The organism is Pseudomonas sp. NPDC089547, assembly GCF_050280665.1.
Classification (GTDB): Bacteria; Pseudomonadota; Gammaproteobacteria; order Pseudomonadales; family Pseudomonadaceae; genus Aquipseudomonas.
Genome location: NZ_JBNNVS010000028.1, coordinates 1 through 54,965 on the forward strand (window position 1 = coordinate 1; position 54,965 = coordinate 54,965).

A 54,965-nucleotide genomic window follows, 5' to 3' on the forward strand; every position below is an offset into this window, starting at 1 on the left:
AAGAACGCCGGTTTGTTGATGTGTTTGCTCGCACGAACATCATCCATCAAACCGGCGTTCTTGTTTCTGTCTTTCCCGGGATTCCGTGAAGAACCTTTTTTTTGCCCTGAATTATCTTCTGCCTGTGCTGGCCTCTTCGCGGGCTTGCCCGCTCCCACAGGGATATCACCAGGCCTGAGGGCAGTGATATTCCTGTGGGAGCGGGCAAGCCCGCGAAGAGGCCGGCGCAGGCAGTACAGGTTTCAACCCAGTGGGTACTTCTGCAAGTTGGCCATCATCTGCTGCAGCGCCTGCAAACTGTCCTGCGGGTGCACCGCCCCCTCAAAATCGCCAATCCGCGCCCAGTTCTGCGCCACCTGCTCGGGGGTGAAGCCTTCACGCGGATCAAAGCCCACCCCCAGGCTGCGCTCCCAGCGCACCTTGCCTACCCAACCGCCCCCCACCTCGAACAACTCCCCGGTGCCTTGGCACTGCTCGCTCCCCAGATACACCACCAGCGGGCTGACCAGTTCCGGTTTTAGCCGCTCGAAAACTTGGGGAGGGATCAGCCCTTCGGTCATGCGGGTGCCGCCCGTGGGAGCGATGGCGTTGACCAGGATGCCGTGCTTGCGCCCTTCGATCGCCAGGGTGCGGGTCAACCCGTACAGGCCCAGCTTGGCCATGCCGTAGTTGGCCTGGCCGAAGTTGCCGTAGATGCCAGAGGTGGAAGCGGTAAAGATCACCCTCCCCCAGTTCTGCTCGCGCAGGTGGAGCCAGGCGGCGCGGGTGACTTTGAAGGCCCCTTCGACATGCACCTGATACACCTGCTCCCAGTCGCTGTCGTCCATCTTGTGGAAGGTCTTGTCACGCAGGATGCCGGCATTGTTCACCAGCACATCCACACGGCCAAAGCTGTCCAGCGCCTGCTCGACAATACGGGCGCCCTGGCTCACCGAGTCATGGTTGGCGATGGCAATGCCACCGGCTGCGCGGATCTCTGCCACCACCCGGTCGGCAGCCGAAGCACTGGCACCTTCACCGTGGGTAGAACCGCCAAGATCATTGACCACGACCTTGGCCCCACGCGCAGCGAACAGCAGCGCATGGGCACGGCCCAGGCCACCGCCGGCTCCGGTAACGATCACCACGCGATCTTGCAGACGGACAGGCTCGCTCATGCTCATGGCTCCAGGCAGGTTCAGGTCAGCCGAGTGTCCGCCGCCAGCGGCAGGCGGACAATCAAGCTCACGCAGGCTGAATGCCTGGCAATAACGCAGGGCGATGAGGCCCGGTCAGGACCACGCTACCTTCTGCGGGTAATAGTTCAGCGGTTGTTCACGAAAGGCCAGGTAGTGGCGCAGCACCTGTACGGGCGCTTCGGTGTGCGGGTAGTGGCCAATACCCTGCAACTGCACGGTGTCCGGCTCGGGCACCAGTTGCCGGTAACGCTCCAGCATGTGCCCACCGGAAAGCGGGTCGACCACACCATTGATGAAACGCAGTGGCACGCCCTTGCGCTGCATCGCCCCGACCCAGCGTTCGCGGTGCAACCTGCGCTCGGGCATATAGCCCACCAGCTTGTGCAGGATACGCGTGCCCCGGTTGGCGGCGATCAGGCTCCAGAAATCATCCAGGGCACTTTCACTGGGGTGGGTGCACGGGCCGTACACCTGGGTCACGTTGCGCACCAGGTCGTCACGCCCGAACGAGCGGCCCACCAGCCAGCCGAACCGGCTGAGCAGCAGCTTCTGGATCAGCAGCATGCGGCAGCTTTCCGGGAACAACCCACTGTTGAGGAACACGCAACTGGCAATGTCGGCGTACTGTTCATGGTGCCGCGCCAACAGCTCTTGCGCCACGCTGCCGCCGTAATCGTGGGCCAGCAGGTGCACCGGCTGGTCAACCTGTAAATGGCCGAGCAGGGCCTGCTGCAAGTCGGCTTGTTCCATCAGGCTGTAGGCGTGATCGACAGGTTTGGCCGAGTCACCAAAGCCGAGCATGTCGCACGCGATCACCCGGAAGCGTTGGGTCAAGGGCCCCCACAGGTAGTGCCAGTCCCAGCTGGCCGTGGGGAAGCCGTGTAACAGAAGCAGGGGCTCTCCTTGCCCTGCGGTCCAGTAGCGGATGCTCTGGCCCCGGAAGTCGAAACTTTGGCCCCGGGTACGCCAGACGCACAATGGAATTTCGGCCATAGGCATCAGAAGTAACCCGGTGAAGTAACAGGGAGGGAATAGGGCAAGGCTGCGGTCATTGCATGTCACCTCGGCACATACATGTGCTCTCTATGTCGAGGCAAATTCTAGCCAGCAGCCAGGAGGCTGGAACTTGCGTTGCCAGCCAGCTTGATGACTGTGCGAGTCAGTGGCACGAACGGTCAGAGCAGCATGGCCAGCAGCGGCGCCGCGAACAGGTTCAACAACCCGGTCAGGACCATGACCAGGCCGGCCACCGAGCCTTCTTCGCGGCCAACCTCTTGTGCCCGGCTCACCCCTGCGCCATGCGCACCCACGCCGAACAGTGCGCCGCGTGCCAACGGTGTGCGCAGCGGCAACCAACGCAGCAGCACACCACCGAACATGGCGCCGAGCACGCCGGTAAACATCACGAACACCGCCGTGAGTTCCGGTATCCCGCCCAGGTCATGGGCCAATGGCATGGCAAACGGCGTTGTGATCGAACGCGGCACCAGCGACAAGCTTGTTGCGCTGTCCAGCGCCAGCAGGTGCGCCAGCCCCCATGAGCTGGCGATTGAGGCACTGCTGCCGGCCACCATGCCCACCATCAGTGCCGGCCAGTGGCGCGCCAGCATCGCCCGCTGCTGCCAGATCGGTACCGCAAAGGCCACGGTTACCGGGCCCAGCACGCTCATCAACCAGTGGGTGTTGCGCGCATATTCGGCATAGGCCGTGTGCAGCGGCACCGCCACCGCCAGCAACAGCACGGGTACCAGAATCAGCGGTGACAGCAGGTAACGCCCGCTGCGCCGGTACAGCCAGCGGCTGCCCAGATACGCCAGCAACGTCAGGGCCAGCCAGAACAGTGGCATGGGCTCAAGGCTCATGGCGCAGCCTCCAGCGGCACACCAGCTCCACGGTGAGTGCGGTTACGACCATGACCATCAGCGTGCTCACGGCAATCACCAGCAAGATGCGCCAGCCCTCATCGCGAATCAGCGCGCCATAGTCGAGCAAGCTCATCAGTGCCGGAATGAAGAACAGCAGCATCTCGGCCATCAACCAGCCGGCGCCCAGTTGCAGCATGGCCGGTTTGAGCGCACCCGAGGCAAACAGAATCAGCAACAGCGCCAAGCCCATCACGCCACCGGGGATTGGCCAGCCCAGCCACGTGGCAAGTTTGCCGCCAAGCAGGAACAAGGCACAAAGAATCGCCAGTTCGACGAGCAGCCGCAGGGCTTTTTTCAGTAACGCGGGTTTCATGGTGGGATTCCTCGACAGGCCCTCATTTTAAGATTCGGCTGCCTAGGCCAGAAGCGAATTGTTAGACTGATCGCCATTCCAGAATGGAATTCAGGCTATGGAATTCAAACAGCTGCGCAGTTTTATCGAAGTGGTTCACCGCGGTGGTTTTACCCAGGCGGCGCAGACGCTGCACATCAGCCAGTCAGCCGTTAGCAAACAGGTGGCCCAGCTGGAGCAAGATGTGGGCCAGCCGCTGCTGGAGCGCCAAGCCTCGCAGCTGCACCTGACGGCTGCAGGGCGCATCGTGCTGGAGCGCGGTGAAGCCCTGCTACGCCAGCGTCAGGCGCTGCTGAACGAACTGGATGACCTCAGCCAGATGGAGCGCGGTGAACTGCGCCTGGGTTTGCCGATGCTGGGCAGTGATGCCTTGTTCGCTGGGTTGTTCGCCGAGTATCGGCGGCGCCACCCGAACATTGCGATCCAGTTGCTCGAAGGCGGCAGCCGTAGCGTCGAGCAGGCGGTCAGAAGTGGCGAGCTGGAACTGGGTGGCAGCCTGACACCCGGCGACGATGGGTTCGACTACCAGCCATTTTGCAACGAACCGCTGGACGCCCTGCTACCGGCTGGCCATGCCTTGGCGGACTTGGACGGGGTGAGCCTGGGGCAACTGGCCGATACGCCGTTCCTGCTGTATCAGCGCAGCTTCGTGCTCAATGACCGGCTGCTGAAGGCGTGCCAGCTGCAAGGGTTTACCCCGAAGGAAGGCGGGCGCAGTGGCCAGGCGGATTTTTTGGCGGCGCTGGTGGCGGCAGGCCAGGGCGTGGTGTTGCTGCCCCGGGTGGTGGCAAAAGCGCTGGAGCGCCCTGGGGTGGTGCGTTTACCGCTGCGCTCGCCGCAAGACCTGCGCTGGGATATAGCGTTTATCTGGCGGCGCGGGGCCTACCTGTCGCGCGCGGCGCAGGCGTGGTTGGCGTTGTTGCGCGAGTGGCCGGTTTCTGACAGCAAGGATTGAACTGGCCTTGCTGGCCTCTTCGCGGGCACGCCCGCTCCCACAGGGATATCCACTGCCCTCAGGTTTGGTGATTTTCCTGTGGGAGCGGGCGTGCCCGCGAAGAGGCCGGGTCTGGCTGGGGACATGGATCAGGCTTTCAACGCTTGAACCAACTCAGCCAACCAGGGCTCTGCATCGGCTTCCGGGGTCACCGTCTCGCTCGCATCCAGGCGCAGCATCGGCTGCACTTCGCGCACACCCAACTCGGCAAACAACTCGCGCATCTGCTCGCCACCACCGCAATAGGTATCGCCATAACTGGAATCACCCAGCGCAATCACCGCACCCGGCAGGCCACGCCAGGCGGCTGGCAGGGTGTCGCGAATGGCGCAGAACAGCGGCATCAGGTTGTCCGGCAGTTCGCCCATGCCAGTGGTCGAGGTCACGGCCAGCAAGGCGTCAGGGGCAAAACCTTCAAGATCCTGCAGGGTGGCACGTGCAGCATGCCAGGCCTCCAGGCCTGCCGCCTTGAGCAGCGATTCGGCGTGACGGGCGACTTCTTCGGCGGTGCCATAGACCGATCCGGAAATAATGGCGACTTTCATCGGGTAGAGGATTCCGAAACTGAGTGAAAACGTAGGATACTAGCATCCAGCGCTGGCAAAAGGCCGCCTCTACCAAAGTCGCCGTCTTCAGCCCCTCTTTGCCCAATGGCCCGAACATGATCAACGCGCAATTACTGCAATCAATGGTCGATGCGTCCAATGACGGGATCGTGGTCGCCGAACAGGAAGGCGACGACAACATCCTGATCTATGTGAACGCCGCCTTTGAACGCCTGACCGGCTACAGCCGCGATGAGGTGCTGTATCAGGACTGCCGCTTCCTGCAGGCCGCAGACCGTGACCAGCTTGGCCGTGCCCGCATCCGCAAGGCCCTGGCCGAGGGCCGCCCATGCCGTGAAGTGCTGCGTAACTACCGCAAGGATGGCAGCGCCTTCTGGAACGAATTGTCGATCACCCCGGTTCGGCGCGACGGCGAACAGCGCACCTATTTCATCGGTATCCAGAAAGACGTCAGCCGCCAGGTCGAACTGGAACGGGAGCTGGCTCAACTGCGCGCTCGTCCGAAACCCGACGAACGCGTCTGAACCAAGTTCGCCACGCACGGTCAATCCCGATGAAGAAATCGCCACCAACGAGTTCGATCATGCAAGCAGATGCGCTTCTGACCCAGGCCGAGCTGGATTTCATCCAGAACATGCAGCATTCGCCGCAACTGAACCTGGCCGACTCCATGTCGAGCCTGCTGGTCAATGGCGATCGCCGCATTCAAAGCTTGCTGACCCGCTTGGTGGCCAACGAACAGGTAACCCTGCAGGCCCAGTTCAACAACCAGCAGATCAGCTTCCCGCTGCAACTGGTGGAAGATGAATTCCACGCCCTGCACCTGCAACTGGGCTCACCGGAAATCTACGAAGACGGTCCCATGCTGCGCCCCTGGCGCCTGTCGATGGACCGGCCCAGCCCGCTGCTTGATAGCTTTGATCAGGAAAGCGGCCTGTGGGTTCGCGACATTTCGTTCAAAGGTGTACTGCTGGAATTACGCGGCTTGCAAGCGGCGCCGTCGCGCTTCGAGTTGCGCTTCGCCCCGGACGGCATCAGCCCGATCGAGCTGCATGGCGTATTGGGTCGGCGTATCGGCCCGGACCTGGCGGCCTACGACCTCAGCCAAAGCCCGGCCGAAGAAATCGAGCGCCTGCGCGACTATATCCTCCAGGCCCATCGCCGGGCCCACCCCGACCTGCACACTCAGGTGTCGAGCTGACCGGCCAGAAACTGCCGCAACCGCTGACGCATCACACTGCCCTGCGCACCCAGGCAGGCAATCGGGCTGCCTGCCAGGTTTTCCTGTGCCACTTCCGACGCTTCACCGGCCAGCAACAGCGGGCAATGCAACCCTGCCGCCAAACGCACCAGGCGCCGGCAGACCTCAGCCGTGGGCGCCTGGTGCGATAACAGCACCAGGGCGTCCGGCCTCAGGCGCTCACAGGCCAGTGCCAGCTCCAGCAGCGGCTGCCCGGCCGCCAGGGTTGTCACGCCAACGTCGTCGCTGCCCAGGGTCAGGCCGGCCACCAGTAACTCCAGTTCATGACGCAGCCCCGGCAGCGGTGCCAACAGCACGGTGCGGCTGCGTGGCGCATGGGCCAGTTGCATGCGGGCAAACACCCGGCCGCGCAGGAACTGGTCGAGGAACAGCCACTCGCTGGTCTGCCCGTAGTCGCCCTGCCCGGCTGCCAGGTCGTGCCACACGGGCATGAACACCTCGGCGAACACCTGGTCCAGGGCATTGGCAGCAAATACTTCGTCGAACAGCCTGTCCAGGCCGGCCACATCGAAGCGTTGCAGCGCCTGGCGAATCTGCTGCTGCCAGCGCGGCCAAGCGTCGGTTGTGTCACCCGCCTGCCCGGCCAGGGCATGGCCGCGAGCGATAATGCTGCCGACTTTACTGACTGCCACACCACGCTCCAGCCAGCCGAGGATGCGCCGGATGTCGTCGATATCAACCTGGGAATACAGGCGGTGGCCACTGTCGGTGCGGGTTGGCCGGATCAGCCCATAGCGGCGCTCCCAAGCGCGCAGGGTCACGGCATTGACACCCGTCAGGCGGGAGACCTCACGGATCGGAAACAGCTCCTGCTGATCAAGCGCTTGCTCGATCAGCCGATTACGTCCCTGTTCGTTCATCTGCACGGTTTACCCTGGGTGCGGAAGTTGAACGCGCATTCTACTACGACGACACCGGTCGCAGGGTGCAACCGTTTGCCGCCTGATTATTCGCCGAACATTGCACATGCGCGATAATGCGCGCCCGATTCTTGCATGCACGCCTGCGTTGCCCACCACCCCGGGCCACGCAGCCAAAGGGGCCAGCTACCCGCCAGCCCCGTTGCCAGGAGATACACGATGTCTACCCCACCCGTCACCCTGATGGTGTCGCGCCGCGCCGCCCATGGCCGCTACCAGGACCTGCTGGCCTGGTTGCATGAAGGCGAACAGCTGGCCACCGACTTCCCCGGCTACCTCGGCTCGGGCATCCTTGCCCCGCCCAGCGATGGCGACGAATTCCAGATCATCTTCCGCTTCAGCGACGAGCCCACCCTGCATGCCTGGGAGCATTCGGCCTCGCGCCGCGCCTGGTTGCAACGTGGCAACGGCCTGTTCGAGCGCCCCAAAGAGGCGCGCGTCAGCGGTATCGACGACTGGTTTGGCACCAATACGGTGCAAAAACCACCACGCTGGAAGCAAGCGGTGGCTATCTGGCTGGCCTTCTTTCCGGTTTCGCTGGCGTTCAACCTGCTGTTCAGCCACTGGCTGGCGCCACTGGACATGGTGCCACGGGTACTGATCAGCACCCTGGCCCTGACGCCAGTAATGGTGTACCTGTTCATCCCGCTGTCCACGCGGCTGCTGGCCAACTGGCTACATGCCTCACCGGCCACCGCTGGCGCCTTGCGCAGCCGCTGAGGCCAGGCCATACAACAGGGAAACAGTTCGGGTATGCTGGGCGGCAATCAAAGGACAGACAGTTGACCGCCCCGAACATGAACAGCCCCATTCTCGTTACCGGAGCCAGCCAGCGCGTCGGGCTGGCCCTGGCCCTTGAACTGGCACAGGCCGGCCATACGGTGGTCAGTGCCAGCCGCAGCGTCCAAGCACAGACGGCCCACCCGAACATCGTGCAGTTCCAGGCCGACCTGTGCCAGGCGGCCGACCGCCAGGCCCTGATCGACCACCTGCACAACCATTACGACGGCCTGCGCGCCATCATCCACAATGCCTCGCTGTGGCTGGACGACGGCCTCGACAACCTCGAGACCATGTTCCGCCTGCACGTCGAAGCGCCCTACCACCTCAACCTGGCCCTGGGTGACCTGCTGGCCAAGGTGGATAAAGCCGACATCATCCACATCTGCGACGAAACCTCATCGCGCGGCAGCAAAAGCCACATCGGCTACGCCGCCACCAAGGCCGCGTTGCAGAACATGGTGCTGTCGTTTGCCGAAAAATATGCGCCCAAGGTGCATGTGAACGGTATCCTGCCCGGGCTGCTGATCCTCAAGGAAGGGGGCGATGAAGCCTACCGCCAGCAAACCCTGAAAAAGGCCTTGCTGGAATTCGAACCCGGCGCCGGCCCACTGATCGAGACCGTCAAGTACCTGCTCGCCAGCCAGTACAGCACCGGCAGCCAGGTGGTCATCAACGGTGGCCGCCACCTGAAGAACCGCATGACCTGAGAGACGCCCATGACCCCACAGCAACAGCTCGAACTCGAAGCCGCCGCGTTCCGGCGCCTGGTCGAACACCTGCAAAACCGCACCGACGTACAGAACATCGACCTGATGAACCTGTCCGGTTTCTGCCGCAACTGCCTGTCCAAGTGGTACAAGGCCGCGGCCGACGAGCGCCAGCTCGACCTGAGCCTGGATGACGCCCGCGAAGCGGTGTACGGCATGCCCTACGCCGAGTGGAAAGCCCAATACCAGAAAGAAGCCAGCGCCGATCAACAAGCGGCGTTCGAAAAAGGAAAACCTCGTGACTGATCTGAATACCCTGCGCGCCAGCCTGGCCGGCGGCCAACATGTATTTGCCGACACCCTGGCGTTCATTGCCGACAACTACAGCTACCAGCCTCAGGCGTTCAACAATGGTGGTGTGGAGAATGCTGCCGGGCAGAACGAAGGTTCGTGCAAGACCCTGGGCCTGGCACTGCTGGAAGGGCTGAGCGATCAGGAAGCGCTGCTGGCCTTTGGCGAGCATTACCGTGATGTGGTGGCCACGCCTGAGGGCAGTGACCATGGCAATATCCGTGCGCTGATCAAGCATGGGCTGGCTGGGGTGAAGTTTGCCGGGCAGCCACTGTCGCGCAAGGCTTGAGATTGCCGGGGCTGCTTTGCAGCCCATCGCGACACAAGGCCGCTCCTACAGGTGACCGCGTTCCCTTGTAGGAGCGGCCTTGCGTCGCGATGGGCCGCAACGCGGCCCCAAATTATCAAACCCGACATCAATCGATCAGGGCTCCCGGCGCTCCTTCTGCCAAGCCACCCCGCTGCAACCACTGCAGCGCCACCGGCCACAAACTCTCGCGAAACCGATCATGGAAGAACGCGAAATGGCCAATTTCCTCGACGAGGATATCCACAGGCGCGATGCGCAGATGCTTACGCTCGGCGCCCTGTATATAACTCAGTAAACGTTCGGTTGCCGCCACAGTACCGAAGGGATCATCGGTCAGACTGATGGCCAGCGTCGCCGCCCGCACCTGGGCGAACGGTAACGCTGCCAATGCCCGCCCGCTGGGCCTGTGTTCGTAACGCGGGGTTCGGGTAGTCCAGTCATGCACCACGCCGGACGGTGTATCTTCCAGCCACCCCAGGCGCTTGCCGGGGAAGTAGCCGAACACCCGGGTCAGCAGCGGCATTACCACATGCCATTTGCCGAACAGCTGCCAGCGCTGGCCGGCCGCATAATCGCGCCAGTAGGCAAACTGCGCGCCCACCATCACAACCCGCCGGACGCGGCTTGCAGAAGGTGCCAGCCCCACTGCCCAGCCGCCAAAACTGTGCCCCACTACGTCCACCGGCTGGCCTGGGAAATGCGCGGCGGCGTGCGCCAGCATGGCTTCGAAATCCAGTTTGCCCCAGTCGCTCCAGGACGCCTGAAAACCGCGCAAAGACGCCGGGCGGGACTCGCCGATGCCCCGATAATCGTAGGTCAGCACATCAACGCCGTGGGCGAACAGGTGATCGGCAAAACGCGAGTAGTAGCGGCAGCGTACCGAGGTGGCAGCGTTGATGATCACCAGCGGGCGCTGGGGGTCAGGTTGGGCGTGGCGCCAGACGAAGCCGCCGAGGGTGTAGCCGTCGGCTGCGGTGTGGCGGAACGGGGTGGCGGGTTGGGTGAGGCTGCTCATGGCGCATTCCCTGTTGTTGTGCGCCAAAACTAGCAAATAATTTGTAGCCTGTACCTGCCTCTTCGCGGGCTTGCCCGCTCCCACAGGGATTTTCACAGGGCCTGACGGCAGTGAAATACCTGTGGGAGCGGGCAAGCCCGCGAAGGGGCCGGTGCTGGCTTACCCGATTACAGCTCGATGCAGTCGAACTTCACATCGGTAGCCACGTCTTCGTCGTAGTTGACGTCAGCGCGCTCGAAGCCGAACAGGTTGAGGAACTGCTTCTTGTAACCGGCATAGTCGGTCAGGTCGAACAGGTTCTCGGTGGTCACGGTTGGCCACAGGGCCTTGCAAGCGTCCTGCACGTCGTCGCGCAGCTCCCAGTCGTCCAGGCGCAGACGGCCCTTCTCGTCGACTTCGGCCGGCGCACCGTCAGCGCGGTACATGCGGTCGCGGTACATGCGGTCCAGCTGGTCCTGGGTGCCTTCGTGAACGCCCTTCTCCTGCATGATTTTGAAGACCATCGACAGGTACAGCGGCATCACCGGAATGGCCGAACTGGCCTGGGTGACCACCGACTTCAGCACGGCCACGTTGGCGCCGCCTTTCACTTCATCGGCCAGTTTCTGGTTCAGGCGCAGGGCAGTTTCGTCCAGGTCCTGTTTGGCCTGGCCCAGTGCACCATGCCAGTAGATCGGCCAGGTGATGTCGCTGCCGATGTAGCTGAAGGCCACGGTACGGGCGCCTTCGGCCAGCACGTTGGCGCCTGCCAGGGCGTCGATCCACAGCTGCCAGTCCTGGCCACCCATGACGGTAACGGTGTCGGCGATTTCCTGCTCGGTGGCCGGCTCGATGCTGGCCTCGATGATGGTGTCCTTGTTGGTGTCGATGGCGGTCGACTTGTACGGCTGGCCGATGGGCTTGAGTGCCGAACGAATCACTTCGCCGGTCTGCGGCAGCTTGCGCACAGGCGAGGCCAGCGAGTAGATGACCAGGTCAACCTTGCCACCCATCTCGTTCTTGATCAGCTCGATGACCTTGGCACGGGCTTCATCAGAGAAGGCGTCACCGTTGATCGACTTGCTGTACAGGCCCTCGGCCTTGGCAAACTTGTCGAAGGCCGCCGCGTTGTACCAGCCCGCAGTGCCGGCCTTGGTCTCGGTGCCTGGTTTTTCGAAGAACACGCCCAGGGTGTCGGCCTTGAAACCGAACGCCGCGGTGATGCGGGCTGCCAGGCCGTAGCCGCTGGAAGCACCGATGACCAGGACCTTCTTCGGGCCATCCTCGCGCACGCCCAGCTTGCGGGTGGCTTCGATCTGGTCACGGACGTTGAGCTCGCAGCCCTTCGGGTGAGTCGTGGTGCAGATGAAACCGCGAACCTTAGGATGAATGATGGCCAATGTCTGTACCTCGTCAGGTTTATGCCGGGGAAGCGCCGCTTGGGGCGATTCCGATTGATCAGAGGGTGAGACTACCCCCGCAGGTTATCCGACACATATTACGGGGTGATCATGGGGATGCAAAACCGGGTTTGCCTGTACCGACCTCTTCGCGGGCATGCCCGCTCCCACAGGTACTTCACCCGACCCGGGACTTGTGCGGTCACTGTGGGAGCGGGCGTGCCCGCGAAAGGGCCGGCACAGGCAAAATCAACCTGCCAGGAGCACTTCTTTCAGCCATTCCAGAAACCGCCTGGCCAATGGGTCATCCTGGCTATCCCGGTGCACCAGGCAAGCCCACGCCGGCCCCCTTACCCGCTGCGCCGACAACGCCTGCAAACGCCCCTCCTCCACCGCCCGCCGCGCCAACAGCTGACTGACCAGGGCAATACCCAGCCCCTCGCTCGCCGCGTCCAGCAGCAGCCCCGGGTCAGAAAAATTCAGCCCCTTGCCCTGCTGGCCAACATCCTCGCCCCCCTCCAGTTGCCAGTGGCTCCAGTCCATCTCCCGTTCGCCATGCAAGGTCGTGCGCGCGGTCGAAGCCGTTAATGAAGGATGGCAGGCCGGGTACAGCTGGTCCTGATGCAGCACGCTGAAGCTGCATTCGGCCTGGGCGCTGAGGTCATCGCGGATGGCTAGGTCGATGGTTTCGGTGGCCATGTCCGGCACCTCGAAACTGGTGAACAACCACAAGTCCACCTCCGGGCAGCGCTGGTGAAAATCGGCCAACCGCGGCAACAGCCAGTGCCTGGCAAACGCCGGGCTGGTGTTGACCACCAGCTGGTTGGGCTTGCGGTACTGGTCAAGCCGGCGAATACCCACAGCCAGATGTTGCAACATTGATTGCGTGGTGCTGAGCAGGTCATGGCCGGCGTCGGTCAGGCTCACGCTACGGCCACTGCGGTAGAACAGCGGCTGCTCCAGGTAGGTTTCCAGGCTGCGGATCTGCTGGCTTATCGCCGACTGGGTCAGGTTCAGCGCCTCGGCAGCCTTGTGGAAACTGCCCAGCCGTGCAGCGGCCTCGAAGCCGCGCAGGGCATTCAGGGGTGGCCAGTGTTTAAGCATGATTGATAAGCCCTGCTGATCAGATGTGCGCTAAATCTATCGTTTGTCGTCGGCCAGGCATAGCCATAGCATGGACACCAACACCCGCGACGGCGGGCTTCGTTGATAAAAATCCTTAATAGATTGGAGTTCACTATGCACCTGTCACTCGACAGCGGCTGGCGCATGCCCGCCGAATGGGCACGCCACGCGGCAACCTGGATGGTCTGGCCACACAACCAGGCCCTGTGGGAAAGCGGCTGGAACGTGCGCCTGGCCGATGTACAACAGGACTACGCCCGTGTCGCAGCGGCCATCGCCCGTTTCGAGCCGGTGAGGATGGTGGTCAACCCAACCGCCATGACCAGCGCCCGTGCCCTCTGCGGTGCCAATATCGAGCTGATCGAGCTGGCAGTGGACGACAGCTGGTGCCGGGACAGCGGCCCGAGCTTTGTCTGCCACCCGCAGCACGGCCTGGCCGGCCTGAGCTGGCGCTTCAATGCCTGGGGCGGCAAGTCGCAGCACAACCTGGACCGCAGCCTGGGCCGGCGCATCCTCGACCACCTGGGCGTGGACGGTTTCAGCACCGCGCTGTGCAACGAGGGCGGTGCGATTCATGTCGATGGCGAAGGTACGCTGATCACCACCGAGTCGGTGCTGCTCAACCCCAACCGCAACCCAGGCGTCAGCAAGGCCGAGTTCGAGGCGTGCTTTGCCCGCCACCTGGGCATCCGCAAGACCATCTGGCTGCCGGGCGACCCGCAATACGTCACCGGCGACATGACCGATGGCCACGTCGATGGCGTGTGCGCCTTCGCCCGCCCAGGCGTTCTGCTGGTCGACGCCACCCATGACCCGCAGTCGGTGTACGCCGAAGTCGTGCGGGAAAACCGTCGCGCCTTGGAACTGGCCACCGATGCCCAAGGCCGCCACTTCGAGCTGCTCGACCTGTACGAGGCCAGCGCTGCCGTGGACCCGGATGCCGAAGTGTTCTGCGCTTCCTACACCAACTTCTACATCGCCAACGGCGCGATCATCATGCCGGCCTACGGCATCGCCGCCGACCAGGACGCTGCAGCGCAGCTGGCCCACGCCTTCCCGGGCCGGGAGATCGTGCCGGTGCGCATCGACCACATTGCCTACGGCGGTGGCGGCATTCATTGCATCACCCAACAGCAGCCAAGGATTTAGCATGACTGTCGTGCTCTTGGCTGCCTGTATTGGCAATGCACTCGATGATCAGACTCCCTCCACAATTGGTCTGTCTATACCAATAAGTACAAACGCAGGTAAACCATCTTTCAAAATCAACATTCAGGAATACGCCTATCGTTTCTTGGCATCCTCACCACCCAGAAATGGTGGAGACTCCTACCGTGTTCAGCCCTTGCGGGCCAATCCACCTCGGCGGGTTTCTGCTGCTGGCGGCTCTGTAACACCACTCACTTCACAGACGATCCGGGCTGCAGTTTCCCACCCGACAGAAGCGTCTGCCGTGCCCTGCCCTTCGTCTCGCAATTTTTGCATCCCGCGAGCAAGGATGTTCATCGCGCCGATCAGATCGGCATGTTCACTATAACCACACATGACGCAGCTGAACTTGGCTTGACTCTGTCGGTTATCGCTCGATACATGAACGCAGCATGGACACGTCTGGCTGGTGTAATGAGCCGGAACCGCTATCAGCGAACCGCCCTTCCAAGCCAGTTTGTAGTTCAACTGTCTACGGAACTCGAACCAACCCTGATCAAGGATGGCCTTGTTCAAGCCAGACTTCGCTCGAACGTTCCTGCCCGGCACTTTCGATGAGCCTGCCGCCGAGGCGCTCAAATTGCGGACCTGCAACTCCTCTATACACACCATCGCGTGGTTTTTGCTGATGGCTGTCGAAGCTTTATGCAGATAGTCACGACGCACGTTGCCAATACGTACATGCAAGCGCTGGACACGAGCCTTTGCACACATCCAGTTGCTGCTAAACCTGTTCTTACGGCTCATAGCCTGTTGTGCCTTTCTTAGAGCCGTTTCGTGCCGCTTGAAGCTGTTTAATGGATCAATATGACTTCCGTCACTCAATGTAGCAAAGCGGGCGATGCCCAAATCGATACCAACTGCTCCGCCTTGTACTGCGGAAACTTGCACTGCGCGGCGGGTCTGGACGGAAACAAACCATCGACCGCCGCTCAGGCTAACTGTTACGTTGCGCAGCTCGCCCAATACCACCCGACTATTGCGATAACGCAGCCAACCAAGCTTGGGTAGGAACACCCGGCTATTGTCCTGGTCAAGCTTGATCTGCTCGGGAGAGGGGTAACGGAAACTGTTGTTACGAGCCTTGTGCTTAAACCGAGGTAAGTCAGCTCGCTTCTCGAAGAAGTTTTTGTAGGCTTTTTCTAAATCCTTGAGAGCTTGCTGAAGCGGATGGACGGGAGCCTCCTTTAGCCATGCCGTTTCGCTGCTGTTTCGCCAAACAGTCAGACGTTTTGCCATCGCTAAGTAGCCGATGTGCGCGCCACCCAACTCGCGATTGGCCTGCTGCAAGGCCAGCGCTTGGTTGAAAACGAACCTGCACGAACCGGCGAAGCAACGCATCAGGCGCAGCTGTTGGCCGGTAGGTATCAGTTGGAATTTGAAGGACTGGATTTGCAGCATAGGCAGTATTTCATGCATAGAACGACATGGAGCGAAGTAGATACTGCTTCTGTGCAGCGCATGTCCACACAGGCTTTGTTACCAATTATGGGGGCAGTGGTTTCAGCGGACTCTCTGGAGGTCTTTCCGCGAACAAGCCTTATCCGAAATGGAACCCGCTTCAAGACTGCACAGGACTGAACCATGCCAAGCCGTAGAACCTTCCTGCAATTGTCACTGGCTGCCGGCCTCGGCGCCGGCCTTGGCCTGCCGCTGAGCCTGGCGCGTGCCGACGAAACGGGGCGCTGGTTCATGCCCGACGAAGGCGAACCGCAACAACGCGCCTTCATCGCCTTTGGCGCCCAGGCTGCCATCTGGGAAGACTTCACCGCCGATGTGCAAGCCGCCCTGGGCCGCATCGCCCAGGCCATCGCGCGTTATCAGCCGGTGACTGTGTTCTGCCGGCCCAGCGAACGCAAACTGGCCGAGCAGCACTGTGGCAGCCCGCGCACACGCTTTGTGGAGTGCAACCTGGATGACATCTGGATGCGCGACATCGGCGCCAACTTTGTCCTCGATGACGACGGCGCGCTAGGGGCGGTGGACTTCAACTTCAACGGCTGGGGCAACAAGCAGCGCCACCGCAACGATGCGCAGTTGGCCAAACGGGTCGCCAACCTGGCTGACGGTCGCTATCAGCGCAGTGAGCTGGTGGGTGAAGGTGGGGCCATTGAAGTGGACGGCCATGGTACTGGCATCATGACCGAAAGCAGCTGGGTAAATGCCAACCGCAACCCGGGCTGGAGCAAGGCCGAAGTCGAGGACGAACTTAAAGACCGCTTGGGGTTGAGCAAGATCATCTGGCTGCCGGGCATTGCCGGCAAGGACATTACCGACGGGCATGTGGATTTCTATGCCCGCTTCGTGCGGCCTGGGGTGGTGATCGCCAACCTGGACAACGACCCGGATTCGTATGACTACGCGGTAACGCGCAAGCACCTTGAGGTTCTAAAGCGCGCCACCGATGCCGAGGGGCGCACGTTGCAGATACATGTGGTATCGCCGCCAATGCGCGGGCGGCGCAACAGGTTCAGCAAAGGGAATGATAACTTTGCGGCGGGTTACATCAATTACTTCGTGATCAATGGTGCGATCATCGCGCCGCAATTTGGCGATGCGCAGGCGGATGAAAAGGCACGGGCGCTGTTGGCGGTTTTGTACCCGGGGCGCGAGATTGTGCAGCTGGATATTGATGCCATTGCGGCAGGGGGTGGGGGGATTCACTGTGTGACCCATCAGTGTCCGGCTGTTTGATTGGTGTTGCCTGTACCGGCCTCTTCGCGGGCTTGCCCGCTCCCACAGGTATTTCACAATCCTCAATGCCTGTGCAGTACCTGTGGGAGCGGGCAAGCCCGCGAAGAGGCCGGTACAGGCATACTCAATCGCGGCGCCGACGACACCCGGTAATCATCGACCACGGCAGGTTCTCGCGCAGGCGCACGCTCTCGACGATGGCCGCCAGCACATGCACACACACCAACACCAGCACCGCATCGGCCAACCAGCTGTGTACATCGGTCGGCCAGTCCTCGCCCCACAAGGCATCCACCTCTTGCGATGCCCACCCGGTCATGACCAGGCCTGCGATGCCGGTCAGCATCAACAGCATTACCAGGGCGCCAATCGGCGAATGGCCAAGGTGGTGGTACGGCTCGCCGCGCACCAGTGCACGGGCATGTGCCGCCAGCCGCGCCGGGGTAGGCCAAAAGTCGGCCCAACGCGCACTGCGTGGCCCGACAAAGCCCCACACCACGCGCACCACTACACAAGCCAGTGCGTAATACCCCAGCCACTGGTGCCAGTCGTCACCTTCTTCGTTGAAAAAGTAATCCGCGAAGAACACACCGGCAATGGAGAGATGGCACAGCCGCAGGAGCGGGTCCCACAGCTGTACCGTGCCGTCGCTGTTCAATCGTGGTACTCGGACTTGACCGCCTTGCCAGTCACCGGGTCATGGTAGATCTCGACCTTGCGGCCATCCTTGTCGAAACCGTAGATCTCGTAACAGTTGCCCTTGGTGACCTTGAACTTGTTGATCTTGTAGCCCTGTTCCTTGAGCTGCGCCTGGAATTTCTCCTGGTCTTGCCAGGTGCTTTTGTCGGCGGTGGTGCATTGGGTGGCGGCGAATGCTGTGCTGCTGCCGATCAGGATAAACAGGGCTATCAGGATGCGCATGGGAATGAGCTCCATTCGGTTGAATGAAAACAGCACGAGAATCAGCTTAGTCGGATAGAACGCCCGGCGCTCATTGATTGGCTTTTCACATCAATCCGAAAGAAAAACAAACTTAACAAATGAGCCAAAGCCACCGATGCTTGGGCACTACGCCCATCGCACGGAGAACAACAACATGAATGACGTGGTCATCGTCGCCGCAACCCGTACCGCCATCGGCAGCTTCCAGGGCGCCCTGGCTACTGTGCCTGCGGTCGACCTCGGCGCCGCCGTGATCAAGCGCCAGCTGGAGCAGACCGGGCTGGACCCGGCGCAGGTCGACGAAGTCATCCTCGGCCAGGTGCTCACCGCCGGCGCCGGGCAGAACCCCGCCCGCCAGGCCGCGATCAAGGCCGGCCTGCCCTACAGCGTACCGGCACTGACCCTGAACAAGGTCTGCGGCTCGGGCCTGAAGGCCCTGCACCTGGCCGCCCAGGCCATTCGCTGTGGCGACGCCGAGGTGGTGATTGCCGGTGGACAGGAAAACATGAGCCTTGCACCGTACGTGATGCCCTCGGCCCGTACCGGCCAGCGCATGGGCCATGGCCAGCTGATCGACAGCATGATCACCGACGGCCTGTGGGATGCCTTCAACGACTACCACATGGGCATCACCGCCGAGAACCTTGTGGATAAGTACAGCCTCAGCCGTGAACAGCAGGACGCCTTTGCCGCCGAATCGCAACGCAAAGCTGTCGCAGCGATCGAGGCCGGCCGCTTCGACGCGGAAATCACGCCGATCGTGCTGCCGCAGAAAAAGGGCGAGCCGAAAGTGTTCGCCCGTGACGAGCAGCCGCGCCCTGATACCACCGCCGAATCCCTGGGCAAGCTGCGCCCGGCCTTCAAGAAAGACGGTAGCGTCACCGCTGGCAATGCCTCCAGCCTGAATGACGGCGCTGCCGCCGTGCTGCTGATGAGCGCCACCAAGGCCAAGGCTTTGGGCCTGCCAGTGCTGGCGAAGATTGCGGCCTATGCCAGCGCCGGGGTAGACCCGGCGATCATGGGCATTGGCCCGGTTTCGGCGACCCAGCGTTGTCTGGACAAGGCCGGCTGGCAGTTGGCTGACCTGGACCTGATCGAAGCCAACGAAGCCTTTGCCGCACAGGCGCTGGCGGTGGGTAAAGCACTGGAATGGGATGCGGCGCGGGTCAACGTGAATGGCGGGGCAATTGCACTGGGCCACCCGATTGGTGCATCCGGGTGCCGGGTGCTGGTTACCTTGCTGCACGAGATGATCAAGCGCGATGCCAGGAAGGGCCTGGCCACCTTGTGCATTGGTGGCGGGCAAGGCGTGGCCTTGGCCATCGAGCGTTGATCACAGATTGATTTAACCAGGCCCGGCCTCTTCGCGGGCTTGCCCGCTCCCACAGGGACTGCACAAACTTCAATGTTTGCGCTGTACCTGTGGGAGCGGGCAAGCCCGCGAAGAGGCCGGGCCTGCTTACAGAGCTTTAAAACCGCTCATCGGCAATCGCCGGCAAGGTCAGCTCACGCACATAGCTCGCCGCCGACAGTTCCAACAGCGTACGCATCATCAGCACCACATCGTGCAGCGGTATCAGCCCCCCGTCCCCACGCACCGCAGCCTCGGCCACCGGCACGTCCAGGCTGTCTTCGGCATTCAGATAACCCAGGTTCAGGCACGTCACCCCAAGGCCCTGCCCCCGATACCCTTCGCGCAACGCCTCGGCGATGCCACGCAGGGCGAACTTGGACGCGGCAAAAGTCACTTCCGGGCGGCCACTCTGGGGCAAGCCCGAGGTAGAGCCGGTGAGGATGATCCGCGGTTTTTCGCTTTCAAGCAGCAACGGCAGTAGCCGCTTGATCAGCAGGATGGTCGCCGTGATGTTGCAGTCGACCATGCGCTGCAATGCCACATCACGATCTTCGAGGAAGCTGTAATGCACCTCGAATGCTTCGGCCTCCCACAAGCCGAGGTTGTAGATCAGCGTATCCACCCCGCCCTCGGCCACTGCTGCGGCAATGGCCTCGACAGCGGCAGCGGGCTGGCCGAGATCGGCCTCGATCCACTGGGCCTGGATGTCCTGACCAGTGTTCACGGCCGCAGGCTCTTTGCGCGACACTCCAATCAACGTATCGCCGGGTTTGCCCAGCCCCTCCATGAATGCCTTGCCCAGCCCTTTGCTGGCACCGACTACCAGAATGCGCATCGCATCACTTCCCTGTGGATTTGACCGGAGTCGGCATTCTAGGAGGTTTATATTGCCTGTGCCGGCCTCTTCGCGGGCAAGCCCGCTCCCACAGGGACCGCAAATATTTCAAGGTTTGTGCAAGAGCAAATGATCAAGCAGCGATTCGGGTCTGCTCCAGCGCAGCAGCCAGCAGGGCCACTTCCTGGCACTTCCGCACAGCCACTTCCACCGGGCTTTGCGCCAGCGAGCAGGCCGGCGCCAGCCACAGCCGTTCACCCAGACGCTCATGGGCATCGTGCAGCAGGTCAAGCGTTCTTCCCAGGTCGCAAGGCGCGGCATCGCCGCCATCGACCACGCCCAGCGACAGCACCTTGTAGGCCGGCAGGCGGTCGAGAATGGCCTGGTACTGCTCAGGCGCCTGGACCAGATCGATATGCAGGCCATCGACCGGCAGGTTGGCGGCCAGGCCGAGGTTGCCATCGAGGCCACCGGCGTAGGTGGCAATCAGCTTCTTCAGCGGTGCACGTTGAAGGATGTTGTAGACGCGCTCGTAGGCGTTTTTCCAGTCCTGCGGCAGCTCGTGGGCTAGGATCGGTTCGTCGATCTGCACCCATTCAACGCCCAGCGCAGCCAAACGGTTGAGGACGTGGTCATACAGGGGCAGCAGGCGGTCGAGCAATTCCAGCTTGTCGAAGTCGGCGTTACAGGCCTGGCCCTGCCACAGGTAGGTCAATGGGCCGATCACGACTGGCTTGACTGCATGGCCCAGCGCGTTGGCTTGCAGCACTTCTTCGAACAGGGGTTCCCAGTTGAGGGCAAACGGCTGGTCATCGGTGCTCAGCGCGTACCCATGCTGGGCACAGTCGCCGACTGGCAGCAGTTCGATACCGGCGTCTTTCTGCACTTGCCAGTGGCGGGCCCGCAGTTCGCGGTCGCCGCCAATGTGTGGAAAGCCCAGGTTATGTGCCAGTGCCATGTCTCGTCCCTTCAGCGTGCTCAAATTGATGAAGGGATTTTCCGGTGGGTGGGGGTATTGAGACAAACTCATAAAATTTGAGATGAACTCAAGAATTTCTCATGATCAGCAACATGTCTCATTCAGAGCACCCTGCTGCGCACCCGGACATGACCTCGCCTGCCTTCTACCGCACAATGCCACCCTGACCACACCAGGTGCCCGGCCCCATGAGCCTGTTGAAAACCGCGCTGCGCGACCAGAACTTCGTCTGCGTCATGGAGTTCGTCCCCAAGCCTTCTGCAGAACGCTTTGCCGCCATGGAGGCGATCATGGCCCGTGCGCACCTGTGCGGCTGGCCGATGACCGTGGCTATCGGCGATCGCGTGGGCAGCCCGCTGGACATGTCGCCACTGGACGCGCTCGCTTCGTTCGGCAACCCGGTACCTGCCCTGCCGCATTTTTCCGGCAAGGACCGCGAACGCCACCACCTGCTCAGCCAACTGCAGCGTATGGACGCCGCCGGCCTCGACCAGCTGTTGCTGCTGACCGGCGACCGCCTGCCCGGCCATGAACCAGGCCAGCGCCCGGTGCGCTACCTTGAGTCGGTCGCCGCCCTGCAAATCGCCCGCCAGGCCTGCCCGCACTGGCTGCTGGGCGCGGCGCTGAACCCGTTCAAGTACCACGAGGAGGAAGGCGGCGCGCAGTATTTCAAGGCCGAGAAAAAGCTGGTAGCCGGGGCCGACTTCCTCACCCTGCAACTGGGCTTCGATGCCGCCAAGCATCAGGAAGCCATGCACTGGATGCGCCGCCAGCCCACGCCCAAGCCCATGCTGGCGTGCCTGATGAGCCTTACCCACGGGCGCGCGGCAATGCTCGATCACGTGGCCGGCGTCACCGTAACCCCGTCCATGCGTGACATGCTCGAAGCGGAGGCCGCGCAGTCCAAGGCGTTTGCACAGGCGCGCAGTGTTGACCGCCTGGCCTTGCAGATCATCGGTGTGAAGCTGATGGGCTATGCCGGTGTGCACCTATCGGGGGTTCACGAGCTAAAGCAGCTTCTGGCCCTGGAAGCCCGTATCGAGCACTGGCAAACCTTGGTCCATACATTGGAGCAGTGGACGCCCGCCTGGCAGGCCAGCTGGCAGATGCCCGGCCTGCCGGCAGTGATCTTCCATCCACCACAGGCAGGCTGGCGCCAGGGCGAATTACGGGTCGATGCCTCGTTCAAGGAAAAAGCCCGCTATCACCTGATGCATGGCATGCATTCCCTGCTGTTCAGCCGCCGCAACGGCCTGAGCAAGGCATTTGGCTGGGCAGTGCGCCAGCCGCTGTGGGCAACGCGTATTGGCGCACAAGTGCTGCACACGCTGGAGCGCAGTGTGAAGCGCCCGCTGGTGGGTTGCGATACTTGCGGCCGCTGCCGACTGGAAGACACCCTCTACATCTGCCCTGAAACCTGCCCCAAGGGCCTGGCCAACGGCCCCTGCGGCGGTACCGCGCTGAACCGCTGCGAGTTCGGCGACCGCGAGTGCATCCACAGCGTCAAGTACCGCACCGCCAAGGCAGTGCGGCAAACCGCCGTGCTGACTGACCGCCTGATCCCGTGCATCGAGGTTGAAACCCGCCACCGCAGCTCATGGCCGCAGTGGTTCCAGGCCGCAACGCCGCGCCGGCTCAGCCCGCAGCCAGCGCCTCGAAGCCAGCCCGAATCGTAGCCTCGGGCAGTTCATCGGCGATGAACACCATCACGCTCTCGCGGGTTTCACCGTCGGCCCACTCGGCGTCCCAGTCAAAGCCGTACAGTTTGAGCACGCCCTGGAACACCAGCTTGCGGTCTTCACCCGCAATGTTCAGCACGCCCTTGTAGCGCAGCAGCTGTTTGCCGTGGGTTTCCAGCAGTTCGTTCATGAAGCCGCTGAGGCGGTCGATGTCCAGCGCGGTTTCCGTGCGCAACACCAGTGTGGAAATGCGGTCCGGGGTAGCCGGTTTGAGTACAGGGCGTAGCGTTGGCTTCAGGTTCGCGCCCAGGTCGGGGTTGAGGTTGAAACCCCGCACATCCAGCAGCTCAGCCAGGTCGATGCGGCCGTGTTCGACAACACGGATGGCGGCCCGGCCATTAATGCGGGCCAAGCGTTCGCTCAGGGCCTGTACCGCAGGCGGCTCGACCAGGTCGGTCTTGCTCAGCAGCAGGCGATCGGCAAAACCCACCTGGGCCTGGGCGATGGCCTGGGTGAGGTGCAGGTCGGCATGGGCAGCATCGACCAAGGTAATGATGCCGTCGAGGATGTAGCGCTCACGCAGCTCCTCGTCGATGAAAAAGGTTTGCGCAACGGGCGCCGGGTCGGCCAGCCCCGTGCATTCGATTACCAGGCGGTCGAAGGCGATTTCACCAGCGTCCAGGCGTTCAAGCAGCAGGTACAGGGCGCGGGTGAGGTCGCCGTGGATGCTGCAGCATACGCAGCCGTTGGCCAGGGTCATCACCTGCACCGGCTCGTCGCCCAGCAACTGGCTGTCGATGCCGGCTTCGCTGAATTCGTTTTCGATCACGGCGAGCTTCAGGCCGTGCTCGGCCTTGAGCATGTGCTTGAGCAAGGTGGTCTTGCCAGCACCGAGGAAGCCTGTGAGTACGGTTACGGGAATAGGCTTCAGCACGCAGAACATCTCCTGTGCGGAAAAAACATGGGCCTGATCGCCGGCAAGCCAGCTCCCACAGGTACTGCACAGGCTTTGAGGCCTGTGGGTACCTGTGGGAGCCGGCTTGCCGGCGATCAGGCCGTGACAGGTTAACGCGTAAGGGTCAACAGCACTTGGGCCCGGACTTGCCACCGTAACGGGCTTCCTGACGTTCCCGGAAGAATTCCTCGTACGTCATGACCGGCTTGTCCGGGTGCGTCTTGTGCATGTGTTCGACATAGTTGTCGTAGTCGGGCATGCCGACCATCAGGCGGGCTGCCTGCCCCAGGTATTTTCCCAGTCGACCCAGGTCGTTGAACATGACTGCAGTCCTCTCGATTACGCGTCAGGCAACGCCTGGAACGGCGTTTCCTTGTCGGTGCGCTCCTTGCGGCCCAGGGCGGCATAGCCAACCTTGATGGCGAAGAACAGGATGCTGAACACCACCAGCAGGAACAGAATCGTCAGGCCGGCGTTGGTGTAGGCGTTGAAGATCACGTGCTGCATCTGCCCGATGTCCTTGGCCGGGGCCAGTACCTGGCCGGCGTCCAGTGCGGTGCTGTACTTCTTGGCCAGGGCCAGGAAGCCAACGGCCGGGTTCGGGTCGAACAGCTTGATCAGGCCAGCAGCCGTGGTGCAGATCAGCAGCCAGACGGCCGGCAGCAAGGTGACCCAGATGTAGCGCTGACGCTTCATCTTGATGAGCACCACGGTACCGAGCATCAAGGCAATACCGGCGAGCATCTGGTTGGAAATACCGAACAGCGGCCACAGGGTGTTGATGCCGCCCAGCGGGTCGATCACGCCCTGGTACAGCAGATAGCCCCAGAGTGCCACGCAACCAGCGGTGGCGAGCAGGTTGGCGCCCCACGATTCGGTGCGTTTGAGCGCCGGCACGAAGCTGCCCAGCAGGTCCTGCAGCATGAAGCGACCGGCACGGGTACCGGCATCCACCGCGGTGAGGATGAACAACGCCTCGAACAGGATCGCGAAGTGGTACCAGAAGGCCATGGTGTTCTCACCTGGCAACACCTGGTGCAGGATCTGCGCGATACCGACCGCCAGGGTCGGCGCACCACCGGCACGGGCCAGGATGGTGTGCTCGCCAATGTCACGGGCCACGGCTTCAAGCTGCTCAGGCGTAATCAGGAAGCCCCAGTTGCTGACCGTCTGCGCCACCGATGCCACGTCTGCACCGACCACGGCGGCCGGGCTGTTCATGGCGAAATACACGCCCGGCTCGATCACCGAAGCGGCGACCATGGCCATGATGGCAACGAACGACTCCATCAGCATGCCGCCGTAACCGATGTAGCGGGCGTTGGTTTCGTTGTCCAGCAGCTTGGGCGTGGTCCCCGAAGAGATCAGCGCGTGGAAGCCGGACACCGCACCACAGGCAATGGTGATGAACAGGAACGGGAACAGGGTGCCCTTCCACACTGGGCCAGTACCGTCGGTGAACTGGGTCAGCGCCGGCATTTTCAGCTCGGGCGCGATGATCAGGATACCGATGGCCAGGCCAACGATGGTACCGATCTTGAGGAAGGTCGACAGGTAGTCACGCGGCGCCAGCACCAGCCACACGGGCAGCACGGCAGCGACGAAGCCATAGCCCACCAGCATCCAGGTGATCTGCACGCCCGTGAAGGTAAACGCCGGGCCCCAGACAGGGTCCGCAGCGATCACGCCACCCAGCCAGATCGACGCCAGCAGCAATACCACGCCCACGACCGAGATCTCGCCAATGCGGCCCGGGCGGATGTAGCGCATGTAGATGCCCATGAACATCGCGATCGGGATGGTCGCCATCACCGTGAACATACCCCATGGGCTCTCGGCCAGGGCCTTGACCACGATCAGCGCCAGCACCGCAAGGATGATGATCATGATCAGGAAGCAGCCGAACAAGGCGATGGTGCCCGGAATGCGGCCCATCTCCTCACGCACCATGTCGCCCAGCGAGCGGCCGTTGCGGCGGGTGGACAGGAACAGGACCATGAAGTCCTGTACCGCACCGGCCAGCACCACGCCGGCAATCAGCCACAGCGTGCCGGGCAGGTAGCCCATTTGTGCTGCCAGTACCGGGCCCACCAGAGGGCCTGCGCCAGCGATGGCCGCGAAGTGGTGGCCGAACAGAATGTGTTTGTTGGTCGGGACGTAGTCCAGGCCGTCGTTGTTGAGCACCGCCGGCGTGGCCCGCCGCGGGTCGAGTTGCATCACCTTGGTGGCGATGAACAGGCTGTAGTAGCGGTAGGCGACCAGGTAGATGGCCACTGCCGCAACCACGATCCACAAGGCGTTGATCGCCTCACCGCGACGCAGGGCAACCACACCCAGCGCGCAGGCCCCTATGACTGCCAGCGCCAGCCACGGAATGTGGCGTAGCAGGCTATTATTGTTGTTCATGGTTAGCTTCCAGCTGGTGGATTGGAAAGACCGCCCACCGAGTCTAGGGCCAGTCATCGCGCATTGCCATACTTGCTTTGGTCTAGAGCCTCTGCGGCCAGATTGCGGTACCTGATGCACATACCACTCTAACTATAGTCAGGATGTCACCTTAGGACCTATCAGAGGATCTATCCCATGAGCGATCACGACGAACGCCGCCGTTTCCAGCGTATCCCGTTCGACGCCCCGACCAGGCTGTGCCAGGGCGAACGTTGCTGGGAAGTGAAACTGCTCGACCTTTCCCTCAAAGGCCTGCTGGTCGAATGCCCGAAACCCTGGGATGCCGACCTGACCCAGGATTTCGAGGCCTACATCCTGCTCAACGATGGGGAGACCGAGGTGCAGATGCAGGTCGAACTGCGCCACGAAGAACCGGAGTGCCTGGGCTTCATCTGCCTGTACATCGACATCGATTCGATGAGCCATTTGCACCGTCTTGTGGAATTGAACGTGGCCGACAGCACCGAAATGATGCGTGAGCTGCGCGAACTCATCGAATAATGAAATCTCTTAGCTAGCTAATAGCCTCCCCGCATTGTGTTTCCTGTCTACCCAGACAGCTTTAAGCCTGGGTAGCAGCGCTTTGTACACACCTCTCTAGAACAGCTTTTGACGACTTGGTACGCCTTCTGCATTGGGTTTTCGCACATCCGGCGAGCCCCCTTGTGCGCGCTCCGATCAAAATATTGTATACAATTCTTGTGGCAATAAATTGTAGGAACTGTCTACAGTAGCGACACAACAATAAACAGAGAGCCTGCTCCATGACTACGTCCCCTAGCACGTCTCCCGCCAAGCGCCCCGAGGATGAAAACCTCGGCCTTGGTGCCAACCTGGCCTATGGTCTGCAGCATGTGTTGACCATGTACGGGGGGATCGTCGCGGTACCCCTGATCCTGGGGCAGGCCGCCGGCCTGAACGGCGCCGAAATCGGCATGTTGATTGCCGCATCGCTGTTTGCCGGTGGCCTGGCCACGTTGCTGCAAACCCTCGGCCTGCCGTTCTTCGGCTGCCAGTTGCCGCTGGTGCAGGGCGTGTCGTTTGCCGGTGTGGCAACCATGGGTGCAATCCTCAGCAGCGAGGGTGGCGGTGGCCTGCCCGGGGTGCTCGGCGCCGTCATGGCAGCATCGCTGATCGGTTTCCTGATTACCCCGGTGTTCTCGCGCATCACCAAGTTCTTCCCGCCGCTGGTGACCGGCATCGTCATTACCACCATCGGTCTGACCCTGATGCCGGTGGCCGCACGCTGGGTGATGGGCGGCAACAGCGCCTCGCCAGAGTTCGGCAGCATGGCCAACATCGGCCTGGCCGCGCTGACTTTCGCCATCGTGCTGCTGCTCAGCAAGCTGGGGAGCGCGACCATCTCGCGCCTGTCGATCCTGCTGGCCATGGTGGTCGGCACACTGATCGCCTGGGCGTTGGGCATGACCGACTTCAGCAAGGTCACCGAAGGCCCGATGTTCGCCTTCCCCACGCCGTTCCACTTTGGCATGCCGGAATTCCACATCGCCGCCATCCTGTCGATGTGCATCGTGATCATGGTGACCCTGGTGGAAACCTCGGCCGACATCCTCGCCGTAGGTGAGATCATCGACACCAAGGTCGACTCCAAGCGCTTGGGCAACGGCCTGCGCGCCGACATGGCATCGAGCATCCTGGCGCCGATCTTCGGCTCGTTCACCCAAAGCGCGTTTGCCCAGAACGTTGGCCTGGTGGCCGTGACCGGGGTCAAGAGCCGTTACGTCGTGGCTACCGGTGGCGTGATCCTGGTGGTGCTCGGACTGCTGCCAGTGATGGGCCGGGTGATCGCCGCCGTGCCTACCCCGGTACTGGGCGGCGCAGGCATCGTGCTGTTCGGCACCGTGGCGGCAAGCGGTATCCGCACCCTGTCCAAGGTCAGCTACAAGAACAACGTCAACCTGATCATCGTCGCGGCCTCGCTTGGCTTTGGCATGATCCCGATTGCCGCGCCAACCTTCTACCACCACTTCCCGAACTGGTTCGAGACCATCTTCCACTCGGGCATCAGCTCGGCGGCGATCATGGCCATCCTGCTGAACCTGATCTTCAACCACTTCACCACCGGCAACTCGGAAAACCAGTCGGTGTTTGCTGCAGCGTATGAGCGCACGATCCAGTATTCGGATATTTCGGCGCTACGTGATGGCGACTACTTCAAGGATGGCAAGCTGTTCGATTCAGAAGGCAACGAAGTGCCGATGCTGGAACTGGACGAGCATGGTAATGAAACGGTCAGGCGCACGCCGGTGGCCGAGCATTGACCGCTGACTGAGCGGTGAGGTGGGTTGGGGGCTGACGCGCATCGTCGGCCCCTTTTCTTTTGCCTGTACCGGCCCTTTCGCGGGCTTGCCCGCTCCCACAGGTAAAGCGCCACATTCACGGCTGGCGCTGTACCTGTGGGAGCGGGCAAGCCCGCGAAAAGGCCAGCACAGGCTACGAATTACTCGAACAATGCATCCAGGGCCTGCTCCAACCGGGTCACCGCAATCACCTGCAACCCCGCTGGCGACTCTTTCGGCGCATTGCCCTTGGGCACGATGGCCCGCTTGAAGCCGTGCTTGGCCGCCTCCTTCAAGCGCTCCTGCCCGCTAGGCACCGGCCGCACCTCACCCGACAGGCCAATCTCGCCAAACACCAGCAGGCCATGGGCCAGCGGCCGGTTACGCAAGCTCGACATCACCGCCGCCAGCAGCGCCAGGTCCGAGGCCGTTTCCAGCACCTTCACCCCGCCCACCACGTTGAGGAACACGTCCTGGTCATGAGTGGGGATACCGCCATGGCGATGCAACACTGCCAGCAACATGGCCAGGCGGTTCTGGTCCAGGCCCAGGGTTACCCGGCGCGGGTTGGCCAGGTGGCTGTCGTCGACCAGCGCCTGCACCTCGACCAGCATCGGCCGGGTACCCTCCCAGGTCGCCATCACCACACTGCCCGGCACTTCTTCCTGGGTACGGTTGAGGAAGATTGCCGACGGGTTGGACACCTCTTTCAGGCCGCGGTCGGTCATGCCAAACACGCCCAGTTCGTTGACCGCGCCAAAACGGTTTTTCACTGCCCGCAGCAAACGCAGGCGGCCGTCGGACTCACCTTCGAAATACAACACGGTATCGACCATGTGCTCCAGTACCCGCGGGCCGGCCAGCGAGCCTTCCTTGGTCACATGGCCAACCAGGAAAATGGCCGTACCGCTCTGCTTGGCGTAGCGCACCAGCAAGGCCGTGCTCTCGCGCACCTGGGCCACGCCGCCGGGTGCCGACTGCAACTGCTCGGTGAAAATTGTCTGGATCGAGTCGATCACCATTACCCGCGGTTTCTCGACACGAGCGGTGGCAATGATGGTTTCGATGCAGGTTTCGGTCATCACCTTCAGCTGGTCCTGGGGCAAGCCCAGGCGCCGGGAACGCATGGCCACCTGCTGCTGCGATTCCTCGCCGGTGACATACAGCGCCGGCATGCCCACGGCGATGTTGCACAACGTCTGCAGCAGGATGGTCGACTTGCCGATACCGGGGTCGCCACCAATCAGTACCACCGAGCCATCCACCAGGCCACCGCCCAGCACGCGGTCCAGTTCGGTGCTGCTGGTGGTAAAGCGCGGGATCTCTTCGACGCTGACTTCGGCGAGGGTCTTGATTTGTGCCTGTTGCCCGGTCCAGCCGGCACGGCCGCTGCTGGGGGCTGCCGCACCACCGCTTTCGATCATGGTTTCGACCAGGGTGTTCCAGGCCCCGCATTCGCCGCACTGGCCTGCCCATTTGGGGAAGGTCGCGCCGCACTCGGTGCAGCCATACAAGCGCTTGGCCTTGGCCATGGGTGGGTCTCCTGGAAAAAACCGCCATGATAGCCGAGCAGGACGTGCCTCGAACGCCTCGGGATGCGACAAAACTATTCGTTCTAACCGCAGTCACTACCCCTGAACACCACGCATGAAGCGTTTTAGTGGCTTACACTGCGTTAACCTTACCTTTTGTTACAAGGAACCAGACATGGGCATGATCAGTGAATTCAAGGCCTTCGCGGTCAAAGGCAATGTTGTCGACATGGCGGTGGGTATCATCATCGGCGCAGCCTTCGGCAAGATCGTCTCGTCCTTCGTTGGAGACGTGGTCATGCCGCCACTGGGCCTGTTGATCGGGGGGGTGGACTTCAGCGACCTGGCGGTTACCCTGAAGGCTGCCGAAGGGGACGTACCGGCGGTGGTGCTGGCGTATGGCAAGTTCATCCAGACGGTGATCGACTTCCTGATCGTGGCCTTTGCCATTTTCATGGGGGTGAAAGCAATCAACCGACTGAAGCGTGAAGAAGCCGTGGCGCCAACTGTACCGCCTGTGCCTTCGGCGGAAGAGACCCTGCTGACCGAGATTCGCGACTTGCTGAAAACGCAGAACCAGAATCGCCTGCCTTGAGATAGCTGGGGGCGCTGTGCGCCCCTATCGCGACGCAAGGCCGCTCCTACAGGGAATCGCGTTCTCTTGTAGGAGCGGCCTTGTGTCGCGATGGGCCGCGAAGCGGCCCCAATTACCAGTAGTTCTCGACCGCGACCTGCCCGGGCCGCTTGCTCAGGCTCAGTTGCAGGTCACGCGCCTTCAGCACCTTGCGTGTCTCGTCGATCATCTCCGGGTTACCGCACAGCATTACCCGCGAATGCTCCGGCGACAGCTCCAGCCCGGCAGCTTTCTCCAGCTCGCCATTCTCGATCAGCGTGGTAATACGCTGGTTCAACGCACCCGGGTGCTGCTCGCGGGTCACCACAGGAATGAACTGCAACTTGCCAGCAAACTCGGCCAGGTAGTCGCGCTGCTCCAGCCCGGCGATTTCATCCACATAAGCCAGCTCTTTCGCTTCGCGTACCGAGTACACCAGCTTGATGCTGTCAAAACGCTCCCATGCCTCGAAGTCTTGCAGGATCGACATAAATGGCGCGATGCCAGTACCGGTCGCCAGTAACCACAAGTCACGGCCACCAACAAAGCGGTCGAGGGTGAGGAAGCCAAACGCCTGGCGGTCGATCAACAGGGTGTCCCCTGCACCCAGCCGGCTCAGTTCACTGGTGAATTCGCCACCCGGCACCACGATGGAGAAGAAGTCGAGGTGTTCGTCATGGGGGGCACTGACCATGGAATAGGCGCGCCACACCACGCTGCCATCGGCCTTGGTCACCCCCAGGCGGGCGAACTGGCCGGAACGGAAGCGGAAACCCGCATCGCGCGTAACCCGCAGGCTGAAGAGGTTCGGCGTGAGCGGCTGAACATCGAGCAGGGTCTGGCGGGTGAACTTTTCGGCGCTAGCGGTCATATCGGGCTCCAGGTTTGACGTGCGCACAGTGTCGCGCAAAGTGGCCCGGATAAAAACCACTGCTTTGTAGGGCCTCATCGACGGTGATCGTGCCGAAGTTGCAGAAAAACCTGAGCGCTATAACAAAAAAATCCCAACGCCATGGTAGGACTTTTCCTACACTGACCCGGGTATCCAAATAGATTGGATCCGGCGCCCACGAGGAGTGTTTCAGATGCTTCACTGGAATCCCGAACATCTTCAGACGTTCGTCAACGAACGCAGCCCACGGAAGCTGTTCGACATTGCGGTACATCTGGCACAAGACCTGGGCATGGATTATCTCGGGCTGAAAATACGCATCCAGATCGCCACCCAGACACCCAAGGTGTACCTCTACAGCAACTACCCGGATGAGTGGATCGAGCGCTACCAGCGTGACGAGTTCTACAAGCAGGACCCGGCTGCCAACGTCAGCCACAGCTCGACCATGCCGGTGCTGTGGACAGACGAACTGTACCGTGAAGCCCCGCATTTTCGTGAAGCGGCCTGCCAGCACGGTTTGCGCCATGGCTGGACACAATCGCTGCACGACCTGCAGCACAATGAAAGCCAGATCAGCGTTGCCCGGCCTGCCGGCAACATCGACATAGCCGAGCTCTACGACAAGGCCGGTAGCGTTCAGTGGTTGTGCCATACCCTGCATGCGGTGCTCGGCGAACACCACCTGAACGCACTGTGCCCGCCGCAACCAAAAATGAGCGAGCGTGAACTGGAAGTGCTGAAGTGGTCGGCCGCCGGCAAGACCGCCGCCGATGTGGCCTGCATTCTCTCGCTGTCGCAAAGCACGGTGAACTTCCATATCCGCAGCGTCATCACCAAGACCAACGCTGCCAACAAGGCCGGCGCCATCGCCATCGCTGCCTTGCGCGGCTGGATCTGACCGGCAAACCTGCGACCTTGGGCAAAGCCCTGTAGAATCGCCCGGCAAAGCCCGGGGCGAACCGCAACGGGCAGTTTCATACCCGAGCCAGACGCCATGCCCCTGTTGACCACCCCCTACGCCGAACTCGAACTGATCCGCCAGCCGGAGCAGGCCAACGACCCGCTGCAGGCTTTCGATGCCGCCGACGAGTACCTGCTTGCGCAGTTGCACGAACAGGCGCCCGACAGCCACTGCCGGGTGCTGGTGCTCAATGACAGCTTCGGCGCCCTGGCCGCCAGCCTGGCGGGCCAGTTGCAGGTGGTCAGCAGCGGCGATTCGCACCTGGCACACCTGGCTCTGGAAAAAAACCTGGCACGCAATGGCTTGCCGTTCGACAGCGTGCCCTTTGTGCCGGCAAGCGAACACTGGCAGGGCCCGTTCGACCGGGTACTGGTACGCGTGCCAAAAACCCTGGCGCTGCTCGAAGAGCAACTGATCCGTTTGCAGGGCCACCTGGCGCCGGGTGCACAGGTGATTGCCGGGGCAATGATCAAGCACCTCCCGCGGGCGGCCGGCGACCTGATGGAAAAGTACATCGGCCCGGTCCAGGCCTCTCTGGCGCAGAAAAAGGCGCGCCTGCTGACGGCAACGGTGGCAGAACGGCCAGCCGCCCGCTCGCCCTACCCTAGCCGCTACCAACTGGACGCGCCGGCGCTGGAGCTGGTCAACCACGCCAACGTGTTCTGCCGTGAAGGCCTGGATATCGGCACGCGTGCGTTCCTGCCGCACCTGCCACGTGACCTGGGCCGCGCGCGGGTCGCAGACCTGGGTTGTGGTAACGGCGTGCTGGCGATTGCCAGTGCATTGGCCAATCCCGATGCCGAATACACGTTGGTCGACGAGTCGTACATGGCGGTGCAATCGGCACGGGAGAACTGGCAGGCCGCACTGGGCGGGCGCCCGGCGACCTTCATCGCGGCCGATGGGTTGGCCGGGGTGGAGAAGCAGTCGCTGGACGTGGTGCTGTGCAACCCACCGTTCCATCAGCAGCAGGTGGTAGGCGATTTCCTGGCCTGGCGCATGTTCCAGCAGGCGCGCGAAGCGCTGGTGGTGGGTGGGGCGCTGTATATCGTGGGGAACCGCCACCTGGGCTATCACAGCAAGCTGGCGCGGTTGTTCCGGGGGGTGGAGCAGGTGGCGGCGACGCCCAAATTCGTCATCCTGAAAGCCCGCAAATAGGCTTTTGGGGCTGCTTTGCAGCCCATCGCGACACAAGGCCGCTCCTACAGGGGATGCGACAACCTGAGTGATCGCGATCATCTGTAGGAGCGGCCTTGTGTCGCGATAGGGGCGCAAAGCGCCCCCATCCATTCAATGGGTGGTCAGGCCCGCTGCCCCCATGAACAGGCGCATCACCCAGGCCGCCACACCCAGCGCCGCCACGCTCATCGCCCAGATCAGCACCAGCCAACCCAGCCGCTGCCACAGCGGTTTCTTCTCTTCAAAACCATGCTTGCCAGTCATCATGCGGCGCTCCTAGTGATAGCCGTCTTCATGGGTCACCTTGCCGCGGAACACGTAGTAGCTCCAGAAGGTGTACATGAGGATGAACGGCAGGATGAACAGTGTGCCCACCAGCATGAAGCCCTGGCTTTGCGGTGGCGCGGCGGCATCCCAGATCGAGATCGACGGCGGGATAATGTTCGGCCACAGGCTGATACCCAGGCCGCTGTAGCCGAGGAAGATCAGCACCAGGGTCAGCAGGAACGGCGTGTAGTGCGCATTGCGCGCCACCGCCTTGAGCAACCCGTAGAAGGTTACCAGCACCAGCAGCGGTACCGGCATGAACCAGATCAGGTTAGGCATGCTGAACCAGCGGTCGGCGATCTGTGGATAAGCAATGGGTGTCCACAGGCTGACGATACCGATCACCACCAGCAGCACCAGCGCCAACGGTCGGGCCATGTCGTGCATCTTCTGTTGCAGTGACCCTTCGGTCTTCATGATCAGCCAGGTGCAGCCCAAAAGGGTGTAGGCAACGATCAGGCCCAGGCCGCAGAACAGGCTGAACGGGGTAAGCCAGTCGAGGGTGCCACCGGCAAAATGGCGGTCGACCACCTTGAACCCTTCAAGGAAGGCGCCCAACGCCACGCCCTGGAAGAAGGTGGCAACCAGCGACCCCCAGATGAATGCCTTGTCCCAGATATGCCGCTTGTCGGCCGTGGCCTTGAAGCGGAACTCGAACGCCACGCCGCGGAAGATCAGGCCGATCAGCATGAGGATCAGTGGCAGGTACAGCGCTTCGAGGATCACTGCATAGGCCATCGGGAACGCCCCGAACAACCCGGCACCGCCCAGGATCAGCCAGGTTTCATTGCCGTCCCACACCGGGGCGACGGTGTTCATCATCACATCCCGGTCCTGCTCGCCCTTGACGAAGGGGAAGAGCATGCCGATACCCAGGTCGAAACCGTCCATCACCACGTACATCATGACGCCGAAGATGATGATCACGGCCCAGATCAGCGGAAGGTCGATACCCATGGCTCAGTCCTCCTTGCTCAGGCTGGCAGTCTTGGCCTCATGGCCATCATCGGCGGCAGACAGCGGCCGCGCCGGCGTACGTTGCTGGCCAGGGCCGCCCGGTGTGTGCTCGTCGCCTTCGCCGGTCTGTGGCCCTTTGCGCACCAGGCGCATCATGTAGCCAAGGCCGGTGCCGAACAGGGCAAAGTACACCACCACGAACGCCACCAGGGTGAAGCCAAGCTGTGCATAACTGTGGTTGGACACACCGTCCGCCGTGCGCATCAGGCCATACACCACCCAGGGCTGGCGGCCGATCTCGGTGGTGAACCAGCCGGCCAGCAAGGCGATCAGCCCGGAAGGCCCCATCCACAGCGCCAGGTACAGGAACGGGCGCGAGGTGTAGAGCGTGCCCCGCTTGCGCAGCCACAGGCTCCACAGGCCCACGAAGATCATCAGCAAGCCAAGCCCGACCATGATGCGGAACGACCAGAAGACAATGGTCGAGTTGGGCCGGTCCTCGGGCGGGAACTCCTTCATTGCCGGCACTTGCTTATCCAGGCTGTGGGTCAGGATCAGGCTGCCCAGCGCCGGGATTTCAAGCTTGAAGTGGGTCGTTTCGGCCTTCATGTCGGGGATGCCGAACAGAATCAACGGGGTCGGTTCGCCGGGCACGTTCTCCCAGTGGCCTTCAATGGCAGCGATTTTCACCGGCTGGTGCTTGAGCGTGTTGAGGCCGTGGAAGTCACCGATCACCGCCTGGATCGGGGCCACGATCAATGCCATCCACATGGCCATCGACAGCATCTTGCGCACCGCCGGGTTATCGCGCCCGCGCAGCAAGTGCCAGGCAGCCGAAGCACCGACGAAGAACGCCGTGGAAACGAACGCGGCCGTGGCCATGTGCATCAGCCGGTAGGGGAACGAGGGGTTGAACACCACCGCAAACCAGTCCACTGGCACCACACGGCCATCGATGATCTCGTGGCCCTGGGGCGTCTGCATCCAGCTGTTGGAAGCGAGAATCCAGAAGGTCGAGACCAGGGTACCCAGCGCCACCATGCAGGTGGAAAAGAAATGCAAGCCACGGCCCACACGGTTCCAGCCGAACAGCATGACGCCGAGGAAGCCGGCTTCGAGGAAGAAGGCGGTCAGCACCTCGTAGGTCAGCAACGGCCCGGTTACGGCGCCCGCGAACTCGGAGAAGCGGCTCCAGTTGGTACCGAACTGGTAGGCCATGACCAGGCCCGAGACCACGCCCATGCCGAAGTTGACGGCGAAGATTTTCGACCAGAAATGATAGAGGTCACGGTAGACCTGGTTGTGGGTCCGCAGCCAGAGGCCTTCGAGGACTGCCAGGTAGCTCGCCAGGCCAATGGTGATGGCCGGGAACAGGATGTGGAACGACACGGTAAAGGCAAACTGCATTCGGGCGAGCTCTAAGGCCTCTATTCCGAACATGGTGCTTCCTCTTCAGATAATCCGGCGTCCGGGCTTGTGGCCCCGTCGCCCACTGCCCCCACTTGGTCGAGTACGGCGCGTTGGAATTGTTCTGTTCGATCGCAGGGATTCCGGCCCAGAGGGCCAATTCGTTGAATCTGGAACGATTGATCCAAGTCAACGAATGCTAGGAAGCATAGTCCCGAATGGCCCGGCAAGCCGTGTGGTTGATTGCCGCGTGACCGGTTGCCCCACCCTCTTTCACAACGCGTGGAAAAGTGCCGACATGGGCAAACAGTAACCGTTTGTTACAAACAGATGATACGCTGCGCAACCCCTCTACTGCGCCGAGGCCCTTGGTTTCCGATGTCTGATTCCGCACCGCAGTTGTTGCGTCACCACCGCCCTTTCCTGGCCTTCTGGCTGGCCCGTGTATTCACCGCCAGCGGCTTCCAGATGCTCACCGTAGCCATTGGCTGGCACCTCTACCAGTTAACCGGCAATGTGCTGGACCTGGGCCTGGTCGGCCTGGTCGAGTTCGCCCCGCGGGTGCTGTTCATGCTGCACACCGGGCATGTGGCCGACCGCTATGACCGGCGCAAGGTCGCTGCCCTGTGCCAGAGCCTGCAAGGGTTGATTGCCCTGGCGCTGGCAGTGGGCAGTGCCACCGACAACGTCACCCGCGAATTGATTTTCGCCCTGGCCTTCCTGCTGGGCGCCACGCGCTCGTTTGAAATGCCGGCAACCCAGGCGCTACTGCCCAACGTAGTACCACCTGGCCTGTTCCCAAGGGCAGTGGCGGCTTCGGCATCGGCCACCCAATCGGCGACCATCGTGGCGCCAGCGGTGGGCGGTTTCCTGTATGCCTTCGGCAGCATCTGGGTATATGGCCCCACCGTGGCCCTGTACGCCATCGCCTGCGTGCTCACCCTGAGCCTGCAGGCACGCGGCCAGGTCGTGCAGCGCGGGCGTGCCAGCATCGAATCACTGCTGGCCGGCATTCGCTTCATCCGCAGCCGGCCTGACATTCTCGGCGCCATTTCGCTGGACCTGTTCGCCGTACTGCTGGGTGGGGCTACCGCGCTGCTGCCGGTGTTCGCCAAGGACATCCTGCTGACCGGCCCGATGGGCCTGGGCCTGCTGCGCTCGGCGCCAGCGGTGGGGGCATTGCTGATGTCGCTGTGGCTGGCGCGCTTCCCGTTCGAGCGGAACGTGGGGCGCACCATGTTCACCGCGGTGGGCGTGTTCGGCGTGGCGACCATTGCCTTTGGCCTGTCAACCTCGTTCTGGTTCTCGCTGGCGGTGCTGGTGGTGCTGGGCGCGGCCGACATGATCAGCATGGTGATTCGCAGTTCGTTCGTGCAGCTGGAAACCCCGGATGAAATGCGCGGGCGGGTGAGCGCGGTGAACGGCTTGTTCATCGGTGCCTCAAACCAGCTCGGTGAGTTCGAGTCTGGGGTGACGGCGCACTGGTTTGGCACAGTGCCAGCGGTGGTGATGGGAGGAGTAGGCACGCTGGTGGTGACCGGGGTGTGGATAAAAATGTTCCCGACACTGGCCAGGCGGGACCGGTTGCACAATGGTTGAGGGATAGCCTGTACCGGCCCTTTCGCGGGCACGCCCGCTCCCACAGGGACCGCGCCACATTCCGGCCCTGCGCTGTACCTGTGGGAGCGGGCGCGCCCGCGAAGGGGCCGGTACAGGCTACAGATAACCCATTCCCCAACGGCCATAGGCCCCCGCCAAGCATGCTGGTATGATGCGCGGCTTTTTTCCTCCCCACACAAAACCACGGCAACCGGTACGGTCTGTGCTTTGCTGATGGGGTCGATACATTCATGGCGCCGGGGGCGCCTTGGGGAGCGGGCATGCTGGAAAGGCTGTTTCAACTAAAAGCACACAACACCAATGTGCGCACCGAGATTCTCGCGGGCGTCACCACCTTCCTGGCCATGGCCTACATCCTGTTCGTCAACCCGAGCATCCTCGGCGAGACCGGCATGGACAAGGGGGCGATCTTCGTCGCCACCTGCCTGGCGGCAGCCATCGGCTCCACCACCATGGGCCTGATCGCCAACTACCCGATCGCCCTGGCGCCGGGCATGGGCCTGAACGCGTTCTTCACCTACACCGTGGTGCTGCACATGGGCCACACCTGGCAAGTGGCGCTGGGTGCGGTGTTCCTGTCGGCGGTGATGTTCTTCCTGCTGTCGATCTTCCGCATCCGCGAATGGATCGTGAACAGCATTCCACTGCCACTGCGGTCGGCGATTGCTGCGGGTATCGGCCTGTTCCTGGCGCTGATCGCCCTGCACAACGCCGGCATCGTCGTCGATAACCCGGCTACCCTGGTGGGCCTGGGCGACCTCAAGCAACCGGCGCCGATCCTCGCAACCCTGGGCTTCTTCCTGATCGTGGGCCTGGAGTCGCTGAAAGTGCGCGGCGCCGTGCTGATCGGCATCCTGGCGGTGACCATTGCCTCGATCGTGATGGGCGTGACGCCGTTCGGCGGCATCGTCTCCATGCCGCCGTCGCTGGCGCCGACCTTCCTGCAACTGGACATTGCCGGCGCACTGGACGTAGGCCTGGTCAGCGTGATCTTCGCCTTCCTGTTCGTCGACCTGTTCGACAACTCCGGCACCCTGATCGGCGTAGCCAAGCGCGCCGGCCTGATGGGCAAGGATGGGCACATGCCGAAGATGGGCCGCGCCCTGATTGCCGACAGCACCGCCGCCATGGCCGGTTCGCTGCTGGGTACTTCCACCACCACCAGCTACATCGAATCCGCAGCAGGCGTGAGCGCCGGTGGCCGCACCGGCCTGACCGCCATCGTGGTTGCCGTATTGTTCCTGCTGGCGCTGTTCTTCGCCCCGCTGGCCGGTAGCGTGCCGGCGTTCGCCACCGCGCCGGCACTGCTGTTCGTCGCTGTGCTGATGGCTTCGGGCCTGGCAGAAATAAACTGGGACGACGTCACCGAAGCCGCGCCGGTGGTAGTGACCGCCCTGGCCATGCCGCTGACCTACTCGATCGCCAACGGCATCGCCTTCGGCTTCATTTCCTGGACCGCCGTCAAGCTGATCTCTGGCCGCCACCGCGACCTGAACCCGGCCCTGGTGATCCTTTCCATCCTGTTCGTCATCAAGCTGGGCTGGTTCAACGCATGAGTGCTGCTTTCGACCCCTCCTCCTACGCCACCCAGCTGGATGCCAAGGTGGCGCGGCTGCGCGAGCTACTGGCGCCCTTCGGCGCGCCGGAGCCGGCTGTTTTCGACTCGCCGCGCGAGCATTACCGCCTGCGCGCCGAGTTCCGCCTGTGGCGCGAAGGCGGCCAGCGCCACTACGCCATGTTCGCCCCGGGCGAGAAGCACAAGGCAATCCTGATTGAGGATTTCCCCATTGCCAGCCAGCGCATCAATGCGCTGATGCCGCGCCTGAAGGCGGCCTGGCAGGCCAGCGAGGAACTGGGCAACCGCCTGTTCCAGGTGGAGTTCCTGACCACCCTGGCCGGCGATGCCATGATCACCATGTGCTACCACCGCCCGTTGGACGAGGCCTGGGAAGTGGCCGCGCGGCAACTGGCCGAAGAACTGGGCGTGAGCGTGATTGGGCGCTCCAAAGGCAAGCGCTTGGTGATCGGCCGCGACTATGCGCTGGAAAAGCTCGACGTGGCGGGCCGCGTGTTCAGCTATCGCCAGCCGGAAGGCGCGTTCACCCAGCCTAACGGCGCAGTGAACCAGAAGATGCTGAGCTGGGCCTTCGAGGCAATTGGCGAGCGTGAGGACGATTTGCTGGAGCTGTACTGCGGCAACGGCAACTTCACCCTGCCGCTGGCCACCCGCGTGCGCCAGGTGCTGGCGACCGAAATCAGCAAGACCTCGGTCAACGCCGCGCTGAGCAACCTCGACGAGAACGCTGTGGATAACGTGCGTTTGGTGCGCTTGTCGGCGGAAGAGCTGACCCAGGCGCTGAATGAGGTGCGGCCGTTCCGTCGCCTGGAAGGCATCGACCTGAAAAGCTACGACTTCGGCACGGTGTTCGTCGACCCGCCGCGCGCGGGGATGGACCAGGATACCTGCGAGCTGACCCGGCGGTTCGAGCGGATCCTGTACATCTCGTGCAACCCGGAAACGCTGGCGGCGAACATTGCCCAGTTGCAGGACACCCACCGCATCGAGCGGTGTGCGTTGTTTGACCAGTTCCCGTATACCCACCATATGGAAAGTGGGGTGCTGCTGGTTCGGCGCTGACTGTTGGATTGCCGGGGCCGCTTTGCGGCCCTTTCGCGACACAAGGCCGCTCCTACAGGGGTACGCGATTCCCTGTAGGAGCGGCCTTGTGTCGCGAAAGGGCTGCAAAGCAGCCCCCAGCATTTACTCAGAAGTCGAAGAAAACTGTCTCCCCTTCCCCCTGAATACGGATATCAAAGCGATATGCCGTCTTCCCGTCCACCTCGCAACGCTTGGCAATCAGCGTCTCTCGGCGCTGCGGCTGCTCGATCAGGTTGAGCACCGGGCACTTGGCGTTGGCCGGGCCTTCGTCATCGAAGTACAGGCGCGTGTGCAGGTGAATATTGATGCCTCGGGCAAACAGGCTGATGTTGATGTGCGGCGCCATCGGCACACCCGCAGCGTTGTTCACAACGCCCGGCTTGACCGTGTGCAGCGTCCACTCGCCTGCGTCGAAAGTGGTTGCGGTACGGCCAAAGCTGTTGAAGGCGTTTTCCAGGTTGTAGGCATCCTGGTACTCGCCATTGGCGTCTGCCTGCCACACTTCCAGGAACGAGTCGCGCACCAGGTGGCCGTTACCGTCATACACCTGGCCGATCAGCAGAATGTGCTCGCCCGGCGCATCAGGCTTGGCCAGGCGGTTCCAGATTTCCTGGTCACGGGTCGGGTTGCCGGCCGCTTCCAGGGCCAGGCCGATATGCACGTAGGGGCCGGCGGTCTGCGAAGGGGTTTCCGGCAGCAGTTCGATTGGCATGGCGGTGTCCTCAGCAGTTTTCGAAGTGGGTCTTGCGCTGGCCGCGCAGCACGATGTCGAAGCGGTAGGCCAGGCAGTCCATCGGGTTGGCGTTGCTCATGTCGAGCTTGGCGATCAACTGCTGTACAGCTTCCGGGTTGGCGATCGACTTGACGATCGGGCACATCGGGATCAGCGGGTCACCTTCGAAGTACAGCTGGGTGATCAGCTTGGTGGCGATCGACGGGCCGCTGATGCCGAAGTGGATGTGCGCCGGGCGCCAGTCGTTCGGGCCGTTGCGCCATGGGTACGGGCCCGGCTTGATGGTGCGGAAGCTGTAGTAGCCGTCACTGTCGGTCAGCCAGCGGCCGACACCACCGAAGTTAGGGTCCAACGGTGCCAGGTAGCGGTCGTTCTTGTGGCGGTAGCGGCCGCCGGCGTTGGCTTGCCACATCTCCACCAGGGTGTTCGGCACAGGCTTGCCGTACTGGTCGACGACGCGGCCGGCAACGATGATGCGCTCGCCGATCGGCAAGCCACCATTGTTGAAGTTCAGCAGCAGGTCATGGTCGTGGGCACCGAAGCCCAGGTGGGAAAAGTTCGGACCAGTGGTCTCGCTGATCGACTGTGGAATGCTGACCAGTGCCTGGCGCGGCGAGCGGGCAATGGACGTTTTGTAGTCAGGCGTAAGGGCTTTGGGGTGCCAGTTGCGATCACGGATCACGAAGCGGCTGTTGTCCTGTGCGGGCATGCCGGTTTCCTCTCTTGGAATTATGTGAACGCCTGGGCGTGGCAGGCGGACTTGCAGTTTCAGGCAAGTCGCGCGCGATGAATATTGAAATCAGGCACCTTAAACATAACCATTTGGTTATGGATTAACACCTTGGCCTGACACCTGTCGCTGTCGTGAACTAATCTTTGTCTTCTTGTTTCACGCTCGGGAGAGCACTCATGGAATGGCGAAAAGGCCGACGCAGCGACAACGTGGTCGATGCCCGAGGCGAAGGTGGCGGTGGCGGCGGCATGCGTTTTGGCGGCGGCAAGGGGCTGGGGCTTGGGGCGATCCTGCTGATCGTCGGCATCGGCTGGCTCACCGGGCAGGACCCGTTGCAGATTCTTGGCCAGCTCACCGGCCAGATGGAGCAGCAGCAACAGCAAACGGCGCCCAGTGGTGCGGGTGGCAAGGCACCACCGGCCAATGACCAACAGGCCGAGTTTGTCGCCTCGATCCTGGGCGACACCGAAGACACCTGGAAAGCCCTGTTCGCCGAAGCTGGCAAACAATACCGCGACCCCAAGCTGGTGCTGTTCAGTGGCCAGGTCAACTCGGCCTGTGGCTTTGCCTCTGCGGCAGTGGGGCCGTTCTATTGCCCGGCGGACCAGCGGGTTTACCTGGATATGTCGTTCTTCCGCGAAATGGAAACCCGCTTTGCCGCGGCTGGCGACTTCGCCCAGGCCTACGTGATCGCTCACGAAATCGGCCATCACGTGCAAACCCTGCTGGGCGTTTCGGCCAAGGTGGATGCAGCACGCCGCAATGGCCAACGCATGGAAGGCGACAACGGCCTGCTGGTGCGCCAGGAACTGCAAGCCGACTGCCTGGCGGGCGTGTGGGCCTACCAGGCGCAGAAGCGCCTGAACTGGCTGGAGCCGGGTGACGTCGAGGAAGCGCTGAATGCGGCCAACGCCATTGGTGATGACCGGCTGCAGCAGCAAGGTCGCGGGCGCGTGGTGCCGGATTCGTTCACCCATGGCACTTCGGCGCAGCGGGTGCGCTGGTTCAAGGCCGGCTTTGCCCAGGGCGAGGTCAACAGCTGCGACACCTTTAGTGCGCGTAACCTTTGATACTGATTGGGGCCGCCTTGCGGCCCTTCGCGGGCACGCCCGCTCCCACAGAGACTGCGCTGACTTCAAGGGCAACGATCAACCTGTGGGAGCGGGCGTGCCCGCGAAGGGCTGCAAAGCAGCCCCAATCATCCAGTTACAAATCTGCTGAAAAAGCGTTTCAGCTTCCCCCATCATTGCCGATAACCCCTGCACGAGTCAGCGGGCATCCAGAACAACAACGCCTGGCGATCGAAGATCAAGCGAGCGAAAACTACTTCTGGAGAGCGTGCATGAACAGCTGGTTCGCCAACATCAGCGTCAACCTCAAACTCGGCCTGGGCTTCGGCCTGGTGCTGGTCCTCACCGGCCTGCTGGCCCTCACCGGCTGGACCAGCCTGGGCAGCCTGATCGACCGCAGCAACTGGATGGGCGACATCGGCCAGCTGAACAAGGACCTCACCGACCTGCGTATTGCGCGCCTGCAGTACATGATCGCCAACGGCGATGATACCGCTGCGGCCAACACCCAGGCGAAGCTGGACGCCTTCAGCAAGCAGCAAACCTACCTGGCCAGCACCTTCAAGAGCCCGGAGAACATCAAGCTGTTGAATGAGCTGGGCGAGACCATCAGCGCCTACAAGCTGTCGCTGAACAAGATGCGCCAAGGCTACGACGCCACCCGCAGTGCACGTGCGGCAATGGACAGCTCGGCCACCCGCGCCGACCAGGCCATGGATGTTCTCAGCCAGGAAGTCATGGCACGCCCCGAGGCCGACAGCGTACGCCTGGCCCAGTACCAGCTGATCAGCAAGGCTCGCCAGCAACTGTTGCAGGTGCGCATCGAGGTGCGCGGCTACATTGCCGACAACACCGCCGCCAACGAACAGGCCGCCCTGCGCCAGCTGGACGCGGCGCTGGCCGACATCGACAACCTCAAGCGCCAGCTACCCGCCGAAGACGCCCGCCTGCAACAGTTCGAGCGCTCGGTGCTGGCCTACCGCGATGCCGTACGCCAGTTCCGCGACGCAGTCGCCGACATCACCACTTCACGCGCCGAAATGACCGTGCAGGGCGCCGACATCGTCAAGCGCAGCGACGCGCTGTACCAGATCCAGCTGCAACGCCGCGACATCGAAAGCTCCCAGGCCCGCAGCCTGCAGGCCATCGCCACCCTGTTGGCACTGCTGGTTGGCGTACTGGCAGCGGTGCTGATTACCCGCCAGATCACCGGGCCACTGCGTGAAACCCTGGCAGCGGTGGAAAAGATCGCCAGCGGCGACCTGACCCAGCACCTGCGCGTCACCCGCCGCGACGAACTGGGCGTGCTGCAGCAAGGCATTGCCCGCATGGGCACCACCCTGCGCGAGCTGATCACCGGCATTCGTGATGGCGTCACCCAGATCGCCAGCGCCGCCGAAGAGCTGTCGGCAGTCACCGAACAGACCAGCGCGGGCGCCAACAGCCAGAAGGTCGAGACCGACCAGGTGGCCACCGCCATGCACGAAATGGCCGCCACCGTTCAGGAAGTGGCACGCAATGCCGAGCAGGCCTCGCATGCCGCCACCGGTGCCGACGACGAAGCCCGTGCCGGCGACCGCGTGGTCGGCGAGGCAATTGGCCAGATCGAGCGCCTGGCCGAAGACATGCACCGCTCCACCGAAGCCATGAACCTGCTGCAGCAGGAAAGCCAGAAGATCGGCAGCGTGATGGATGTGATCAAGTCGGTGGCCGAACAAACCAACCTGCTGGCGCTGAACGCGGCAATCGAGGCAGCGCGTGCCGGCGAGGCCGGGCGTGGTTTTGCCGTGGTCGCCGACGAAGTGCGTGGCCTGGCCCAGCGTACGCAGAAGTCCACCGAAGAGATCGAAGAGCTGATTGCCAGCCTGCAGCATGGTACCCAGCAAGTGGCTAACGCCATGCAGGGCAGCCGCACCCTGACCGACAGCAGCGTCGATCTGGCGCGCAAGGCCGGGGCGTCGCTGGAGAGCATCACCAGTACGGTGTCGAGCATCCAGTCGATGAACCAGCAGATTGCCGCGGCGGCCGAGCAGCAGAGCGCCGTGGCTGAAGAGATCAGCCGCAGTATCCTGAATGTGCGTGATGTGTCGGAACAGACGGCGGCGGCCAGTGACGAGACGGCGGCGTCCAGTGTTGAACTGGCGAGGCTTGGCGGGCAGTTGCAGACATTGGTCAGTCAGTTCCGCGTCTGACCTTGAGAACCTGGGGCCGCTTTGCGGCCCGTCGCGACACAAGGCCGCTCCTACAAGAGATCGCGGTCCCCTGTAGGAGCGGCCTTGCCGGGGCGCCGGACCGGTCGGAAAGGAGGGCAAAGCCCTCCCAGCGCCCGAACAGGCTTACTTGACGATCATCCCCACCCCACGCCCACGCGGATCAGACGCGGTTTCCAGCTTCGCCCCGTCCACCCGGATCGCCTGGATATCGCCCATTTCCCAGCCCTGGTCTTCCAGCACATAACCCATCTTCTTCAACTTGTCAGCCTCTGGCCCCGTCAACGGCGCATAGGCGTCAAAGTAGATGGTGTCCTTGGGCAGCAACTGATGGTGCACCCGCTGCGCCGCTACCGCCTTGTCCAGCGGCATGCCGTAGTCGTACAGGTTGTTCATCACCTGGAAGATCGAGGTAAAGATCCGCGAGCCACCCGGGGTACCGATCACCAGCGCCACCTTGCCATCGCGGGTCATCAGGCTAGGGCTCATCGACGACAACATGCGCTTGCCCGGTTCGATGGCGTTGGCATCGCCACCCACTACACCAAAGGCATTCGCCGCCCCCGGCTTGGCGCTGAAGTCGTCCATCTCGTCGTTGAGCAGGAAACCGGCGCCCTTCACTACCACGCCACTGCCGTAGTCGAGGTTGAGGGTGTAGGTGTTGCTGACCGCATTGCCCTGCTTGTCGACGATGGAGAAGTGCGTGGTCTGGTGCGGTTCAAGGCCCGGCTTGACCTTGTCAGTGTCGGAAATGGCCTTCGGGTTGACCTGCGCGGCACGCTTGGCCAGGTAATCCTTGGCCACCAGCTTATCCACAGGCACTTTGGTGAACGCAGGGTCACCGAGGTAATCGGCGCGGTCAGCGAACACGCGCTTCTCGATCTCGGCCAACAGGTGGATGTACTGCGCCGAGTTGTGCGCCACCCCTTTGAAGTCCGCCGCGCGGTCTTCCTTGATGCCCAGCAACTGGGCAAGGGCGACGCCGCCAGAGCTTGGCGGTGGTGCGGTGTAGACCACGTTGCCGCGCCAGCTTACGGCCATCGGCTCACGCCATACGGCCTTGTAATCCTTCAGGTCTTCTTTGCTGATCAGGCCCTTGTCGGCCTGCATCTGCGCCACCAGCAGGTCGGCGGTCTTGCCTTGGTAGAACTCGCTCACGCCCTTGTCGGCGATGCGCTCCAGGGTCTGGGCCATTTCTGGCTGCTTGAACAACTCGCCGACCTTCATGTTGCCGAAATAGTCGTTGAAGTTGGTCGCCGTCTTGAACATGCCTTGGGCATCGTTGCGGTACTGGTACTGTTTCTCCGCCACCTTGAAGCCGTTTTTCGCATAGCCAATGGCCGGGGTCAGCAGCTCGCTCCAGGGCAGCTTGCCGAACTTCTGGTGGGCTTCCCACAGGCCCATCACGGTGCCAGGCACACCTGCGGCGCGTACGCCGACCAGGCTGAGGTTCTCGATGACCTCGCCCTTGTCGTCGAGGTACATGTTGCGCGTCGCGGCCTTGGGCGCGACTTCGCGGTAGTCGAGGAAGTATGGCTTGCCGTCGACGAACAGGGTCATGAACCCGCCACCGCCGATGTTACCGGCCTCCGGGTAGGTCACCGCCAGGGTGAAGGCAGTCGCCACTGCGGCGTCTACCGCGTTGCCGCCCTTTTTCAGGATATCGGCAGCTACCTGTGCACCATATTGATCGGGTGCAGCCACCGCGCCGCCCTCCAGCGTGGCGGCATAAACCGAGGAACAGCTCAGGATCGCGGCTGCGAGAGCAAGGTACTGGAACGGGACAATACGCATGACACTTCCTTGGTGTTGTTTTTGTTGAGCAGTCAGTAAGGCCGAAGCGTTTCGACTGCGCAATCACACGTAGGAAGTTTCGCCGCCTGTGGACAGGACCTGTCGCGATCAGGCAACTCAGCAGGCGTACATCGTCAGCTTCTGCTGGATGAAATCAAGGAAGCACTGGATACGCAGCGCCAGCTGGGTGTTGCGGTAGTACACCGCGTGAATCGGCTGGCGGTAGCCGTTGTTGGCCTCGCTCAGCACTACCTGCAAGCGCCCGGCGCGGATGTCTTCGTGGGTCATGAAGTGCGACAGGCTGACGATGCCCTCGCCGGCCAGTGCCAACTGGCGCAGGGTCTCGCCGCTGGAAGCGATCAGCGCCGGGCGAATGATGTAGCGGTCCCCCTCGGCGTGGCGCAACGGCCAGTGGTTGAGCGACTCGGGCTGGCTGAAACCGAGCAGGCAGTGGTTGGCCAGGTCTTCGACACGCTGCGGCGTGCCGTGCTGCTGAAGGTACGCCGGGCTGGCCAGCACCTGCACCGGGCTGCAACCCAGGTTGCGTGCGTGCAGGCTGGAGTCAGCCAGTTCGCCGATGCGGATGGCCACATCGGTGCTCTGCTCCAGCAGGTCGATGATCAGGTCATCGGTGTTCAGCTCCAGCTCGATGCCCGGGTACTGGCGGCGAAACTCGCCGATCCACGGCAGGATGGCATGCAGCATGAACGGCGCGGCCGCATTGATGCGCAGGCGCCCGGTGGGGGTCTGCCGGTTCATCGACAGGCGCTCTTCCATCTCGTCCATCTGCTCCAGGATCAGCCGCGAGCGTTCGAGGAAGAAACGGCCCTCTTCGGTCAGGTCCATGCGCCGGGTGGTGCGGTTGACCAACGTGGTGCCCAGCTTGGCCTCCAGGCGCGACAAGGTGCGGCTGACGGCGGACGGGGTCTGGCCCATCTGCTCAGAAGCGGCAGAGATCGAGCCGCAATCGATGACGGCGACGAATACCTGGAGTTCTTCGGATCGGGTTTTCACATTCGGGCCTGTGATGGGTCTGTGCAAGGATTGGATAGTCGCATGTCCAGGCCAGGTCCGGCTGTGCTTGTACCGGCCCTTTCGCGGGCTTGCCCGCGAAGAGGCCAGTGCAGGCAACCCATTACCCTGCCTTGCCGAACACCTTGTCCAGATGTGCTTCATACGCTGCCAACGCCGCCGGTACATCCGGGCGCTTCATCACATCCGTTGCCAGGAAAGTCGGCAGACCGGTCATGCCCAGGAACTGGTTGGCCTTGTGGAACGGGAAGTACACCGCATCCACGCCCTTGCCTTCGAAGAAGTCGCTCGGGTCATCGAAGGCCTGCTGCGGCGCGTTCCAGGTCAGCGACAGCATGTACTGCTTGCCGTGCACCAGGCCACCGCTGCCGTACTTCTGCGTGTGGTCCGAACGGGTGCGGCCATCGTTGGCGTAGAGGCTGCCATGGCCAGCGGTAAAGACGTCGTCGATGAACTTTTTCACGGTCCAGGGCGCGCCCATCCACCAGCCCGGCATCTGGTAGATGATCACATCGGCCCAGAGAAACTTCGCTACCTCGGCCTGCACGTCGTAGCCACCGTCGATGAACGTCTGCTGCACATCGAAACCGGCGCGGTCCAGGTGGGCGATGGCCGCTTCGTGCAAGGTCGTGTTGAGGCGGCCGTCGGAGTGGGCGAACTGTTTACCACCATTAAGCAGAAGAATCTTTTTCATGCTGGCCTCCCCGGCCGAGTCAAAATTTGATGTCGGCAGGTTAGAGGCTCGCAGGAGCGGGATACAGCAGTGACCGGGCAAAATACAATTGACCGGAAGTCACGAATCAGCATCACATTATTGCCGTAGAATCGGTTCACCACCCATCACCGAGTAGCGCCCCATGAGTGAGCAGTTCGCCTTCATCCTCAAAGCCAAGACCCGCCCGGAAATGGCTGATGCGTTCGAAAACCTGTTCCGCCCTTATGTCGAGCCAAGCCGCCAGGAGCCAGGTTGCATCGAGTACCACATGCTGCGCGACCAGCAGGACCCGAGCCTGTTCGTGTTCTTCGAAGTGTGGGCCGACCAGGCCGCGCTGGATGTGCACTCGGCCCTGCCGCACATGGCCGCCTTCTTTGAAAAACGCATGGACTACCTGGAGCGCGATTTCGATATCCAGCGGGTCGACATGCTCAGCGCATCAAGCGCTAACCGTTGATCAGCAAGTGGCCGCCCAGTGCGGCCAGGCCGATGAAGAAACAACGCTTGAACAGCAACGCGCTGATACGCTGACGCAACCACTGCCCGGCCAGCATGCCGAGCAAGGCTGGCGCCAGCATCAGCAACGAAGCACCCAAGGCCTGGCCACCGAGTGCATCCTGCCCGGCCAGGCCAACAGCCAGCGCCAGGGTCGAAACCGTGAACGACAGGCCCAGGGCCTGGATCATCTGCTCGCGGCTCAGGCCCAGGCTCTGCAAATAGGGCACCGCAGGTATGACGAACACCCCGGTTGCCGCCGTAACTATCCCTGTCACCAGCCCGCAGGCAGGCCCCAGCCAACGCTCGTGCCCCGCCGTCAGGTGCAACCCCGGCCCAACCAGCCCATACACCGCATACGCCAGCAAGGCCGCACCCAACGCATGCGCGGCCCACGGCCCACTGTTGATGCCCAACCAGGCACTGCCCAGCAAGGTGCCAATGAAGATCAGCGCCAGCATCGGGCCCAGCCGCACCAGCAATGCGCGAAGGTGCCCGCCGCTGGCCAACTGCCAAAGGTTGGTAAGGGTCGATGGCACGATCAGCAATGCAGCAGCCTGCGCCGGAGGCATAGCCAGGCCAAGCAGGCCCATTGCGATGGTGGGCAGCCCCAGGCCGATCACGCCTTTCACTGCGCCGGCCAGCAGGAACGTCAGCACCACCAGCAGCGACAGAGCAGGGCCAATGTTGTGGTAGAAAGCGAGCAAGGTATTCATGGGCCGATAATGGCCCGTGGCGGGCAAGCTGAAAATCTGCCATACCATTAGCCAGACTCTTGCAAAGCCAGAGGCACATGCATTTCGACCTGATCGACCTCAAACTTTTCCAGCACACCCTGGAGTGCGGCAACATCACCGCCGGTGCCAGCCGCAGCCATCTGTCGCTGCCAGCAGCCAGTGCGCGCATCCGGGCCATGGAAGCGTCGCTGGGCATCCCTTTACTGGAGCGTAACCGCCGTGGTGTTCAGCCGACCCCGGCCGGCCAGGCACTGTTGCAGCATGCCCGCCTGATTGCGCAGCAGGTCGAACGCCTGCAGTTCGACCTGGGCCAGTACGCTCAGGGGCAGCACGGTCAAGTGCGCCTGCTGTGCAACACCGCAGCACTCACGGAGTACCTGCCTGAACTTGTGGCCGGTTACCTGGCTGACAACCCCGGAATCAGCGTGGACATACAGGAACTGCCGAGCCTGCGCATCGTGCAGGCGATTACTCAAGGCATGGCAGACCTTGGCATTGTTTCAACCGCCGCGCCTTTCGAGCACCTGCAAACCCGGCCGTTTCGTGACGACCCACTGGTGCTGGTAACGCCGCCAGGCCATCCGCTGGCCAGCGACGTTGCCCCCAGCTTCATCGACAGCCTGGCGCATGGTTATGTCGGGCTTGCAGCAGGTAGTGCATTGGCGTTGTACCTGGAGGAACAGGCACTGCGGGAGGGGCGGCGCATGCAGGTGAGAGTGCGGGCCGAAGGGTTTGATGGCGTGATCCGCATGGTTGCAGGCGGGGCTGGGGTCGGGGTGGTGCCACTGGCGGCGGTGAAGCGTTGGCAAGGGCTGTTGCCGCTGCACTGGGTAGCCCTGGCGGAACCTTGGGCCAACCGCCGGTTGCTGGTGTGCGCACGGGACTTCGCGACACTTCCTGGCTATGCCGCTGGGTTGGTAACCACCCTGACCTGTTGACGCGGTCGGTGTAGGAGCGGCCTTGTGTCGCGAAAGGGCTGCAGAGCGGCCCCAAGGTTTTCAGCTCCGCCGCATAGATCGCCGGGGCTGCTTTGCAGCCCTTTCGCGACACAAGGCCGCTCCTACACGCAGGGTGCATTTTCTCGGCTTGTCGCACACAATCCTCCCATCGCACCCACTAAAAAAGGACTTTCCAGTGGCATCGATCTACCAGCTAAAACCACGCTTCCAGGCCTTGTTGCGCCCGGCTGTGCAACGCCTTTACGACCGAGGCGTCACCGCCAACCAGGTCACCGTCACCGCCGCCGTGGTATCGGTCCTGCTGGGCCTGCTGCTGGCCGCCCTGGCGCACATCACCTGGCTGTTCATCCTGGTACCGGTATGGATGCTGCTGCGCATGGCGCTGAACGCCGTCGACGGCATGCTGGCCCGGGAGTTCGGCCAGCAATCCACCCTTGGCGCCTACCTCAACGAACTCTGCGACGTGATTGCCGATGCAGCGCTGTACCTGCCCTTCGCCTTGCTAGCCGGGGTGTCACCTGCGCTGGTGGTGCTGGTGGTGCTGTGCGCCACCTTCAGCGAGTACGCCGGAGTCATGGGCCCGCTGGCTGGCGCCTCGCGGCGCTACGACGGCCCCATGGGCAAAAGCGACCGCGCCTTTGCCTTCGGCGTGCTGGGCACCGGGGTCGCCTTTGGCCTGCTGAACGGCAGCTGGATCAATGGTTTGTTGCTGGTCATCCTCGCGCTCTCGCTCTATACCCTCTACAACCGGGTTCGCCAGGGGCTGGCCGAAACCCGCTGAGCCTATAGTCGTCGCAAAAGGACGTTGACCATGCGCCAAGCGCAAGCGCTGCACTTCTCCACCCATGACGGTGTCGAGCTGCATTACCGTCACTGGCCTGCCACCCGCAACGAACACCAGCCACGCCGGGCCGTGGTGATGTTCCACCGGGGCCACGAACACGGCGGGCGCATGGCCCACCTGGCCGATGAGCTGGACATGCCGGGCTATGACTTCTTCGCCTGGGATGCCCGCGGCCATGGCCAGTCGCCCGGTGCACGCGGCGACAGCCCAGGGTTTGCCACCAGCGTGCGCGACGTGCAAACCTTCATCGAACATATCCAGGCCCACCACGGTATCGCCGAACAGGACATGGTGGTGCTGGCGCAAAGCGTCGGCGCCGTGCTGATTGCCACCTGGGCCCACGACTACGCACCCAAGGTACGCTGCTTGGTGCTGGCCTCGCCGGCATTCAAGGTCAAACTGTACGTGCCATTCGCCCGCCCGGGCCTGAAGCTGCTGAAAGCCTTGCGCGGCAACTTCTTCGTCAACAGCTACGTCAAGCCGCGCCTGCTCACCCATGACCCTGAGCGGGTCATGTCATATGTGGCCGACCCACTGATCAGCCGGCCGATTTCCGTGACCATGCTGCTGGGCCTGTACGAGGCCGCCGACCGGGTGGTGGCGGATGCGCAGGCCATTCAGGTACCAACCCAAGTCCTGGTCTCAGGGGCCGACTTCGTGGTCGAGCGCCAGCCGCAAGAACGGTTTTTCGACCGGCTCGGCAGCACACGCAAGGAAATGCACATCCTGCCCGGGTTCTTCCACGACACCTTGGGTGAACGTGATCGGGCCCATGCCCTGAGGCGCATCGAACGGTTTGTCGACCATTGCTTCGCCAGCCCCGCCGCGTTGCCTTCACTGCTGGATGCCGACAAGACCGGCGCCAGTTGCGCCGAGGCAGAAAGCCTGGCTGCCCCGCTGCCACGCAACTCGCCCCGCGATCTTTACTGGCGCGCCACCCGCGCCGGCTTGAGCCTGGGCAAGGGGTTGTCTGCGGGCGTGAAGCTAGGTTTTGACACCGGCTTCGATTCCGGCAGCACCCTCGACTACGTTTACCGCAACCAGCCGACCGGCAAGGGCAAGCTGGGCCGCCTGATCGACCAGAACTACCTCCACGCCATCGGCTGGCGTGGCATTCGCCAGCGCAAGCTGCACGTCGAAGAATTGCTGCGCCTGGCCATCGCCTGCCTGCGTGAACAACAACGGCCCGTGCACATTGTCGATATCGCCGCCGGCCATGGCCGCTATATCCTCGAAGCCCTGCAAGACCTTGAGCAGTTGCCGGATTCGATCCTTCTGCGCGACTACAGCGAACTGAACGTTCAGCAAGGCAGCGCGCTGATCAGCGAAAAGGGCCTGGCCGACACTGCCCGCTTCGTCCAGGGCGATGCTTTCGATCGCCAGAGCCTGGCCACGCTAGAACAACCCCCAACGCTGGCCGTGGTGTCAGGGCTGTACGAACTCTTCCCCAGTAACCAACTGGTGGGCAATTCCCTGGCCGGGCTGGCCGACGCCGTAGAGGATGGCGGCTACCTGGTCTACACCGGCCAGCCATGGCACCCGCAACTGGAGATGATCGCCCGCGCGCTCACCAGCCACCGCGGTGGCGAGGCTTGGGTAATGCGCCGCCGCAGCCAGGCCGAGATGGACCAGTTGGTTGAGGCGGCGGGCTTCCGCAAGCTGGCCCAGCGTATCGATGAATGGGGCATTTTCAGCGTCAGCCTGGCACAGCGGGTGCGCTGAGTGAGCCCGCCACGCAAGCCTGGGTTGATCCGCCGGGGCGTGTTCTGGCTTCTGCTGCTGGGGCCGTTGTTCTTCCTCAGCTATGGGCTGGCGAACCATTACACGGCCGGGCGCAGTGATGTCGGCAGCCTGGTGTTCGGCTGGGAGCACGGCATGCCGCTGTGGCCCTGGACGATCATCCCGTACTGGTCGATCGACTTGCTTTACGGGTTGTCCTTCCTGCTGCCGCGCACACGCCAGGAAATGGACCGCCACGCGCTGGCGCTACTCAGCGCACAGGTGATCAGCGTCTCCTGTTTCCTGCTGTGGCCGCTGCGCTTCACCTTTGAGCGGCCGGAGCTGGGTGGGCTGTTCGGCTGGCTGTTCGATGTGTTGATGGGCTTCGACAAGCCGTTCAACCAGGCGCCTTCGCTGCACATCGCCTTGCTGGTGATTATCTGGACGATGTTTGCCCGGCATGTGCGACGCCAGCCCTGGCGTTGGCTGATGCATGGCTGGATGGCGCTGATCGGGGTGTCGGTGCTGACCACCTGGCAGCATCATTTCATCGATGTGCCCACTGGGGCGCTGGCCGGGTTTGCCTGCCTGTGGCTGTGGCGGTATCCGGGGCGCCTGCCCTTTCAGGCGGCCCGTCTTGCTCAGGATGCCAAGCGTTGGAAGGTCGCCGGTTGTTATGCCTTGGGTGCGGTGGTGTGTGTACTCCCTGCCGCTGCAATGGGCGGGGCTTGGCTGTGGTTGAGTTGGCCGGCGGTGTCATTGGGGCTGGTGGCGCTGAACTACGCCGTGTTCGGGGCGGGTGGTTTTCAGAAGAGTGATGACGGGCGCTTGTCGAATGCGAGCTGGTGGCTGTTGGCGCCCTATCTGGCGGGCGCGTGGCTCAATTCGCGCCTGTGGACCCGGCGCCATCCACAGGCCGACGAGGTGTGCGATGGTGTTTACCTGGGGAGAATCCCAGGGCGCGACACGCAGTTCGCTGCGATTGTTGATTTATGCGCCGAGCTACCTTGCATCGCAAACCGTTGTAGGAGCGGCCTTGTGTCGCGAAAGGGCTGCGCAGCAGCCCCGGCAATGCCTGCTGCGAAGCTGAAAAACTGGGGCCGCTGCGCGCCCCTTTCGCGACACAAGGCCGCTCCTACAACGATCGCGCCAGCCCTTGACTATCAGTGTTTCGCTACCCTGGATCTGATAGCGCCAGACGTTGCCCTGCTGCTGCAGGCCGCCAAAGCCATCGAACATCTGCGCGCCGAAGGCCCCGTGCTGGTCTGCTGCGCCCTGGGTTACTCACGCAGCGCCACTGCCGTGGCAGCCTGGCTGATCGTTACCGGCCGCTGCGATGACGCCCAGCAGGCAGAATCCCTTATCCGTAAAGCACGCCCCGGCATCGTCCTGCGCAACGCGCATCACCAGGCTCTCCAGCAACTGGGAGCACAGCCATGAACCTGCGTGTAGTGGCAAGCCTGCTGGGCCGAGGCAAACAGCTGGAGTGCCTGTCCGACGGCCTCACCTTGCT

55 protein-coding genes and 1 pseudogene (1 of these 56 running past the window's edge) are annotated in these 54,965 nt (G+C 62.6%); 28 read left to right on the forward strand and 28 right to left on the reverse strand.

Annotated elements, in window-relative coordinates; all coding sequences use genetic code 11:
• Positions 1-242 precede the first annotated feature (242 nt).
• The 4 genes from ACQKPZ_RS18675 to ACQKPZ_RS18690 all read right to left on the reverse strand — a co-directional run bounded on the left by ACQKPZ_RS18675 (position 243) and on the right by ACQKPZ_RS18690 (position 3,416).
• Positions 243-1,157 carry an SDR family oxidoreductase gene (locus tag ACQKPZ_RS18675; protein WP_427540919.1) on the reverse strand — a complete coding sequence of 305 codons (915 nt, stop codon included), beginning with the start codon at positions 1,155-1,157 and terminating at the stop codon, positions 243-245.
• A gap of 114 nt (positions 1,158-1,271) precedes the next feature.
• Positions 1,272-2,177, reverse strand: coding sequence for an alpha/beta fold hydrolase (locus tag ACQKPZ_RS18680; RefSeq protein WP_427540922.1), 906 nt, complete (start codon positions 2,175-2,177; stop codon positions 1,272-1,274).
• Between the two features lie 176 nt (positions 2,178-2,353).
• The gene (locus ACQKPZ_RS18685; protein WP_391127404.1) at positions 2,354-3,040 is read right to left on the reverse strand and encodes an LrgB family protein; all 687 of its coding nucleotides are present in this window, start codon (positions 3,038-3,040) and stop codon (positions 2,354-2,356) included.
• Entirely contained in the window at positions 3,030-3,416 is a 387-nt protein-coding gene (locus tag ACQKPZ_RS18690; protein ID WP_427540925.1) for a CidA/LrgA family protein, read from the reverse strand. Before ACQKPZ_RS18690 ends, ACQKPZ_RS18685 begins: the two co-directional genes overlap by 11 nt.
• A 97-nt stretch (positions 3,417-3,513) precedes the next feature.
• On the opposite strand from ACQKPZ_RS18690, the gene ACQKPZ_RS18695 reads away from it, so the two are divergent.
• Positions 3,514-4,410, forward strand: coding sequence for a LysR family transcriptional regulator (locus tag ACQKPZ_RS18695; protein WP_427540927.1), 897 nt, complete (start codon positions 3,514-3,516; stop codon positions 4,408-4,410).
• A 128-nt stretch (positions 4,411-4,538) separates the two neighbouring features.
• Here ACQKPZ_RS18695 and ACQKPZ_RS18700 read toward each other — a convergent pair whose 3' ends face one another.
• Positions 4,539-4,994, reverse strand: a complete 456-nt coding sequence (locus tag ACQKPZ_RS18700) for a flavodoxin (RefSeq protein WP_427540930.1) — start codon at positions 4,992-4,994, stop codon at positions 4,539-4,541.
• Between the two features lie 116 nt (positions 4,995-5,110).
• On the opposite strand from ACQKPZ_RS18700, the gene ACQKPZ_RS18705 reads away from it, so the two are divergent.
• Together ACQKPZ_RS18705 and ACQKPZ_RS18710 are read left to right on the forward strand one after the other, a co-directional pair.
• The gene (locus tag ACQKPZ_RS18705; protein ID WP_391127393.1) at positions 5,111-5,539 is read left to right on the forward strand and encodes a PAS domain S-box protein; all 429 of its coding nucleotides are present in this window, start codon (positions 5,111-5,113) and stop codon (positions 5,537-5,539) included.
• Positions 5,540-5,598: 59 nt separating this feature from the next.
• A complete protein-coding gene (locus ACQKPZ_RS18710) occupies positions 5,599-6,216 on the forward strand; it encodes a hypothetical protein (protein ID WP_391127390.1) in 618 nt (205 codons plus the stop codon).
• Here the strand turns inward: ACQKPZ_RS18710 and ACQKPZ_RS18715 are convergent.
• Complete coding sequence (locus tag ACQKPZ_RS18715) at positions 6,201-7,136, reverse strand: MerR family transcriptional regulator (RefSeq protein ID WP_427540933.1); 936 nt, start codon at positions 7,134-7,136, stop codon at positions 6,201-6,203. The genes ACQKPZ_RS18710 and ACQKPZ_RS18715 overlap by 16 nt on opposite strands.
• 219 nt (positions 7,137-7,355) lie before the next feature.
• Between ACQKPZ_RS18715 and ACQKPZ_RS18720 the strand changes: the two genes are divergently transcribed.
• The 4 genes from ACQKPZ_RS18720 to ACQKPZ_RS18735 all read left to right on the forward strand — a co-directional run bounded on the left by ACQKPZ_RS18720 (position 7,356) and on the right by ACQKPZ_RS18735 (position 9,326).
• Complete coding sequence (locus ACQKPZ_RS18720) at positions 7,356-7,916, forward strand: antibiotic biosynthesis monooxygenase (protein ID WP_391127384.1); 561 nt, start codon at positions 7,356-7,358, stop codon at positions 7,914-7,916.
• A gap of 77 nt (positions 7,917-7,993) precedes the next feature.
• Entirely contained in the window at positions 7,994-8,686 is a 693-nt protein-coding gene (folM, locus tag ACQKPZ_RS18725; protein WP_391127779.1) for a dihydromonapterin reductase, read from the forward strand.
• 9 nt (positions 8,687-8,695) lie between these two features.
• On the forward strand, positions 8,696-8,992 hold the full coding sequence (locus tag ACQKPZ_RS18730; protein ID WP_391127381.1) for a DUF1244 domain-containing protein: 297 nt from the start codon (positions 8,696-8,698) through the stop codon (positions 8,990-8,992).
• Positions 8,985-9,326: a HopJ type III effector protein gene (locus tag ACQKPZ_RS18735; RefSeq protein WP_427540936.1), complete on the forward strand. Its 342-nt coding sequence runs from the start codon at positions 8,985-8,987 to the stop codon at positions 9,324-9,326. Before ACQKPZ_RS18730 ends, ACQKPZ_RS18735 begins: the two co-directional genes overlap by 8 nt.
• Before the next feature lie 127 nt (positions 9,327-9,453).
• On the opposite strand, the gene ACQKPZ_RS18740 is transcribed toward ACQKPZ_RS18735, so the two are convergent.
• The 3 genes from ACQKPZ_RS18740 to ACQKPZ_RS18750 form a co-directional block, all read right to left on the reverse strand.
• On the reverse strand, positions 9,454-10,362 hold the full coding sequence (locus tag ACQKPZ_RS18740) for an alpha/beta hydrolase family protein (protein ID WP_427540939.1): 909 nt from the start codon (positions 10,360-10,362) through the stop codon (positions 9,454-9,456).
• A gap of 167 nt (positions 10,363-10,529) precedes the next feature.
• Complete coding sequence (gene fabV, locus ACQKPZ_RS18745; protein WP_391127373.1) at positions 10,530-11,741, reverse strand: enoyl-ACP reductase FabV; 1,212 nt, start codon at positions 11,739-11,741, stop codon at positions 10,530-10,532.
• A 249-nt stretch (positions 11,742-11,990) separates the two neighbouring features.
• Positions 11,991-12,845, reverse strand: a complete 855-nt coding sequence (locus ACQKPZ_RS18750) for a LysR substrate-binding domain-containing protein (protein ID WP_427540942.1) — start codon at positions 12,843-12,845, stop codon at positions 11,991-11,993.
• Positions 12,846-12,980: 135 nt separating this feature from the next.
• Here ACQKPZ_RS18750 and ACQKPZ_RS18755 point away from each other — a divergent pair, with 135 nt between their 5' ends.
• A complete protein-coding gene (locus ACQKPZ_RS18755) occupies positions 12,981-14,015 on the forward strand; it encodes an agmatine deiminase family protein (RefSeq protein ID WP_427540945.1) in 1,035 nt (344 codons plus the stop codon).
• Positions 14,016-14,204: 189 nt separating this feature from the next.
• On the opposite strand, the gene ACQKPZ_RS18760 is transcribed toward ACQKPZ_RS18755, so the two are convergent.
• Positions 14,205-15,476, reverse strand: coding sequence for an RNA-guided endonuclease InsQ/TnpB family protein (locus tag ACQKPZ_RS18760; protein ID WP_201206891.1), 1,272 nt, complete (start codon positions 15,474-15,476; stop codon positions 14,205-14,207).
• Positions 15,477-15,659: 183 nt separating this feature from the next.
• Here ACQKPZ_RS18760 and ACQKPZ_RS18765 point away from each other — a divergent pair, with 183 nt between their 5' ends.
• Positions 15,660-16,769: an agmatine deiminase family protein gene (locus ACQKPZ_RS18765; protein ID WP_427540948.1), complete on the forward strand. Its 1,110-nt coding sequence runs from the start codon at positions 15,660-15,662 to the stop codon at positions 16,767-16,769.
• Between the two features lie 124 nt (positions 16,770-16,893).
• Here ACQKPZ_RS18765 and ACQKPZ_RS18770 read toward each other — a convergent pair whose 3' ends face one another.
• The gene (locus ACQKPZ_RS18770; RefSeq protein ID WP_427540951.1) at positions 16,894-17,427 is read right to left on the reverse strand and encodes a cytochrome b/b6 domain-containing protein; all 534 of its coding nucleotides are present in this window, start codon (positions 17,425-17,427) and stop codon (positions 16,894-16,896) included.
• Complete coding sequence (locus ACQKPZ_RS18775) at positions 17,424-17,690, reverse strand: PepSY domain-containing protein (protein ID WP_105947006.1); 267 nt, start codon at positions 17,688-17,690, stop codon at positions 17,424-17,426. The genes ACQKPZ_RS18770 and ACQKPZ_RS18775 overlap by 4 nt, the downstream gene beginning before the upstream one ends.
• A gap of 175 nt (positions 17,691-17,865) precedes the next feature.
• On the opposite strand from ACQKPZ_RS18775, the gene ACQKPZ_RS18780 reads away from it, so the two are divergent.
• The gene (locus ACQKPZ_RS18780) at positions 17,866-19,044 is read left to right on the forward strand and encodes an acetyl-CoA C-acetyltransferase (RefSeq protein ID WP_427540954.1); all 1,179 of its coding nucleotides are present in this window, start codon (positions 17,866-17,868) and stop codon (positions 19,042-19,044) included.
• 136 nt (positions 19,045-19,180) lie between these two features.
• On the opposite strand, the gene ACQKPZ_RS18785 is transcribed toward ACQKPZ_RS18780, so the two are convergent.
• Positions 19,181-19,900, reverse strand: a complete 720-nt coding sequence (locus tag ACQKPZ_RS18785) for an SDR family NAD(P)-dependent oxidoreductase (protein WP_427540957.1) — start codon at positions 19,898-19,900, stop codon at positions 19,181-19,183.
• A gap of 133 nt (positions 19,901-20,033) precedes the next feature.
• Positions 20,034-20,858 (reverse strand): 5-methyltetrahydropteroyltriglutamate--homocysteine methyltransferase, encoded by an 825-nt coding sequence (locus ACQKPZ_RS18790; RefSeq protein ID WP_427540960.1) that lies wholly within the window; start codon positions 20,856-20,858, stop codon positions 20,034-20,036.
• A 209-nt stretch (positions 20,859-21,067) separates the two neighbouring features.
• On the opposite strand from ACQKPZ_RS18790, the gene ACQKPZ_RS18795 reads away from it, so the two are divergent.
• Positions 21,068-22,555, forward strand: a complete 1,488-nt coding sequence (locus ACQKPZ_RS18795) for a methylenetetrahydrofolate reductase C-terminal domain-containing protein (RefSeq protein WP_427540963.1) — start codon at positions 21,068-21,070, stop codon at positions 22,553-22,555.
• Here the strand turns inward: ACQKPZ_RS18795 and yjiA are convergent.
• The 3 genes from yjiA to ACQKPZ_RS18810 all read right to left on the reverse strand — a co-directional run bounded on the left by yjiA (position 22,515) and on the right by ACQKPZ_RS18810 (position 25,919).
• Positions 22,515-23,492, reverse strand: a complete 978-nt coding sequence (yjiA, locus tag ACQKPZ_RS18800) for a GTPase (protein WP_427540966.1) — start codon at positions 23,490-23,492, stop codon at positions 22,515-22,517. The genes ACQKPZ_RS18795 and yjiA overlap by 41 nt on opposite strands.
• Positions 23,493-23,637: 145 nt before the next feature.
• Positions 23,638-23,835, reverse strand: coding sequence for a YbdD/YjiX family protein (locus ACQKPZ_RS18805; RefSeq protein WP_427540969.1), 198 nt, complete (start codon positions 23,833-23,835; stop codon positions 23,638-23,640).
• A gap of 17 nt (positions 23,836-23,852) precedes the next feature.
• The gene (locus tag ACQKPZ_RS18810) at positions 23,853-25,919 is read right to left on the reverse strand and encodes a carbon starvation CstA family protein (protein WP_427540972.1); all 2,067 of its coding nucleotides are present in this window, start codon (positions 25,917-25,919) and stop codon (positions 23,853-23,855) included.
• Positions 25,920-26,096: 177 nt separating this feature from the next.
• Here ACQKPZ_RS18810 and ACQKPZ_RS18815 point away from each other — a divergent pair, with 177 nt between their 5' ends.
• Together ACQKPZ_RS18815 and ACQKPZ_RS18820 are read left to right on the forward strand one after the other, a co-directional pair.
• Positions 26,097-26,462, forward strand: coding sequence for a PilZ domain-containing protein (locus ACQKPZ_RS18815; RefSeq protein ID WP_391127332.1), 366 nt, complete (start codon positions 26,097-26,099; stop codon positions 26,460-26,462).
• Positions 26,463-26,725: 263 nt separating this feature from the next.
• Positions 26,726-28,243: a nucleobase:cation symporter-2 family protein gene (locus tag ACQKPZ_RS18820; protein WP_391127328.1), complete on the forward strand. Its 1,518-nt coding sequence runs from the start codon at positions 26,726-26,728 to the stop codon at positions 28,241-28,243.
• A gap of 179 nt (positions 28,244-28,422) precedes the next feature.
• Here the strand turns inward: ACQKPZ_RS18820 and radA are convergent, their stop codons facing one another.
• Positions 28,423-29,793, reverse strand: coding sequence for a DNA repair protein RadA (radA, locus tag ACQKPZ_RS18825; protein ID WP_019472669.1), 1,371 nt, complete (start codon positions 29,791-29,793; stop codon positions 28,423-28,425).
• Positions 29,794-29,968: 175 nt separating this feature from the next.
• Between radA and mscL the strand changes: the two genes are divergently transcribed.
• Positions 29,969-30,388 (forward strand): large-conductance mechanosensitive channel protein MscL, encoded by a 420-nt coding sequence (gene mscL, locus ACQKPZ_RS18830; protein WP_427540975.1) that lies wholly within the window; start codon positions 29,969-29,971, stop codon positions 30,386-30,388.
• A 112-nt stretch (positions 30,389-30,500) separates the two neighbouring features.
• On the opposite strand, the gene ACQKPZ_RS18835 is transcribed toward mscL, so the two are convergent.
• Complete coding sequence (locus ACQKPZ_RS18835; RefSeq protein ID WP_028699862.1) at positions 30,501-31,277, reverse strand: ferredoxin--NADP reductase; 777 nt, start codon at positions 31,275-31,277, stop codon at positions 30,501-30,503.
• 214 nt (positions 31,278-31,491) lie between these two features.
• Between ACQKPZ_RS18835 and ACQKPZ_RS18840 the strand changes: the two genes are divergently transcribed.
• On the forward strand, positions 31,492-32,199 hold the full coding sequence (locus tag ACQKPZ_RS18840) for an autoinducer binding domain-containing protein (RefSeq protein WP_427540978.1): 708 nt from the start codon (positions 31,492-31,494) through the stop codon (positions 32,197-32,199).
• Positions 32,200-32,295: 96 nt separating this feature from the next.
• Positions 32,296-33,420 carry a methyltransferase gene (locus tag ACQKPZ_RS18845; RefSeq protein WP_427540981.1) on the forward strand — a complete coding sequence of 375 codons (1,125 nt, stop codon included), beginning with the start codon at positions 32,296-32,298 and terminating at the stop codon, positions 33,418-33,420.
• A 132-nt stretch (positions 33,421-33,552) separates the two neighbouring features.
• Here the strand turns inward: ACQKPZ_RS18845 and ACQKPZ_RS18850 are convergent, their stop codons facing one another.
• Genes ACQKPZ_RS18850 through ACQKPZ_RS18860 form a run of 3 tightly spaced genes read right to left on the reverse strand, consistent with a single transcriptional unit; the run spans position 33,553 to position 36,165 of the window.
• A complete protein-coding gene (locus ACQKPZ_RS18850) occupies positions 33,553-33,708 on the reverse strand; it encodes a DUF2474 domain-containing protein (RefSeq protein WP_403198021.1) in 156 nt (51 codons plus the stop codon).
• A 9-nt stretch (positions 33,709-33,717) separates the two neighbouring features.
• Positions 33,718-34,725: a cytochrome d ubiquinol oxidase subunit II gene (gene cydB / locus ACQKPZ_RS18855; protein ID WP_427540984.1), complete on the reverse strand. Its 1,008-nt coding sequence runs from the start codon at positions 34,723-34,725 to the stop codon at positions 33,718-33,720.
• A 3-nt stretch (positions 34,726-34,728) separates the two neighbouring features.
• Complete coding sequence (locus tag ACQKPZ_RS18860; protein WP_391127309.1) at positions 34,729-36,165, reverse strand: cytochrome ubiquinol oxidase subunit I; 1,437 nt, start codon at positions 36,163-36,165, stop codon at positions 34,729-34,731.
• Between the two features lie 345 nt (positions 36,166-36,510).
• Between ACQKPZ_RS18860 and ACQKPZ_RS18865 the strand changes: the two genes are divergently transcribed.
• From ACQKPZ_RS18865 to trmA, 3 genes are all read left to right on the forward strand, one after another.
• Positions 36,511-37,731 (forward strand): MFS transporter, encoded by a 1,221-nt coding sequence (locus ACQKPZ_RS18865; RefSeq protein ID WP_391127306.1) that lies wholly within the window; start codon positions 36,511-36,513, stop codon positions 37,729-37,731.
• Positions 37,732-38,012: 281 nt separating this feature from the next.
• Positions 38,013-39,308: an NCS2 family permease gene (locus tag ACQKPZ_RS18870; RefSeq protein ID WP_012274185.1), complete on the forward strand. Its 1,296-nt coding sequence runs from the start codon at positions 38,013-38,015 to the stop codon at positions 39,306-39,308.
• Positions 39,305-40,390 (forward strand): tRNA (uridine(54)-C5)-methyltransferase TrmA, encoded by a 1,086-nt coding sequence (gene trmA / locus ACQKPZ_RS18875; protein ID WP_427540987.1) that lies wholly within the window; start codon positions 39,305-39,307, stop codon positions 40,388-40,390. The genes ACQKPZ_RS18870 and trmA overlap by 4 nt, the downstream gene beginning before the upstream one ends.
• A 127-nt stretch (positions 40,391-40,517) precedes the next feature.
• Here trmA and pcaG read toward each other — a convergent pair whose 3' ends face one another.
• Both pcaG and pcaH read right to left on the reverse strand, forming a co-directional pair.
• Positions 40,518-41,123: a protocatechuate 3,4-dioxygenase subunit alpha gene (gene pcaG / locus ACQKPZ_RS18880; RefSeq protein ID WP_427540990.1), complete on the reverse strand. Its 606-nt coding sequence runs from the start codon at positions 41,121-41,123 to the stop codon at positions 40,518-40,520.
• 10 nt (positions 41,124-41,133) lie between these two features.
• Positions 41,134-41,853, reverse strand: a complete 720-nt coding sequence (pcaH, locus tag ACQKPZ_RS18885; protein WP_427540993.1) for a protocatechuate 3,4-dioxygenase subunit beta — start codon at positions 41,851-41,853, stop codon at positions 41,134-41,136.
• A 200-nt stretch (positions 41,854-42,053) separates the two neighbouring features.
• Between pcaH and ypfJ the strand changes: the two genes are divergently transcribed.
• The 3 genes and pseudogenes from ypfJ to ACQKPZ_RS18900 all read left to right on the forward strand — a co-directional run bounded on the left by ypfJ (position 42,054) and on the right by ACQKPZ_RS18900 (position 45,139).
• Positions 42,054-42,947 (forward strand): KPN_02809 family neutral zinc metallopeptidase, encoded by an 894-nt coding sequence (ypfJ, locus tag ACQKPZ_RS18890; RefSeq protein WP_391127293.1) that lies wholly within the window; start codon positions 42,054-42,056, stop codon positions 42,945-42,947.
• 407 nt (positions 42,948-43,354) lie between these two features.
• Positions 43,355-44,284: pseudogene (locus tag ACQKPZ_RS18895) on the forward strand (methyl-accepting chemotaxis protein); the annotation flags it as partial.
• The gene (locus tag ACQKPZ_RS18900; RefSeq protein ID WP_427541054.1) at positions 44,276-45,139 is read left to right on the forward strand and encodes a methyl-accepting chemotaxis protein; all 864 of its coding nucleotides are present in this window, start codon (positions 44,276-44,278) and stop codon (positions 45,137-45,139) included. The pseudogene ACQKPZ_RS18895 and the gene ACQKPZ_RS18900, both read left to right, overlap by 9 nt.
• Before the next feature lie 144 nt (positions 45,140-45,283).
• Here the strand turns inward: ACQKPZ_RS18900 and ggt are convergent, their stop codons facing one another.
• The 3 genes from ggt to ACQKPZ_RS18915 all read right to left on the reverse strand — a co-directional run bounded on the left by ggt (position 45,284) and on the right by ACQKPZ_RS18915 (position 48,677).
• Positions 45,284-46,951 (reverse strand): gamma-glutamyltransferase, encoded by a 1,668-nt coding sequence (ggt, locus tag ACQKPZ_RS18905; protein ID WP_427540996.1) that lies wholly within the window; start codon positions 46,949-46,951, stop codon positions 45,284-45,286.
• Positions 46,952-47,068: 117 nt separating this feature from the next.
• Complete coding sequence (locus ACQKPZ_RS18910; RefSeq protein ID WP_427540999.1) at positions 47,069-47,965, reverse strand: LysR family transcriptional regulator; 897 nt, start codon at positions 47,963-47,965, stop codon at positions 47,069-47,071.
• A gap of 121 nt (positions 47,966-48,086) precedes the next feature.
• Complete coding sequence (locus ACQKPZ_RS18915) at positions 48,087-48,677, reverse strand: NAD(P)H-dependent oxidoreductase (protein ID WP_427541002.1); 591 nt, start codon at positions 48,675-48,677, stop codon at positions 48,087-48,089.
• Between the two features lie 163 nt (positions 48,678-48,840).
• On the opposite strand from ACQKPZ_RS18915, the gene ACQKPZ_RS18920 reads away from it, so the two are divergent.
• Positions 48,841-49,155, forward strand: coding sequence for a putative quinol monooxygenase (locus ACQKPZ_RS18920; protein WP_391127278.1), 315 nt, complete (start codon positions 48,841-48,843; stop codon positions 49,153-49,155).
• On the opposite strand, the gene ACQKPZ_RS18925 is transcribed toward ACQKPZ_RS18920, so the two are convergent.
• Complete coding sequence (locus tag ACQKPZ_RS18925; RefSeq protein WP_427541005.1) at positions 49,145-49,909, reverse strand: sulfite exporter TauE/SafE family protein; 765 nt, start codon at positions 49,907-49,909, stop codon at positions 49,145-49,147. The two genes, ACQKPZ_RS18920 and ACQKPZ_RS18925, sit on opposite strands and share 11 nt — an antisense overlap.
• 77 nt (positions 49,910-49,986) lie before the next feature.
• Between ACQKPZ_RS18925 and ACQKPZ_RS18930 the strand changes: the two genes are divergently transcribed.
• The 5 genes from ACQKPZ_RS18930 to ACQKPZ_RS18950 form a co-directional block, all read left to right on the forward strand.
• A complete protein-coding gene (locus ACQKPZ_RS18930) occupies positions 49,987-50,868 on the forward strand; it encodes a LysR substrate-binding domain-containing protein (RefSeq protein WP_427541008.1) in 882 nt (293 codons plus the stop codon).
• A gap of 196 nt (positions 50,869-51,064) precedes the next feature.
• Positions 51,065-51,670, forward strand: coding sequence for a CDP-alcohol phosphatidyltransferase family protein (locus ACQKPZ_RS18935; protein ID WP_427541012.1), 606 nt, complete (start codon positions 51,065-51,067; stop codon positions 51,668-51,670).
• Positions 51,671-51,700: 30 nt separating this feature from the next.
• A complete protein-coding gene (locus tag ACQKPZ_RS18940; protein WP_427541015.1) occupies positions 51,701-53,455 on the forward strand; it encodes a bifunctional alpha/beta hydrolase/class I SAM-dependent methyltransferase in 1,755 nt (584 codons plus the stop codon).
• Complete coding sequence (locus ACQKPZ_RS18945) at positions 53,456-54,892, forward strand: phosphatase PAP2/dual specificity phosphatase family protein (RefSeq protein ID WP_427541018.1); 1,437 nt, start codon at positions 53,456-53,458, stop codon at positions 54,890-54,892.
• Positions 54,889-54,965: the beginning of a hypothetical protein gene (locus tag ACQKPZ_RS18950; RefSeq protein ID WP_427541021.1), read on the forward strand. It continues 355 nt past the right edge of the window; only the first 77 of its 432 coding nucleotides appear in the window; it begins with the start codon at positions 54,889-54,891; its stop codon lies off the right edge, out of view. Before ACQKPZ_RS18945 ends, ACQKPZ_RS18950 begins: the two co-directional genes overlap by 4 nt.

Bases quoted from the DNA above. Each gene is read 5' to 3' on its own strand.
- ACQKPZ_RS18675 (WP_427540919.1), bottom strand. From the start codon at position 1,157: ATGAGCGAGCCTGTCCGTCTGCAAGATCGCGTGGTGATCGTTACCGGA.
- ACQKPZ_RS18680 (WP_427540922.1), bottom strand. From the start codon at position 2,177: ATGCCTATGGCCGAAATTCCATTGTGCGTCTGGCGTACCCGGGGCCAA.
- ACQKPZ_RS18685 (WP_391127404.1), bottom strand. From the start codon at position 3,040: ATGAGCCTTGAGCCCATGCCACTGTTCTGGCTGGCCCTGACGTTGCTG.
- ACQKPZ_RS18690 (WP_427540925.1), bottom strand. From the start codon at position 3,416: ATGAAACCCGCGTTACTGAAAAAAGCCCTGCGGCTGCTCGTCGAACTG.
- ACQKPZ_RS18695 (WP_427540927.1), top strand. From the start codon at position 3,514: ATGGAATTCAAACAGCTGCGCAGTTTTATCGAAGTGGTTCACCGCGGT.
- ACQKPZ_RS18700 (WP_427540930.1), bottom strand. From the start codon at position 4,994: ATGAAAGTCGCCATTATTTCCGGATCGGTCTATGGCACCGCCGAAGAA.
- ACQKPZ_RS18705 (WP_391127393.1), top strand. From the start codon at position 5,111: ATGATCAACGCGCAATTACTGCAATCAATGGTCGATGCGTCCAATGAC.
- ACQKPZ_RS18710 (WP_391127390.1), top strand. From the start codon at position 5,599: ATGCAAGCAGATGCGCTTCTGACCCAGGCCGAGCTGGATTTCATCCAG.
- ACQKPZ_RS18715 (WP_427540933.1), bottom strand. From the start codon at position 7,136: ATGAACGAACAGGGACGTAATCGGCTGATCGAGCAAGCGCTTGATCAG.
- ACQKPZ_RS18720 (WP_391127384.1), top strand. From the start codon at position 7,356: ATGTCTACCCCACCCGTCACCCTGATGGTGTCGCGCCGCGCCGCCCAT.
- folM (WP_391127779.1), top strand. From the start codon at position 7,994: ATGAACAGCCCCATTCTCGTTACCGGAGCCAGCCAGCGCGTCGGGCTG.
- ACQKPZ_RS18730 (WP_391127381.1), top strand. From the start codon at position 8,696: ATGACCCCACAGCAACAGCTCGAACTCGAAGCCGCCGCGTTCCGGCGC.
- ACQKPZ_RS18740 (WP_427540939.1), bottom strand. From the start codon at position 10,362: ATGAGCAGCCTCACCCAACCCGCCACCCCGTTCCGCCACACCGCAGCC.
- ACQKPZ_RS18750 (WP_427540942.1), bottom strand. From the start codon at position 12,845: ATGCTTAAACACTGGCCACCCCTGAATGCCCTGCGCGGCTTCGAGGCC.
- ACQKPZ_RS18755 (WP_427540945.1), top strand. From the start codon at position 12,981: ATGCACCTGTCACTCGACAGCGGCTGGCGCATGCCCGCCGAATGGGCA.
- ACQKPZ_RS18760 (WP_201206891.1), bottom strand. From the start codon at position 15,476: ATGCTGCAAATCCAGTCCTTCAAATTCCAACTGATACCTACCGGCCAA.
- ACQKPZ_RS18765 (WP_427540948.1), top strand. From the start codon at position 15,660: ATGCCAAGCCGTAGAACCTTCCTGCAATTGTCACTGGCTGCCGGCCTC.
- ACQKPZ_RS18775 (WP_105947006.1), bottom strand. From the start codon at position 17,690: ATGCGCATCCTGATAGCCCTGTTTATCCTGATCGGCAGCAGCACAGCA.
- ACQKPZ_RS18780 (WP_427540954.1), top strand. From the start codon at position 17,866: ATGAATGACGTGGTCATCGTCGCCGCAACCCGTACCGCCATCGGCAGC.
- ACQKPZ_RS18785 (WP_427540957.1), bottom strand. From the start codon at position 19,900: ATGCGCATTCTGGTAGTCGGTGCCAGCAAAGGGCTGGGCAAGGCATTC.
- ACQKPZ_RS18790 (WP_427540960.1), bottom strand. From the start codon at position 20,858: ATGGCACTGGCACATAACCTGGGCTTTCCACACATTGGCGGCGACCGC.
- ACQKPZ_RS18795 (WP_427540963.1), top strand. From the start codon at position 21,068: ATGAGCCTGTTGAAAACCGCGCTGCGCGACCAGAACTTCGTCTGCGTC.
- ACQKPZ_RS18805 (WP_427540969.1), bottom strand. From the start codon at position 23,835: ATGTTCAACGACCTGGGTCGACTGGGAAAATACCTGGGGCAGGCAGCC.
- ACQKPZ_RS18810 (WP_427540972.1), bottom strand. From the start codon at position 25,919: ATGAACAACAATAATAGCCTGCTACGCCACATTCCGTGGCTGGCGCTG.
- ACQKPZ_RS18815 (WP_391127332.1), top strand. From the start codon at position 26,097: ATGAGCGATCACGACGAACGCCGCCGTTTCCAGCGTATCCCGTTCGAC.
- ACQKPZ_RS18820 (WP_391127328.1), top strand. From the start codon at position 26,726: ATGACTACGTCCCCTAGCACGTCTCCCGCCAAGCGCCCCGAGGATGAA.
- radA (WP_019472669.1), bottom strand. From the start codon at position 29,793: ATGGCCAAGGCCAAGCGCTTGTATGGCTGCACCGAGTGCGGCGCGACC.
- mscL (WP_427540975.1), top strand. From the start codon at position 29,969: ATGGGCATGATCAGTGAATTCAAGGCCTTCGCGGTCAAAGGCAATGTT.
- ACQKPZ_RS18835 (WP_028699862.1), bottom strand. From the start codon at position 31,277: ATGACCGCTAGCGCCGAAAAGTTCACCCGCCAGACCCTGCTCGATGTT.
- ACQKPZ_RS18840 (WP_427540978.1), top strand. From the start codon at position 31,492: ATGCTTCACTGGAATCCCGAACATCTTCAGACGTTCGTCAACGAACGC.
- ACQKPZ_RS18845 (WP_427540981.1), top strand. From the start codon at position 32,296: ATGCCCCTGTTGACCACCCCCTACGCCGAACTCGAACTGATCCGCCAG.
- ACQKPZ_RS18850 (WP_403198021.1), bottom strand. From the start codon at position 33,708: ATGATGACTGGCAAGCATGGTTTTGAAGAGAAGAAACCGCTGTGGCAG.
- cydB (WP_427540984.1), bottom strand. From the start codon at position 34,725: ATGGGTATCGACCTTCCGCTGATCTGGGCCGTGATCATCATCTTCGGC.
- ACQKPZ_RS18860 (WP_391127309.1), bottom strand. From the start codon at position 36,165: ATGTTCGGAATAGAGGCCTTAGAGCTCGCCCGAATGCAGTTTGCCTTT.
- ACQKPZ_RS18865 (WP_391127306.1), top strand. From the start codon at position 36,511: ATGTCTGATTCCGCACCGCAGTTGTTGCGTCACCACCGCCCTTTCCTG.
- ACQKPZ_RS18870 (WP_012274185.1), top strand. From the start codon at position 38,013: ATGCTGGAAAGGCTGTTTCAACTAAAAGCACACAACACCAATGTGCGC.
- trmA (WP_427540987.1), top strand. From the start codon at position 39,305: ATGAGTGCTGCTTTCGACCCCTCCTCCTACGCCACCCAGCTGGATGCC.
- pcaG (WP_427540990.1), bottom strand. From the start codon at position 41,123: ATGCCAATCGAACTGCTGCCGGAAACCCCTTCGCAGACCGCCGGCCCC.
- pcaH (WP_427540993.1), bottom strand. From the start codon at position 41,853: ATGCCCGCACAGGACAACAGCCGCTTCGTGATCCGTGATCGCAACTGG.
- ypfJ (WP_391127293.1), top strand. From the start codon at position 42,054: ATGGAATGGCGAAAAGGCCGACGCAGCGACAACGTGGTCGATGCCCGA.
- ACQKPZ_RS18900 (WP_427541054.1), top strand. From the start codon at position 44,276: ATGGGCACCACCCTGCGCGAGCTGATCACCGGCATTCGTGATGGCGTC.
- ggt (WP_427540996.1), bottom strand. From the start codon at position 46,951: ATGCGTATTGTCCCGTTCCAGTACCTTGCTCTCGCAGCCGCGATCCTG.
- ACQKPZ_RS18915 (WP_427541002.1), bottom strand. From the start codon at position 48,677: ATGAAAAAGATTCTTCTGCTTAATGGTGGTAAACAGTTCGCCCACTCC.
- ACQKPZ_RS18920 (WP_391127278.1), top strand. From the start codon at position 48,841: ATGAGTGAGCAGTTCGCCTTCATCCTCAAAGCCAAGACCCGCCCGGAA.
- ACQKPZ_RS18925 (WP_427541005.1), bottom strand. From the start codon at position 49,909: ATGAATACCTTGCTCGCTTTCTACCACAACATTGGCCCTGCTCTGTCG.
- ACQKPZ_RS18930 (WP_427541008.1), top strand. From the start codon at position 49,987: ATGCATTTCGACCTGATCGACCTCAAACTTTTCCAGCACACCCTGGAG.
- ACQKPZ_RS18940 (WP_427541015.1), top strand. From the start codon at position 51,701: ATGCGCCAAGCGCAAGCGCTGCACTTCTCCACCCATGACGGTGTCGAG.